The following is a 56,169-nucleotide window of genomic DNA, read 5'->3' as shown; positions in this document are numbered from 1 at the left end:
GTCTCACTCGTAATGAGAAGGTCGTCAGTTCGATTCTGACAGGCGGCTCCCTTGGGTATTCGCTGTTCGCGTCTCGCTTCGCTCGCCGCTCGCATGCCGCGGTCGCGGTGTTTGTCTGGCGCCTTCGGCGCGCGCGTCAGAGGCCGCAAGCGGCCTTGACGCTGTGGCCTTTGGCCGCGGGGCGGCCTTGGCCCTGGCGGAACCTTCCGACGAGGGTGGTGCGACGGGCGACGGCGCCTAGCGGGAACCTTCCGACGGGGGTGGGGCCATTGGCCGCGGGGCGGCCTCGGCCCCTGGCGGGAACCTTCCGACGAGGGGTGGGGGGACGGGCGACGGCGGGTGCGCGACGGGGCGGGGGGTCAGCTGTCGCCCTGGTCGAGGACCCGCCAGCCGGCCGACGTTCGCGTGAAGCACAGCATCCAGTCCTGCGTCCCCGCCTGGATCGTCTCGTCGCTGCTGGCCGTCGTCCGCATCGTGAACGGCACGCAGTAGTCGCCCGCCGGCTCGCCCGTCGGGTCCGGCTTGCCGACGCCTGAGAACGCCAGCATGCGCGGGTCGCGGCACCAGGCGAACGTCCCCGTGCCCGGACCATCGGGCGCGTGCACGGTCAGCGCGTCCGTCAGCCCGCAGTCCTCCGTCGTCGCGGCGCGCAGGTACGCCAGCGCGACGTCTCGGACCGGGGCCGACGGCGCAGGAACGGGCCCCCGCGCCTCCGTGGCCCTCGTCGCGACGGCGTGCCCCCCGACGCCCGCCCCGACCGCGACCACCGCCGCGACGATCATCCATCTCGCTCTCATCCGCCCAGCTTCGCGGTCGCGGGGGAGCCCCGCCATCGGCCTGGAGGACGAGATCGCCGGAGGCCGGGCGGGGTCGGAGCCGGAGGGCAGTTCCTGCGCCCGAGAATATTCGGGGCGGGATGTCAGGATGTGGCTCCTGACGACATTGCCTGGGTGGAGGACCACATGGGGGAGCAAGCGGAGCGATCCGACGTGGCCCTGCTCGACGCGTCGAAGCAGGGTGACGTCGGATCGTTCGCGAGCCTGTACGAGAGGCACGCCGGGGCGATCCTTCGGTACTGCTGGGCGAAGGTCGGCCAGCAGCACGCCGCCGAAGACCTCGCGCAGGAGACGTTCGTCGTCGCCTGGACGAAGCGATCGTCGGCGACGGTCGTCGATCAGTCGCTGCTCCCGTGGCTGCTGACGATCAGCCGCAACCACTGCCGCAACCACCTCCGCAAGCATGCGAACCGGGCGACGCTCGAGCTTCGCGACAGCGATGGCACGGCCGGCGACACGGCCGAAGACGCCGCATGGGTCCGGTCCGAGCTCGCCAAGCTGAGCCCGACCGACCAGGAGCTGTGCCGCCTCTGCCTCGTCGAGGGGCGGTCGTACCGCGAGGCGGCCCAGGCGCTCAGCACGACCGAGGCCGCTGTCGGCAAGCGGCTCCAGCGGATCAGGGCGCGCCTCCGCGCCGCCCTCGGACACGAGTAGGAGACCCCGATGACGCAGGAACTCCTGCCCCCCGCCGACGAGACCGACCGCCTGGCGCAGGCCCGCCTCCCCGAGGTGCTCCGCCGCATCGACGCCGTCGAGCGCACCCGACGTCGGCGACGGCGGACTCTGCTCGTCGGGGTGCCGCTCGTCGCGGCTGTGCTGGTGGTCGGCGGCTTCGCCCTTCCGGCTCTGGCGCCGCAGTCGAGCGACGTCATGTCGGCGGGCGGCACCTCCGGCGAGAGCTCGCCGACGAGCGGGGGCGTGGCGGCCGACGGAAGCGTCCCGCAGAACGCGTCCGCCGGACCGCTGTCGTGCGAAGGCGCTGCCGCCGTCGCCGGACGCGCCGAGTTCTCGGGCGATCCGACGACCGCCTGCGAGCGACTGCTCCGCCTCCCGGCCGGCTCGCTCGACGACGCCGTGGTCTGCGAGGGGCCCTCCCGCGCGATCTCCGTGTACGCCGACGACCCGGCGACCTGTGCAACCCACGATCAGAAGGTGTGGACCAGATGAACGCTCTCCGAACGGCCGCGATCGCGGCGGCCAGCATGGTGGCCCTCAGCCTGAGCGGATGCGCGGCGATCGAGGAGGCGACGATCGCCAATCCGTTCGGCGACGCGCACTACACGTCGATGTCCGGGACGGACGGCGGCAAGGCGGTGGAGTGGCTCGGGACGACGCCGCTCACCATGAGCTTCACGCGGATGAACGGGACTCTGACGATGATGATGAACACGCCGTGCAACGCGGTGTCCGTCGACGTTCGAGCTCGCGGCGAGGATCTCGTGCCCACGGGCAACGTGACTGCGACGGCGATGGGGTGCCGCGCCCGTGAGAGCGGCCAGGAGCACTGGGCCACCGAATTCGCCGCCCACACCATGCAGTACACCCGCGATGATTCGACGCTCACCCTCACGAGCGGCGACGAGACGATCCGCTTCTCGGTCGATGACTAGCCTCGGCCGAGCGGTTTGTTAGCGAACCGCAACCTTTGTAGTCTTCGTCAGGACGCGGCACACCCGGCCGCCGAGCACCAGGGAGCCCGATGACGAACGACGACCAGCCCCGACGGGGTCGCCGATCCGCGCAGGAGAGAGAGCCCGCGGCCTCGAGCCAGCCTGCGCCGACCGTCGCGCGGCACGGACGTCTCCGCCGCAGCCGCCCGGCCATCGTCGCGCTCAAGGCCGTCGGCATCGTCGCTGCCGTCGCCCTCGTCAGCACTGTCTCGGTCGCCGGCATCGCCGCGTGGTCGGTCGTGCACGAGGCCCAGCCGTCGGTTCCGTTCACCGCCATCGGTCCGTCGGGCAAGGCGCAGCACAAGACCGAGCAGATCACGGCCTACTCGGGCGAGGTCAACATGCTCGTGGTGGCGTCCGACACCCGGACGGGTCAGGGCGCCGGATTCGATGATGCCGCGAACCAGGCTGCGAGTTCCGGCGTCGGAAACAACGACACCAACCTCCTGATCCACATCAACGAAGACCACACCAGCATGGCCGTCATCAGCCTGCCCCGTGACCTCGAGGTGCCGCTGCCGGCCTGCAAGAACGACTCCGGCGGCACGACGCCCGCCTCATCGCTCGGGATGCTCAACACGTCGCTCGGACGCGGCGGCGTGAAGATGGGCCTCCAGTGCGTGGCGACGACGGTCGCGAGCCTCACCGGCGTGCAGATCGACTACGCCGCCATGGTCAAGTTCGACGGCGTCGTGAAGATGACGACGGCCGTCGGCGGGGTCACCGTGTGCCTGGCCACGCCCCTCGTCGACCCGAACACCGACCCGCCGCTGAACATCCCCACGGCGGGGCCGCACGTGTTCAAGGGCAAGGAGGCCGGGGCGTTCCTGCGGACCCGCGAGGGCGTCGGCTTCGGCGGCGACACCGCGCGCATCAGCAACCAGCAGGTCTTCATGTCGGCGCTCATGCGCAAGATCGTCAACGGGGGAGTCCTGAGCAACCCCGTGCAGCTGTACAACCTCTCGTCGACGGCCCTGAAGAGCGTGCAGAAGTCGTCGAGCCTCACGGCTCCGACGCTCGTCAAGATCGGCGTCGCCGTGAAGTCGATCGGCCTCGACAACATCGTCTTCTTCCAGTACCCGAGCGTCGACGATCCCGCCGACGCCAACCGCCTCATCCCCGACCCGGCCGGCGTCACCGCCCTGAAGGCCGCGCTCGTCAGCAACCAGGCGATCACGCTCGCGCCGGGCAGCCTCGGCCAGTCGGCGCAGCTGGCGACTCCGTCGGCGTCGTCATCGGCGACCTCGGCTCCTGCCGCGCCGGCCACGCCGAAGTCGTCGAGCGCGTCCAAGGCGCCCGCGCCCCGCAAGACCGCCGCTGTGCTCCCGGGTACGGCCACCGGCCAGAGCGCGGCGCAGGAGACGTGCACGGCGAAGAAGGCCTACTGAGGCGGGGCCGGCGCGTCTCCTCGACTAGTGAAATCGCGCGAATCGGCGGCTGACGCCTCGGTTTCGCCCGATCTGGCTGGCTGACGACGCGGCGTCAGTCGCCGTGCTCCTCGGACGGGTACCGCTCGCCCTGGGGGTCGTAGCCGGACCCGCGTCCGATCTCCTCGTCGGCGGTGGGAACATGCCGCTCGCCCGAGATGCCGCTGCCGTTGACGGCGACGTAGCCGTCCTCGCCGGAGGTGGCGCCGCCGAGCGGCTCGGTGACGTCGCCGTCCGGAGCCGAGGAGGGAGCCGGAGAGGTGACCGAGGAGGGGGAGGGAAGCGTGGGCTTGTCGTCGTCTGTGCTCATGCGCGTAGACGGTAGCCCCTGCGCTACAGGCGCTCCCAGGGCGCGGGCTTCGGCACGCTGACCCCGCACGCGTTGCAGATCTGCTCGGCCGGCCCGGCGTTCTTGTCGTCGAACACGTCGCGGTGGCGGTGGCAGTAGAGCCAGACCTCGCCGCAGCCGTGCGTCCAGGTCCAGAGGGCCTCGTGCGAGCAGCCCTCCCACTCGCACGACACGGTGTCGTCGAGTCCATCGAGCACGACGAGCTCGAAGTCGATCTCCCACGTGATCTCGGTGCTGGGCATGCTGCCTCCTACGGCGAGCAGAGCGGCGTTCGTCAGAGCCGGAGCGTTGACCTATTTCAGCACGCCGGCGGGTAGAACGGCCCGATCGAGCCTGGAGGTGCGCACCAGGTGTGAAAGGCTTACGGAGTGAACACCAAGCGCGTCATCGTCGTCGGCTCCGCGAATCAGGACTACCTGGTGCGCACCGTCCGCGCACCCCAGCCGGGCGAGACCGTCATGGCCACCGGCCTGACCAAGCAGCCGGGCGGCAAAGGCGCGAACCAGGCCGTCGCGGCGGCGCGACTCGGGGGAGACGTGCACTTCGTGGGCGCGGTCGGTCGGGACGACGACGGGGCCCGGATCCTGCGTTCCCTGGACTCAGACGGGGTGTCGGTCGACGACGTGCGGATCGTCGACGGGCAGCCCACCGGACTCGCCCTGATCTCGATCGACGACACCGGCGAGAACTCGATCACCGTGGTCTCGGGTGCCAACGGCACGGTGACGGCCGAGCGCGCCGCCGCCGCGGTCGTCAGGCTGGCCTCGGACGACGCTCTCCTGTCCATGCAGGGCGAGCTGCCGCGTGACGTGCTCGAGGCCTCCGCGCGCGCGGCTGCCGTCGCCGGCGCCCGCGTCGTGCTCAACCTCGCGCCGTACCTCGAGATCGACGCCGACGTCGTCGCGCTCGCCGACCCCGTGATCGTCAACGAGACCGAGGCCGCCGAGATGACGGGGCTCTCGATCGCCAGCGTCGACGAGGCCCTCGTCGCCGTCGACTCGCTCACCGAGCGGGCTCTCTCCGCCGTCATCACGCTCGGGTCGCTCGGCGCGGTCTGGGCGAATCGCGGCGAGCACGGCCACGTCGAGGCGAACCGGGTCGAGCACGTCGTCGACACCACCGGCGCGGGCGACGCCTTCTCGGGTGCCCTCGTCTCCAGCCTCGCCGCAGGCAGCGACCTCGAAGGGGCCGTCCGCGTCGGAGCCCTCGCCGGCAGCTTCGCCGTTCGCGGCATCGGCGCCCAGTCGTCGTACCCGCGAGAGTCCGATCTCGGGGCCGGCCCCGCCGCAGGCTGACGCCTGCCCGGGCGGGCTCGGCCCCGCCGCGGGCTGACGCCTGCCCGGACGGGGGTGATCGCCGCCGTTCGCTTTCTCGCCCGTCTTTCGTAGGATGGTCGCGATGACTTCCGACGACGAGGCCACCCGGGCCGGCCTGCTCTCCCGGGCCGGCGCCTTCTTCCGCACCCACCCGCGGGGTACCGCCATCACCGGCGGAGCCCTCGCTCTCGTGATCTTCGGCGGCGGCGCGCTCGCGGCAGGTGCCGCCACGGCGCCCACCTCCGCTCCCGCGACCAGCGCTCCCGCCGTCGCTCGCTCGGCGTCCGCGGCGCCGTCCTCCTCGGCCGCGTCCACTCCGAAGGCGACGTCGAAGGCCACGTCGAAGGCGACGCCGAAGACCACAGCGCGTTCTGCCCCCTCGCCCGTGCCCTCGGCCGTTCCGCTCCGCACCTGCACCGTCGCCGGCGCGGCGTCCGACGCCCGGCTCGGCACCTTCGAGGGCACCGTGCTCGATGCCAAGTCCGGCGCCACGCTCTTCGACCGCAGCGGGTCGACCCCCGCGCGCACCGGAAGCGTCATGAAGACCCTCACCACGGCCGTCGCGCTCGCCGACCTCGGCGCCGACTACCGCTTCACGACCAAGGTCGTCGGCTCGACCACCGGCACGGGCATCGCCCTCGTCGGCGGCGGCGATGCGACCCTGAGCGCCACTCCGGCGGGCTCCGAGAGCATCTACCCGGGCGCCCCGAAGCTGAGCACCCTCGCCGCCGAGGTGAAGGCGAAGCTCGGCACCAAGAAGATCACGAACATCGTGCTCGACGACAGCTACTGGAACGACGCCGACGCGTACGACCCCAGCTGGCCGGCGAGCGAGCTCACCATCGGCTACCAGCCCCGCGTCGTCTCGCTGATGGTCGACGGCGACCGCGCCAACCCGACCCTGTCGGTCAGCCCACGCTCGAGCGACCCCGTCGGCCGTGCCGGCGAGGCGTTCCGCACGGCGCTCGTCGCCGCCGAGGTCTCGGGTGCCTCGACGGCCGCTCTCACCCGCGGAACCGCCAAGAGCACCGACGTGCTCGCCGAGGTCAAGTCGCAGCCGGTATCGACCCTCATCGGCCAGATGATCCCGAACAGCGACAACACGCTCGCCGAGATGATGGCCCGGGTGTCGTCGAAGGTATCAGGCTCCGACGGCTCCGCGGCATCACTCACCGCCGTCTACCAGAAGGCCCTCAAAGGCACCTACGGCCTCGACGCCTCCACCATCAAGATCGTCGACGGCTCGGGTGAGAGCGCCAACAACGGCGTGCCCAGCGCCCTCGAGGCGTCGCTGATGCGCAAGGTCCTCGCAGGCGAGGAATCGCTCAAGCTCCTCTACGACTCGCTCCCGGTCTCCGGTCAGTCCGGCACCCTCTCCACCCGCTTCACCGGCGCCAACGCCATCGCACGCGGCGCCATCCACGCCAAGACCGGCTGGATCGACAGCGCCTACACCCTTGCCGGAACCGTCGACGCGAAAGACGGGACCCAGCTCACCTTCGCGTTCTACGCGATCGGCAATGTGAGCGGCACGGCGCGCGAGGCCCTCGACACCCTCGCCACGGCGGTCTACTCGTGCGGTGCGAATCTGAGCGACGACTAGTTCCTGCGCGCGCTGCCCGCCTCTCTTTCTCTCTCTCTCGCCCCTCGCCCCAAGGGCGGTGAGGAGTCGCTGGTTGCTGCCCGGGGCGGCCTCGTCGACAAGCAGCGACCCCTCACGCGGCTTGCGGCTCGCGCGCTGCGCGCTGCGCGCTGCGCGCTGCGCGTCGCGCGTCGCGCGCTGCGGCAGACTGCTGACATGAGCCGCGCCCTTCTCGTCGTCGATGTGCAGAACGACTTCACCGAGGGCGGAGCCCTGGGCGTGGAGGGCGGAGCGGCGGTCGCGGCGGGAGTGACGGCGCTCCTGCACTCGTCGGACTATGCCGTCGTCATCGCCTCGCGCGACTGGCACGACGCCTCGGGCGACAACGGCGGCCACTTCGCGACCGACGCGGAGCCCGACTTCGTCGAGACCTGGCCCGTCCACTGCGTCGCAGGAACTCCCGGCGCCGCCTACCACGACGCCTTCGACGCTTCGGCCGTCGACGTCCACATCGTCAAGGGCATGGGCGAGCCCGCCTACTCGCTCTTCGAGGGGGTCGTCGCCGGGGTCGACGGGGCGCGCGGCGTCAGGGACGGCGCTCCTGAGACGGCGATCCACGTGCTCGATCGGCTCGGCGTGACCGAGGTCGACGTCGCCGGGCTGGCCACCGACTACTGCGTGCGCGCGACGGCCCTCGACGCGGTCGCCGCTGGACGTCGCGTGCGCGTGCTCTCCGCCCTCGTCGCGGGTGTCGCGCCGCGGAGCAGCGCCGCCGCGCTCGCCGAGCTGCGCGCCGCGGGCGTCGCCGTCGTGTAGCCGCCGGGCCGCCGGGACGTGGCCGTCGTCGTCGTTTCGGCGTCCTGTGGGCGACGCGCACGGCCATCTCGTGGGGGCGGCCCGCCGCGTAGGGCGTGGTGCCGTTCCGCGAGGTGGCCGTCGTCGTCGCTTCGGCGTCCGGTGGGCGACGCGCGCGGCGATCTCGTGAGGTGGCGCGCCGCGTCGTTGGCGCGCCGGGTGGGTGACGCGCGCGGCCATCTCGTGGGGCGGCTCGCCGCGTCGGGCGTGGTGCCGTTCCGCGAGGTGGCCGTCGTTGTCGTGTCGGCGTCCGGCGGGCGACGCGCATGGCCATCTCGTGAGGTGGCCCGTCACGTCGGCGGCGCGCCGGGTGGGTGACGCGCGCGGCCATTTCGCGAGGTGGCTCGCCGCGTCGGCGGCACGCCGGGTGGGTGACGCGCGCGGCCATCTCGTGAGGTGGCGCGCCCCGTCGTTGGCGCGGCGGACGGACGACGCGCGCGGCCATCTCGCGCGCTGGCCGGCGCCGGCGCCGACCGCCCGCCTCCGGGGGCCGCTAGACCAGCAGCTGGTGCTTCGCGAGGTCGCGGTAGAGCGGCGTCGAGACGACGAGCTCCGAGTGCGTGCCCACGCCGACGACGCGCCCGCCGTCGAGCACGACGATCTGGTCGGAGTCGACGACGGTCGACAGGCGGTGGGCGATGATGATCAGCGTGCGGTCGACCGCGACGGCGTCGATCGCCTCGCGCAGCCGCTGCTCGTTGATGCCGTCGAGCGACGACGTCGACTCGTCGAGCAGCAGGATCGGCGGCGCGGCCAGGAGCGTCCGCGCGATCGCCAGTCGCTGCTTCTCGCCGCCCGAGAGCATCACTCCGTCTTCGCCGACCTGGGTCTCCAGACCCGCATCACCGCGCTCGACCACGTTCGTGAGATTCACCGCTTCGAGCACCCGCAGGCAGTCCGCGGCGGTCGCGTCGGGGGCGCCGAGCACGAGGTTGTCGCGGATCGTTCCGGCCAGGACCGGCGCGTCCTGCTCGACGTAGCCGATCTGGGCGCGGAGCGACTCGCGGTCGAGCGCCCGGATGTCTTCTCCGCCGAGGCGGATGACGCCGGCGGTCGGATCGTAGAAGCGCTCGATGAGCGCCAGGACGGTCGACTTGCCAGCTCCGGAGGGGCCGACGAGGGCGGTCCGCGTGCCCTGCTCGGCGTGGAAGCTCACGCCGTGGAGGACGGTCAGGTCGTGCGCGGCCGCCGGACGGGGTGCCGTGGGAGAGAGGAGCTCGTCGTCGGCGGGCGGTGCGGCCGGGTACGTGAACTCGACGCCGTCGAACGACAGAGAGTGCGCGGCGGCAGCGACTGGTGCGGCCGCGGCGCTCGCGCCGGCGGGATCGGCGCTCGTCTCGCCGGGCAGATCGATGATCTCCTGGATGCGGCCGAGGGCTCCCAGCGCCGAGTTGACGCTGGTCACGGCTCCGAAGGCCTGGCCGAGCGGCATGATCATCAGGAACAGGAACAGGATGAACGAGACCAGGTCGGCGACCGTGTCGGCGCCGGAGGCCACGCGGTAGCCGCCCACGCCGAGCACGACGAGGAAGGACACCTGCATGGCGATGCTGGCGATCGGCACGACGACGGCGGAGGCGCTGGCGACCTCGAGCCCGCGGTCGTAGGCGCCCTGAGCGTCGACGTCGATGGCGGCGATCTCGCGGTCGGTCGCGCCGGAGGCCCGGACCGTCCGGATGGACGAGATGGCGCGTTCGACGGCGGCGGTCAGGTCGCCGACCTTGCGCTGGGCGCGCTGGCTCGCGACGCGGATGCGGCGCGACAGAGTCACGACGACGACGACCGAGACCGCGACGATCAGCACGGTCAGGCCGAGGAGGACCGGGTCGATGATCGCCATGCCGACGATGGCGCCGATGAAGGTCAGCGAGCCGCCGATGGCGTCGACGAGGCCCTGCGTCAAGACGGCGCGGAGGAGGGTCGTGTCGGATCCGACGCGCGACACGAGGTCGCCGGTGCGGCGGGCGTCGAACTCGCTGATGGGGAGGTTGAGCATGCGTGCGACCAGTCGGCGACGGCTCGAGAGCACGACGGCCTCGCCGGTGCGCTGGAGCAGGTAGTGCTGGAACCCGTTCACCAGGCCGGAGATGACGACGAGCGCGACCAGCGCGACGACCAGGGTGCCGAGCGGCTTGTTCGACTGGACGAAGCCGATGACCTGCTGCACCAGCAGCGGCTGGGCGAGCGAGGCCGCGGCGCCGAGCACGCTGAGCCCGATGATGACGGCGAGCATCGGCTTGTGCTCGAACAGGAAGGGCAGTAGCTGGCTGAACTTCGCGCGCGGCCCCTCGGGGATCGGGCGGCCGTTGCGGTCGAGGCGCGGAGGCCTCGGCTTGCGGGAGCGGCCCCGCGCCTTGCCCGGGGATGCGGGGAGAGGAGCGTCGGTGGTGGGAGGTGCGGCGGTGTCGGAGCTCATTGTGTCCTTCGGGCGGTGATCCTGCGCCCGATTTTAGTCGCGTGCCGCCGCGCGCGGCGAAACCCCCGGCGCCTGTGGAGAAGCCCACGGCGAAACCCCCGGCACCCGTGGAGGACGGGGCCGGGGGCTTCGGGGTGGATCGCCTAGTTGAGGTTGTCGGAGTAGTCGACGTCGCGCGTCTCGCGGCTCAGGAACAGCGCGGCGAGCGTGATCAGGGCCATCGACGACAGGTAGACGCCGACGAGCCAGGTGCTGCCTCCGGCCGCCTTCCACAGCGCGACGGCGATGAACGGGGCGACAGCCGCGCCGAGAATGCTCGCCACGTTGTAGCTGATGGCCGAGCCGGTGTAGCGGACGTTCGCCGGGAAGAGCTCCGGCAGCACGGCGCCCATCGGGCCGAAGGTCAGCCCCATCAGGATGAAGCCGATCACCAGCAGGCCCTGCGCTCCGGCGAAGCCCGCCGAGAACAGCGGCGAGAACAGGAAGCCGAAGACGAAGATCCCGGCGGTGACGGCGAGCAGCAGACGACGTCGGCCGAAGTGCTCGGCCAGGGGACCGGAGACGAGCGTGAAGATGCCGAAGAACGCGACTCCGACGATCAGCATCAGCAGGAAGCTCTCGCGCGAGTATCCGAGGCCGGCGACCGGAGCGTCTTTGGCCGCCGTGCCGAAGGTCAGCGTGAACGTGGTCATCAGGTAGAAGAGCGTGTACGTCGCCAGCATGATGAACGTGCCGAGGATCAGCTGGCGCCAGCTGCTGCGGAACACGCGGCCCAGCGGCAGCTTCGACACGTTGCCGGTCTCGACGACCTTCGTGAACGCGGGGGTCTCGACGAGCTTGAAGCGCGCGTAGAGGCCGACGGCCACCAGCAGCGCCGAGCCGAGGAACGGGATGCGCCAGCCCCAGGTGGCGAACGCGTCGGCCGACATGCTCACGTTGAGGATCAGGAACAGGCCGTTGGCGACCATGAAGCCGATTGGCGCGCCGAGCTGCGGGAAGGTGCCGTAGATGGCGCGCTTGCCCGCCGGGGCGTTCTCGGTGGCGAGCAGCGCCGCCCCCGACCACTCCCCGCCGAGGCCGAACCCCTGGGCGAAGCGCAGGATCACGAGGAACGTCGGCGCCACGATGCTCCAGCCGGGCGTGGTGCCGGCGGGGATCAGGCCGATGAGGAACGTCGCGATGCCCATCGTCAGCAGCGATGCGATGAGCGTGTTCTTGCGGCCGATGCGGTCGCCGAAGTGGCCGAAGACGATCGAGCCGACGGGGCGCGCGATGAACGCGACGCCGAAGACGGCGAACGATGCGAGGAGGGCGACCGTCGGGTCGGTGTTCGCGAAGAACAGCGTCGGGAACACGAGGACGGCTGCGGTCGCGTAGACGTAGAAGTCGTAGAACTCGATCGACGTGCCGATGAGGCTGGCGACGATCACGCGAGCGCGGGAGTTCACAGGGGCGGGGCTGGTCGCCTTGCCGGCGGCGGTCGTTGTTGACATGGGGGTGTTCTCCGTGAACGGATTGCACGGGCACGCCTGGGCCGGCGCGCGCACGGTGCGGGCTGGCAGCGAGTGCAACGGGGAGACGGCGCAGGATGACGCGGGAACTCCCGTGCGACATCGCCACCGGGGAAGTGGTCGGCCGCTCGTGACGACCTGTTCATAGGCTACTACGACACGCCCGAGACGGCGAACCGCCCGGCAAGGATTCGAGCGGCCCGGTCGGGGCCGAGGCACCGACCGCACCCCGCCGCCGGAACCTAGACAAGCTACCTATTCAATCTAGGTAAACTGCCCGTTGATCTGGGAAAAAAGTACCGCATCATCATCGCCGTGTGAAGCCCTAGAAAGCGGAGCCACCTGGCCCATAGAGTGCAGGGGTCTGCCAGTCTTTGGCCGGCACAGATGGCTCACGGGCCCTCGATTGGCTTTCACGGCAGGGAATCGGGCTCGTGAGCCGTCGCAGGGCCGGCATCGTGACGACCGCCGCGTCGCAAGAAGGGCCGCACCTCTCAAGACGAGGTACGGCCCTTACGACCGGCGGAACGCTAGCTTCACGGGCAGGGGCACTCCGCAGTCGCCGCGAGGCCAGAGAGGCCATCACTCGCCACACCCTACGCCGACACCGCGCCGGAGTCGACCGGTGGTGCGGGTGGCTCCCAGGGAGTCGACGCACGGCGGCTCAGCCGACCGGATCGAAACCCGTGTCGAGCGAGCCGGGCAGCTGGTGGCCCATGCGGTCGCGCTTGGTGTCGAGGTACGCCTCGTTGAAGGCGCCGACCCCGACGACCAGCGGCACCATCTCGGTGACCTCGATGTCGTGCGCGGTGAGCTGCGCCCGCTTGTCGGGGTTGTTCGACAGGAGGCGCACCGACTCCAAGCCCAGATCGCGCAGGATCTCGGCAGCCGCGACGTACTCCCTCGCATCGGCGGGGAGGCCGAGTGCGAGGTTGGCGTCGAGCGTGTCGAGGCCCTCCTCCTGGAGCTTGTAGGCGCGGAGCTTGTTGACCAGCCCGATGCCGCGGCCCTCGTGGCCGCGCAGGTAGATGACGACGCCGCCCTGGTTGTGGATGGTGTCGAGCGCGGCGTCGAGCTGCGGTCCGCACTCGCACTTGAGCGAGCCGAACGCCTCGCCGGTGAGGCACTCCGAGTGCACGCGGACGATAGCGCCGTCGCCGGGCTGACCGGAGACGATGGCGATGTGATCCGCGCCGGTGTCGAGGTCGCGGTAGGCGCGCATGCGGAAGGTCCCGTGGGTGGTCGGGACGGTCGTCTCGACCTCGAAGGTGACGTGCGGGCGCACGGCTGGGGTGTCGGTCATCGGGAGCTCCCGCTCTGAGTGCGGGCGAGGATCGCGAGATCGTCGCCGAGGGGGGTGACGGAGGTCACCGAGAGGTGACGCTGGCCGTCGATAGTGTCTACACCGAGGTCGCCGAGGGCGAGCCGGGGGCCGCCGATCAGCGTCGGGGCGAGGTAGACGAGGTAGTCGTCGACGAGGTCGTTCCGGATCAGCTCGCCGGCGACGGTGGGGCCGCCCTCGACGAAGACGGTGCGGACGTCGCGGGCGAACAGGTCGGAGAGCACCGCTCGGAGGTCGCGCGTGCCGGTCTCGACCAGGCCGCGCGGGTGCTGACGCAGACGCGCGTCGATCGGGACGGGGCGCTCGCCGACGACGACCGGCAGAGGCTGCAGTGGCAGCAGCTCACCGCCGTCGCCGCGGGCGGTGAGAGTGGGGTCGTCGGCGAGCACGGTGCCCGTGCCGACGAGGATCGCGTCATGGTCGGCCCGCTGCTCGTGAACGTGCTGGCGCGCGGCCGTGCCGGTGATCCACTGGCTGGTGCCGTCGGCTGCGGCGGCGCGGCCGTCCAGGCTCGACGCCCATTTGAGCGTGACGAACGGGCGCTGGAGCGACGCGGCGATCAGCCAGCGGCGCATCCACTCGGCGACCTCCGCGGCGAGCACCCCCTCGTCGACGGGGATGCCGGCGGCGCGCAGCCGCTCCTTGCCCCCGCCGGAGTGCGCTCCCGGGTCTTCGACGGCGAACACGACCCGCCCGATGCCGGCCTCGATCAGCGCCTCGGCGCACGGGCCGGTGCGGCCCCAGTGGTTGCAGGGCTCCAGAGTGACGACGGCGGTCAGCCCGCGCGCGCCGCCCGCAGGCAGCTTCGACATGGCGTCGACCTCGGCGTGCGGCGTCCCGGCGCCTCTGTGCCAGCCCTCGGCGACGGTGCGCCCCGCGTCGTCGAGCAGCACGCAGCCGACCGAGGCGTGCGACCCGCGAGCCGGTCCGCGCGATGCCAGGGTCAGCGCGTGGCGCATGGCCTGGACGATCTGTTCGGGGGTGGGGCTCACGGGGGGCTTTCTCTCGAGAAGTGGAGCGGTGGTTCGACCATAACCAACGCCGTGCACCGAGGCGTATTCCGGAAAGGTGGCGTAACAGAGCCTTTACCAAAGCCTCAGGGCGCAGGAACTGCCGGCCCGCCGCCGGGCATCGACTCCTCGGGCCAGCCCGTCTTCTCGCCCCTGTCGTCGCCTGCCGCCAGCCGGGCCTTCCAGCAGGGCGGGTGCTGCCGGTCGCGGTCGGGCTGCAGCCCGGGGCCCTCGCCGACGTAGGTGAACCCGGCTCGGCGGGCCACGCCGGCGGAGCCGCGGTTGCCCACGTAGCCCTCCCACAGGATGTCGGGCATGCCGTCGGCGAAGGCCCAGTCGGCGACGAGCCGCACGGCCTCGGTCATGAGGCCGCGCCCGCGCACTCCGGCAGCCGCCCAGAACCCGATGTCGCGGTGCTGGTGGCGGATGCTGACCATGCCGACGAGGAGGCTGGAGCCGGGCTCGCGGAGGCCCCAGGTGTACTCGCGCCCGGTGGTCCAGCCGCGCTCGACGATCTGCGAGACGAACATCTGGGCGTCCTGGAACGTGTACGGCACCGGGACGGTGGTGAACTCCTGCAGGACCGCGTCTTGGCAGGCGTCGAAGATGGCGCCCGTGTCGGCGGTGCGGGGCACCTCGAGGCGGAGTCGCGGGGACTCCAGCACGAACGGCTTCATGGTCGCGGGGCGAGGGCGGCCGCGGCCGTCAGCGCACCTTCCGGACGAAGCCGATGCGGTCGTAGACGGTCGCCAGCGTCTTCTCGGCGATCTCGGACGCCCGGTCGGCGTTGGCGGAGAGCACGCGGTCGAGCTCGGCGGTGTCGTCGAGGAGCTCGAGCGTGCGCTCGCGCACGGGCGCGAACGTCTCGACGACGACCTCGGCGACGTCTTTCTTGAGGTCGCCGTAGCCGCGACCTGCGTACTGCTCCTCGAGGGCCGGGATCGCCGTGCCGGTGAAGGCCGACAGGATCGACAGGAGGTTCGAGACGCCGGCCTTGGCGCCGCGGTCGAAGCGGATCTCGCGCTCGGTGTCGGTGACGGCGCTGCGGATCTTCTTGCTCGTCTTGGACGGCTCGTCGAGCATCCACACGATGCCGCTGTCGGTTGCCGCCGACTTGCTCATCTTCGACTCGGGGTTCTGAAGGTCGTAGATGCGCGCGGTCTCCTTGAGGATGTAGGGCTCGGGCACGACGAACGTCTCGCCGAACCGCGAGTTGAAGCGGTTGGCGAGGTCGCGGGTGAGCTCGACATGCTGCTTCTGGTCGTCGCCGACCGGCACCAGCTCGGCGCCGTAGAGCAGGATGTCGGCCGCCATCAAGATCGGGTAGGTGAAGAGGCCGACCGAGGCCGACTCGGCGCCCTGCTTCGCCGCCTTGTCTTTGAACTGCGTCATGCGGCTGGCCTCGCCGAAGCCGGTGAGCGTGTTCAGCACCCAGGCCAGCTCGGCGTGGGCCGGCACCTGGGACTGCACGAACAGGATCGACTTGGCGGGATCGATGCCCCCGGCGATGTACTGGGCCGCGGTGCGGCGCGTGGTGGCACGGAGGGTGGCCGGATCTTGCGGGACGGTGATCGCGTGCATGTCGACGACGCAGAACAGGGCGTCGTGGGTGTCCTGCAGCGCAACCCACTGCTGCAGGGCGCCGATGTAGTTGCCGGCGTGGAGCGAGTCGCCGGAGGGCTGCATGCCCGAGAAGAGGCGGGGAGGAGTCATTGCGTGGCCTAACTGGTGGAGCGGAAGAAAGGAGGGTGCCCGGATGCGGAGGGGCTAGACGTCGTAGTCGACGACCACGGGGGTGTGGTCGGACCATCGCTTGTCGTACGAGTCGGCGCGGTCGACGGAGTAGCTCGTGACCTTGGCGGCGAGCTCGGGGGTGGCCATCTGGTAGTCGATGCGCCAGCCTGAGTCGTTGTCGAACGCCTGGCCGCGCCACGACCACCACGTGTACGGACCGTCGACGTCGCCCGCGTGCTCGCGGCCGATGTCGACCCAGCCGAGCCCCTTGCCGCTGGTGCCGTCGACGCCCTCGACCTTCTTGCCCGCGGGGCCGAAGAAGCGGTCGAAGTAGGCGCGCTCGCGCGGCAGGAAGCCGGCGCGCTTGACGTTGCCCCGCCAGTTCTTGATGTCGAGGGGAGTGTGGCCGACGTTGAGGTCGCCCACGACGACAGCGAGCGGGTTGTGCTTCTCGAGCTGGGGGAGGCGCTTCGACATGGCGTCGAGGAACTTCCACTTCTCGTCTTGCTTGGGGGTGTCGACCTCGCCCGAGTGCACGTAGGTGCTCACGACGGTGACGATCGTGCCGTCGACGTCGTAGTCGGCCTCGAGCCACCGGCCGGCGGTGTCGAACTTCACGGCGCCCAGGTCGACGCGGTGGATCTCGGCCTTCCTGCGGCTCGCGAGGGCGACGCCGGCGCGGCCCTTGGCCGTCGCGGGGTCGTGCAGGATGCTCCACTCGGGACCGAGCAGGCTCTCGATGTCTTCGGTCTGGGCGCGGACCTCCTGCAGAGCCAGGATGTCGACGTCGCGGCTGTCGACCCACTCGCCCATGCCCTTGCGAAAGGCGGCGCGGATGCCGTTGACGTTGACGGTGGCCAGGCGGAGACGAGTACCCATGCGTTAAAGCCTACCGGCGCCTGCCGACATCGAGTCGGGGCGCCGGCGGAGGAGGACGGTGCGGCTCAGGCGGCGTCGTGGTCGGTGGTCAGGAACTCCACCAGCGAGTCGGCGGTGGTCTCGGCGTCGTCGCCCGAGACGGTGAGGACGACCTCGTCGCCCGTGTTCACGCCGAGGCCGAGGAGGCCCAGGATGCTGGAGGCGTTGACGCTCTTGTCGCCCTTGGCGATGGTCACCTGGTGGCCGGAGGCGGTCACCGTCTGGACGAAGAGGGACGCCGGGCGGGCGTGGAGGCCGGACGACGAGGCGACGGTCACGGTGCGGGTGGCTTCGGACATAGATGTTGCTCCTTGCGAGGGTTGCGGACGGCGGTGGACGGACGTTGTACGACCGTAGTCGGTGGGGACGGGCGGAGGCTGGTCAGTTCCTGCCGGGCCAGAGGACCTCGGTGCCGGCGGCCTCCACCTCGCGGACGAGGTCGAGGTTGACGGCGGGGTCGGTGATGATCGTATCGATGGCGGCGATGGGCGCCACGCGACCGAACTCCTCGCGGCCGAACTTGGTGTGGTCGGCGAGGAGGATGCTGCGACGGGCGGCCTTGATGAGGGCCGACTTGACCGCGGCCTCCGAGATGTTGTGGGTGGTCAGGCCGCGCTCGGGGGTGATGCCGCCGACGCTGATGAAGGCGGCGTCGACCGAGACCATGCCGACGAGCTGGTGGGTCCAGGTGCCGACGCCGGCCAGCGAGTCGCGGCGGATGCTGCCGCCCAGCAGGTGCAGGTCGATGCCGGGTCGGTTCGCCACGGCCATGGCGACGGGGAGCGAGTGGGTGACGACGGTCAGACCTCGGTCGGAGGGGAGCATCTGCGCGAGGAGGATCGTGGAGGTGCCCGCGTCGATGATGATGGACCCGTTCTCGGGGATCTCGTCGACGGCGGCCTGGGCGATGACCATCTTCTCGGCGGTGTTGATGCCGCCCCGGTCGCCGACGCCCGGGTGGAAGGTCATCCGCTCGACGGGGATGGCGCCGCCGTGAGCCCGGCGGACGAGGCCGCGGCGCTCGAGGCTGGTGAGGTCTCGGCGGATCGTCTCGGGGGTGACCTCGAGGAGCTCGGCGAGGTCTCGGACGTCGACTCGACCGTGCTGGCGGGCCTCCTCGACGATGCGGAGGTGGCGTTCTGGGGCGTACATCGGTCCTCATCGGTGAGAAATGGGCATTCTGGGCCTTGTCTCAGGCCACGAAAGCAGAACCAAGCGCAAACAAATGTCTGTTGGTGCATTTTTAGCTCTGATTTTGTTTGTTTGTCAATTCAGATCGATGTATGGTCTTCCCAGCGCCCGTCTCCGGACACATGGGTGCGCACTCGTCGAACACGCATTACACGAACCAGCTGCACTGCCGACAAGGCCAGCCCCAGATGAAGGAGTCTCGGATGCCCGAACTGCCCGGTGTAGGAGTCGGACGCGGAACCGCGTCCGGACCCGTCCTCCGTATGGCCGAACCGCTCGGCGAGCCCGACCAGTCGCCCCTCCAGGGCGATGCGGCCGCGGCCAAGTCCCGGGTCGGCGAGGCGCTGGCCGCCGTCGCCGCCGACCTCGGCAAGCGCGGTGCCGCCGCGGGCGGCGACGCCCAGGCCGTGCTCGAGGCCCAGGCGCTCATGGCGCAGGACCCGTCGATCCTCGACGACGTGCACGCGCAGATCGACGCCGGCACCAACGAGGAGCGCGCCGTCTACAACGCGTTCAAGTCGTTCCAGGACATCCTCTCGGGCATGGGCGGATACATGGGGGAGCGCGCAGCCGACCTCGGCGACGTCGCTCAGCGCATCATCGCGCAGCTCCGCGGCGTGCACGCCCCCGGCGTGCCCGAGTCGGACACCCCGTTCATCCTGGTGGCGCGCGACCTCGCACCGGCCGACACCGCACTCCTCGACCTCGACAAGGTTCTCGCACTCGTCACCCGCGACGGCGGGCCCACCTCGCACACGGCGATCCTCGCGCGCGCCAAGGGCATCACGGCCATCGTCGGCGTGACGCAGGCCGACGAGCTCGCCGATGGCGACGTCGTGATCGTCGACGCCGGTGCCGGCGCCGTCCTCACCGACCCGACCGCGGAGCAGATCGCCGACGCCGACCAGAAGCGCGCCGAGCGCCTCGCCGCCGCTTCCGCCCCGCTCACGCCGGGCGCCCTCGCGGACGGCACGACCGTGCCGCTGCTCGCCAACCTCGGCTCCCCGAAGGACGCCGCCGCGGCCGTCGAGCTCGGGGCGGAGGGCGTCGGGCTGTTCCGGACGGAGTTCCTGTTCCTCGACTCCCCGTACGCGCCCGACGTCGCGACGCAGAAGGCCTCGTACGTGGCTCTCCTGAAAGAGTTCCCCGGCAAGAAGGTCGTCGTCCGCGCGCTGGACGCCGGCGCCGACAAGCCGCTGCCGTTCCTCACCGACGCGGGCGAGGAGAACCCGGCCCTCGGCCGTCGCGGTCTGCGCGCGCTGCGCGCCCACGAGAACATCCTCCGCGACCAGCTCACGGCGCTCGCCGAGGCCGACGCCGAGACCGACGCCGACCGCTGGGTCATGGCTCCGATGGTCGCCGACGTCGAGGAGACCGAGTACTTCGTGGCCCTCGCCAAGGAGCTCGGCATCACGACGGCCGGCGTCATGGCCGAGGTGCCCTCGGTCGCGCTCATGGCCGACCAGGTGCTCGAGGCCGCCGACTTCGTGTCGATCGGCACGAACGACCTCACCCAGTACACGATGGCCGCCGACCGCATGCTCGGCACAGTGGCTTCGTACCAGGATCCGTGGCACCCCGCCGTGCTCCGCCTCGTCGCACAGCTCGGCACCGCCGGAGCAGCCGCGCACAAGGGCGTCGGCATCTGCGGCGAGGCCGCGTCCGACCCGCTGCTCGCGGTCGTGCTCGTCGGCCTCGGCGCGACCACCCTCTCGATGACGCCCGCGGCCCTCGCCGACGTGCGCGCCGAGCTCCTGAACCACACGCTCGACGAGGCGAAGGCGATGGCCCAGGCCGCGCTCCGCGCCCCGTCGGCCGCAGCGGCTCGTGCCGCGGCGTCCTCCGTCTCCACCTCGCTCTAGACCCCCCCAGCACCACACAACCCCCTCACCACCATGAACAGAAAGACACGATCATGACAACGACGTCTGCAGGCGCCACGACCCGGGAGGCCGGTTCCGGCCGCGTCCGGGTCCAGAAGTTCGGCGCGTTCCTCGCCGGCATGGTGATGCCCAACATCGCGATCTTCATCGCGTGGGGCTTCATCACGGCCTTCTTCATCGAGACCGGATGGACTCCGGTCGGCGTCCTCGGCGGCTTCGGGACGACCGACGGCGTCGCCAACGTGGGCGTCGTCAGCCCGATCCTGACCTACCTGATCCCGCTGGCCATCGCCATCCAGGGTGGCCGCATGGTCTACGACATCCGCGGCGCGGTCGTCGGCTCGATCTTCACGATGGGCGTGATCCTCGGGTCCGACTCGACGATGATCCTCGGCGCCATGATCTGCGGCCCGCTCGGCGCGTACCTCGTCAAGCGGATGGACCGCCTCTGGGACGGCAAGATCAAGCCCGGCTTCGAGATGCTCGTCAACAACTACTCGGCGGGCATCCTGGGCTTCGGTCTCTTCATGGCCGGCTTCTTCTGGCTCTCGAAGCTCTTCAGCGTGATCGTCGTCGGCCTCGGCAACGCGGTCGAGGGCCTCATCAACGCCCACCTCCTGCCCCTCGCGAGCCTCTTCATCGAGCCGGCCAAGGTGTTCTTCCTGAACAACGCCATCAACCACGGCGTGCTCGACCAGCTGGGCGCCCAGCAGGTCAAGGAGTCGGGCAAGTCGATCCTGTTCCTCCTCGAGGCGAACCCCGGCCCCGGCCTCGGCATCCTCCTCGCCTTCACCTTCTTCGGTGTCGGTGCGGCACGCGCCTCGGCTCCCGGCGCGATCATCATCCAGTTCTTCGGCGGCATCCACGAGATCTACTTCCCGTTCGTCCTGCAGAAGCCGATCATGTTCATCGCCGTCATCCTCGGTGGCGCCACGGGTGTCGCGACCAACGTCGCCTTCGGCTCCGGCCTGACCGGTCCGGCCTCGCCCGGCTCGATCATCGCCGTCCTCGCCAACACCTCGCGAGACAGCTACCTGGGCGTCATCGCCTCGGTCGTCCTCTCCGCCGCAGTGTCGGGTGTCGTCGCATCGTTCTTCCTCATCGCGACCCGCAAGCGCGACCTGGCCGCCGGCGGCGGCGACATGTCGGACGCCCTCGCCAAGATGCAGGCCGCCAAGGGCCGCGACGCCAACGCCGCGACCGCGGGCGTCTTCGCCGGCTCCACCGCTCCCGCCACGGAGGAGGAGGCCGAGGCCACCTTCGGCGGTGTCGGCAGCGCCACCACCACGAGCACCGCCACCCGCGTCGAGAACATCGTGTTCGCCTGCGACGCCGGCATGGGCTCGTCGGCCATGGGCGCCAGCGTCCTGCGCAACAAGATCAAGAAGGCCGGCATCGAGGGTGTGACCGTGGTCAACAAGGCCATCGCGAACCTCACGGGCGACGAAGACCTGATCATCACGCAGCAGCAGCTGACCGACCGCGCGAAGACCATGAACCCGGGCGCCCAGCACGTCTCGGTCGACAACTTCATGAACGCTCCGCAGTACGACCAGGTCGTCGACCAGCTGGCGAACCAGAAATAACCAAAGAAAGTAGCATCTGAGACATGACTGATTCCGTCCTCCAGAAGAGCCAGATCAAAGCCGAAGGCACCGCCACGACCAAGTCGGAGGCGATGCGAGAAGCCAGCGAGATCCTTCTGGAGGCGGGATCGGTCACAGCCGACTACCTGCCTGCGATGATCGAGCGCGAGAAGAGCGTGTCGACCTACATGGGCAACTTCCTCGCCATCCCGCACGGCACGAACGACGCCAAGGACGCCATCCTGAAGTCGGCGTTGTCGTTCACCCGCTACTCGACGCCGATCGACTGGGACGGCAACCCCGTCCACTTCGTGGTCGGCATCGCGGGCATCGAGAACCAGCACCTCGAGATCCTGTCGAAGATCGCCATCATCTTCTCCGACGACGACGAGGTGCAGGCCCTCCGCGACGCCGCGGGCGTCGACGAGATCTTCGCCCAGCTCGAAGCGGTCAACGAGTGACCGCTGGCACCGCGGTCCACTTCGGCGCCGGCAACATCGGGCGCGGCTTCGTCGGGCTCCTGCTCCACGAAGCCGGCTACGAGGTCGTCTTCTCAGACGTCAATGCCGAGTTGATCGACGAGCTGAAGGCCGCCGACTCGTACGTCGTCCACGAGGTGGGCGAGGGCGCTGCCGACCATGAGGTCACCCGCTTCTCGGCCGTCAACTCCGCCGCCGATCCCGACGCCGTCGTCGCCGCGGTGGCCTCGGCCGCTGTGGTCACCTGCGCCGTGGGCCCGAACGTGCTCAAGTTCATCGCTCCGGCGATCGCCGCCGGGCTCCAGGCTCGCGACGCGTCGCTGCCGAAGGTCGCCGTCATGGCCTGCGAGAACGCTCTCAATGCGACCGACCGACTCGAGGAGTTCATCGTCGCGAACCTGCCCGGCGGCGCCGACGACGCCGCGCTCGGCAGGGCCGTCTTCGCGAACACCGCCGTCGACCGCATCGTCCCCGCCCAGGCGCCGGGCCAGGGGCTCGACGTCACCGTCGAGACCTACTACGAGTGGGCCATCGACCGGACGCCGTTCGGCGGAGCCGAGCCCGAGATCCCCGGTGTGCACTGGGTCGACGGTCTCGAGGCCTCGATCGAGCGCAAGCTGTTCACCGTCAACACGGGCCACGCGACGACCGCCTACTTCGGGTTCCTCGCGGGTGCGGACAAGATCTCGGACGCCATCGCGCTGCCCGAGGTGCGTGCCGCCGTCGAAGCCGTCCTCGGCGAGACGAGCGCCCTGCTGATCGCCAAGCACGACCTCGACCCGGCCGTACATGGCGACTACGTCGCGGCGATCCTCAAGCGCTTCGAGAACGCCGACCTGCCCGACACCACGGCGCGCGTCGGCCGCCAGCCGCTCCGCAAGCTCTCTCGCGACGAGCGCTTCGTGTCGCCGGCCGCAGGTCTCAGCGACCGCGGCACGACCCCGGTCGCGTTGCTCGAGGCCATGGGCGCCGCCCTCCGCTTCGACGTGGCCGACGACGAGCAGAGCGTCGAGCTCCAGGCGATGCTCGCCGACGCGTCGAGGAGCGACGTCGAGCTGGCCGTGGCGATCACGGGCCTCGACGAGGCGCACGCGCTGGTGGCGCCGTTCGCCGCCAAGGTGGGTGCGGCGCGCGCGTAGCTGTCATCCGGCCCGCGGGCCGGCTCGCACTCGGCCCCGCCGTTGCGGCACGAACCCGTCGTCTTTTCGGCGGGTTCGTGCCGATTCGGCGGGTTCTGCCGGTGGGGCGTCAGCCCCGCAGCCGAGCCCGCACCACGTCGCCGATCACGCCGTACACCCCGGCCTCCACGCCGAGCAGAGCCGGCGACGACTGCTCGCGCGCCTCGAGCAGCGGAAGCGCGGGGTCGAGCCCGTCGACACCCGGCACATCGGGGAGTAGCCGTCGCCCCACCGCCTCGCGGTGGAGCCCCAGCAGGGTGGCCAGGTGGTGCGGTTCGAGCACGTCGGCGACGACGGCGCTGAGCACGAGCCGGCCGACGGCCTCGGCGTCGGCCGGCGCAAGCGGCGGCACGGCGCCGTTCGCGGCGAGAGCCGCATCCGTCTGCTGCTCGACGCTGGCGAACACGCCGGGCCAGCCCCAGGCATCGGCGAGCACGTCGTAGGGTGCGGCGATGCCCAGACCAGCTCCCGGCAGCCAGGCCGGCGTGTAGCGCGGACTGCGCGGGAACCGCGCCAGGTCGTGCGCCCACGCCTCGTCATCGGGCCCGGCGGCTCCGGGGCCCGCCGTGAACGGGCTGCCGGGGTTGGCGTAGACGCGTCGGTCGTAGTTGAACCGGCAGGTGAAGCCGCCGTCCGCCTCCATCACGAGGCTCATCGACAGCCACGTGCCGCGTTCTGCGACGGCCATGTCGCGGCGGAGGCGGAGGCCGAGCTCGTCGACGGCGCGGGGCACTGGCTGCTCGGACGCGTGACCGCCGACGGAGAGGGTCTCGAGTCGGCGGCCTGCGAGTTCCGACCAGAAGAGACTCGCCTCAGCCCATTCGACCTCGGCGAGCGACGCGGCGACGGCCGACGCCATCTCTCTCTGCAGGGCGAGCTCATCGGGGCGGTTGTCGGTCTCGGCGTCCACAGCGGGCCTCTCGTGGCGGGGCAGGGGGCGGGCGCCTCGCTCGGTGAGTCGCAGGGCGTGGTCCGAGCGTAGCGAGTGGGGTGGCGCCTGCGCGCGAGGGGGCCGAGGAGTGTCGGACGGACCACGGGTGCGCGAACTGCGTGCCGCCGCAGAGCTCGCCCGGTCGCGGCCGGCCCCCCGGGAGTTCAATGGGCCGGGTGGGCACACCGATTCGCCATCCGCTGATCGACGAGATCACGCCGCATGCCGTGCGGGTGGCCAGTCGGTCTCGAGTGGTGCGTCTCACCCCGCCCCTCGCCGACCTGCTGTCGCGGCCGCCGCTGGCCGATCGCACGGTGGTGCTGGTGACGCCCGAGTCGGCTCGGATCACCATCGGCCTGCGCTCGGCGCTGGTCGCAGCAGGAGGGGTCTGGGCCGTCGAGACGCCGACCGGGTTCCGCGACGGCATCACGGGCGTCGACCGCGCCGACCTCGACGAGGCCGTGCTGGCCCCGGCGAAGGGAAACGATCCGGACGCCGACGGCGACCTCCCGACGGGCTCGCTCACCTCGGCGGACGCCCACACCACCCAGCTCAGCGTCGACGTGACGCTCCTGCACCGGCCGACGGACGACGTGATGCTCGGCGGCGCGCTCGAGACGATGGCGCTGGCGATCGGGGGCGGGCGCCCACGCGCCTGGGGCCTCGCCGAGCCTCTGGAGCACGGCTGGGACCGCTGGGTGCTCACGCAGGACGCCCGGCATCGCGCGCCCGATGCGTCGAGGTTCCTGGTCGAGGGCGACGGCTTCTCGGCCGCCGTCACAGCTCGGTTCGGCGGGCACGGCATCGAGGAGACGGTCGCCATCACCGCCGACGTGCCGGGCGCTTCGGCGGGGCTGGACGCGGCGATCGAGCGGCTGGGCGAGGCGCTCGCGATCCTGACCGTCCATTCTCTGCCCACCTTCGCGCTGGTTCTGGCGCGCGTGGGGGAGGCCGATCGCACGTTCCGCCCGGTCGAGTACCCGCCGCCGAATCCGGTCGCGCTGCTCATCGGCGCCCCGTCGGTGCGGCGGCTGGCGCTGCACGAGCGCGTCTTCGCCGACGACCAGGACGTCGTCGTCGTCGGCAGCGCGTCGCGCCCCGCCTACCTGCTGCCGCTCGGCACGGCGACCGACCCCGGCTGGGACCGCCTGCACGATGCGCTCGACTCCGTCGGCGGCGACCGCCTCACCGCCCTCGTGGCCGCGCCGCTGCTCCAGGCGTGGGAGGACGACCTCCACGGCGACCTCGACCTGCACGGAGAGCCGCATCCGCACGACCAGAAGCCCGGCGACACGGGCGCAGGAACTCGAGGGGGTCACCCGGGTGCCCCGTGAGATCACGATCCTCTCCCGCGGCGACCACGACCTGTTCTCGCTCGCCGAGGCCGCCGAGGCGATCCCGGGTGCCGCCGCCGTGCGCGAGATCGACGGGGGCTCGGCGCTGCAGGTGACCACCGCCACGGGTGTGCCGGTGCTGACCGTCTACCCGCCCCGCCTCATGCCGACTGCCGGCGAGGTCGCGCGCCTTCTGCCGGACGCCCCCGCCGTCGACCTGCCGACGTGGTGGTGCGACGCCGTGGCGCCGCTCAGCGACGAGGGGGAGATCGGGGTGCGGGTGGCGTTGCAGCTCGCCGTCGGGATGGGTGCTGTCTGTGTCGTCGCCGATTAGGGCCGGCCGCGGAGCACTGCGGCTTTGACCTCGGCGATGGCCTGTGTCACCTGAATGCCGCGCGGGCACGCCTCGGTGCAGTTGAAGGTCGTGCGGCAGCGCCACACACCCTCCTTGTCGTTGAGGATGTCGAGCCGCACCTCGCTTGCCTCGTCGCGCGAGTCGAAGATGAAGCGGTGCGCGTTGACGATCGCTGCCGGGCCGAAGTACTGCCCGTCGGTCCAGAACACCGGGCACGACGAGGTGCAGGCGGCGCAGAGGATGCACTTCGTGGTGTCGTCGAACCGGGCGCGCTGCTCGGCCGACTGGAGGCGCTCCTTCTCGGGCTTCGACGACGACTGCAGGAAGGGCTGCACCTCGCGGTAGGAGGCGAAGAACGGCTCCATGTCGACGACGAGGTCCTTCTCGAGCGGCAGGCCCTTGATGGCCTCGACGTAGACCGGCTTCGAGATGTCGAGGTCTTTCATCAGTGTCTTGCACGCGAGGCGGTTGCGGCCGTTGATGCGCATGGCGTCCGAGCCGCAGACGCCGTGGGCGCACGAGCGACGGAAGGTCAGCGAGCCGTCCTGCTCCCACTTGATCTGGTGCAGCGCGTCGAGCACGCGGTCGGTCGGCAGCATCTCGACCGAGAACTCCTGCCAGCGCGGCTCGGTGTCGACATCGGGGTCGAAGCGGCGGATCATCATCGTCGCGGTGAACTTCTGGATCGCGTCGGCTGCTGCCGGACGCTCTTCGAGGACGGTGCTCATCTCAGTACTTCCGTTCCATCGGCTGGTAGTTCGTGATGACGACCGGTTTGGTCGAGAGCTTGATGTGGTCGCCCGCGTCGGCCGAGTGGGCGTCGCCCGAGAGGTAGGCCATCGTGTGCACGAGCCACTTCTCGTCGTCGCGCTTCGGGAAGTCCTCGCGGAAGTGGCCGCCGCGGCTCTCCTGGCGTGAGAGCGCGGAGTACACGACGACCTCGGCAAGGTCGAGCAGGAAGCCGAGCTCGATGGCCTCGAGCAGGTCGGTGTTGAAGCGCTTGCCCTTGTCTTGCACCGAGATGTTCAGGAAGCGCTCGCGCAGCTCCTGGATCTTCTCGGTGACCGCGATGAGGGTCTCCTCGGTGCGGAAGACCTGGGCGTTGTCGTCCATGGACTCCTGCAGCTCGCGACGAAGGGTCGCGATTCGCTCGGTGCCGGTCGCTCCGCGCACCTGGTCGATCAGGCCCTTGACGAACTCGGCGGCGTCGTCGGGGAGCGGCGCGAACTCGGCCGTCTTGACGTACTCGACCGCGTTGTCGCCGGCTCGCTTGCCGAAGACGTTGATGTCGAGCAGCGAGTTGGTGCCGAGGCGGTTGGAGCCGTGGACGCTCACGCAGGCGCACTCGCCGGCGGCGTAGAGGCCGGGCACGACGGTGGTGTTGTCGGAGAGCACCTCGGCCTTGACGTTGGTCGGGATGCCGCCCATGGCGTAGTGCGCTGTCGGAAGCACCGGCACCGGCTCGGTGTAGGGCTCCACGCCGAGATACGTGCGGGCGAACTCGGTGATGTCGGGGAGCTTCGCGTCGATCACCTCGGGCGACAGGTGCGTGATGTCGAGGTAGAGGTAGTCCTTGTTGGGGCCAGCGCCGCGGCCCTCGCGGATCTCGGTGCGCATGCAGCGCGCGACGATGTCGCGAGGCGCCAGGTCTTTGATGGTCGGGGCGTAGCGCTCCATGAAGCGCTCGCCCTCGCTGTTGCGGAGGATCGCCCCCTCGCCTCGGGCGGCCTCCGAGAGGAGGATGCCGAGGCCGGCCAGGCCGGTCGGGTGGAACTGGAAGAACTCCATATCTTCGAGCGGAAGGCCCTTGCGCCAGATGATCCCGACGCCGTCGCCGGTGAGCGTGTGGGCGTTCGAGGTCGTCTTGTAGATCTTGCCGAAGCCGCCGGTCGCGAAGATGACCGCCTTGCCCTGGAAGACGTGCAGCTCGCCGGTCGAGAGCTCGTACGCCACGACGCCCGCGGGGCGCTTCTCGCCGTCGACCTCGGTCATGATGAGGTCGAGCACGTAGAACTCGTTGAAGAAGTTGATGCCGAGCTTCACGCAGTTCTGGAACAGCGTCTGCAGGATCATGTGGCCGGTGCGGTCGGCCGCGTAGCAGGCACGGCGCACCGGAGCCTTGCCGTGCTCGGAGGTGTGGCCGCCGAAGCGCCGCTGGTCGATCTTGCCCTCGGGCGTCCGGTTGAACGGCAGGCCCATGTTCTCGAGCTCGAGCACCGCGGTGATGGCTTCTTTGGCCAGGATCTCGGCCGCGTCCTGGTCGACGAGGTAGTCGCCGCCCTTCACGGTGTCGAAGGTGTGCCACTCCCAGTTGTCGTCCTCGACGTTGGCGAGGGCCGCGGCCATGCCGCCCTGGGCCGCTCCCGTGTGCGATCGCGTGGGGTAGAGCTTCGAGATGACGGCTGTCGAGGCGCCCGCGCCGGCCTGGATGGCCGCACGCATCCCGGCGCCGCCGGCGCCGACGATGACGATGTCGTGCTGGTGGTAGTGGACGCCGTCGATGGTGCGGGTCGGGGCGGTGGAGGAGTCGGGGATGTCAGACACAGGAACCTTCGAGAGTGGGGGAGCCGCTAGGAGAACGGCGTTACTGGGCCGGGCAGAACGACGGGAGGTCGCTCGGGAGGGAGCCGGCCGGGCACGGGTCGAACGTGTAGATGACCAGGGTGCCGAGGAGCAGGAGGACGACGCTGGAGGCCAGCAGCGCGATCAGCATGGTCTTGCGGACCTTCGGGTTCGACACGTAGTCGTTCACGATGGTGCGCATGCCGTTCGAGCCGTGGATCAGGGCGAGCCAGAGGAGCAGGGTGTCCCACACCTTCCAGAACGGGTTCGACCACTTGCCGCCGACGAAGGCGAAGTCGATCGCCTTGACGCCGCCCTGGCCGGCGATGAGGTTCGTGAACAGGTGCGCGGCGATCAGCGCGATCAGCAGCACTCCGCTGCCGCGCATGTAGAGCCATCCCCACTTCTCCCAGTTGACGCGGCGCTTACGCGTGACGGGGCGAGGGCTCCGGGGGGCTTCGATGGTCGAGGAGGTCATGCGCTACTCCGAGAAGATGTTCATCATCTGGCGGGGGACGAAGCCGGCGAGCAGGATCACCCAGAGGGCGATCACGATCCAGAACATGAGTCGCTGGTGCTTCGTGCCCTGGCTCCAGAAGTCGATCAGGATGATCCGGAGGCCGTTGAGGGCGTGGAAGCCGATCGCCGCGACGAGAGCCGTCTCGCCGAAGCCCATGATCGGGTGCTTGTAGGTGCCGATGACCGCGTTGTACGCCTGCGGGCTGACCCGGACGAGCGCCGTGTCGAGGATGTGCACCAGCAGGAAGAAGTAGATCGAGACGCCGGTGATCCGGTGGAGGACCCACGACCACATGCCCTCGCGACCCCGGTACAGCGTGCCCTGGAACCTGCTCGGGCGCGGAGGCGCCACCTTCGTGTCGCCATTCGGCGCGGGAGGCCCGGTGAGGACCCCTGTCTGCTCGGCCATGAGCAACCCTCCAAAACGGATCGGGGTGTGACGCGGTATCTGAACCATCCTAGGCACCCGTCCTGAGCGCCTTGGAGAGCGCTGAGGGGATTATCTCGATGCCGAGAGAGTTCCCACGGGCTGCGGCATCGCCGCGGCGGCGGCCCCGTAGTGCGCGATCAGCTCGTCGCCGAGGTGGGTCCAGGTGCGGCCGACCACCGCGCGCCGGCCGGCCTCGCCGAAGCGGGCGCGGAGGAGTGGGTCCTCGACCAGCGAGAGGACGGCCCGCCGCAGCGAGTGGTCGTGGCGCGGGTCGAACAAGAAGCCGTCCACCCCGTGCTCGACGAGGTCGAGGGGACCGCCGGCGGCCGGCGCGACGACCGGGAGCCCGGCCGCATGAGCCTCCTGCAGCGTCTGCCCGAAGGTCTCGGTCGTGCCGGCGTGCACGAACAGGTCGAAGGCGGCGTAGGCCGTGGCGAGCTCCTCGCCGCGGAGCGTCCCGAGGAAGACCGGGTCGAGCCCAGACAGGCGCCGGCCCAGCGAGGCGCGCGCGGGCCCGTCGCCGACCAGCACGAGCCTCATGCCGCGGATGCGCCGGAGGGCCTGCAGGCGCTCGAGCTCCTTCTCGGGGGCGAGGCGCCCGACGTAGCCCACGATCGCCTCGCCGTCGGGTGCGAGACGGGCCCGCAGTTCCTGCGCTGCCTGCTCGGTACGGCGGTTGGGATGGTAGAGCGCCGAGTCGACGCCGCGGCCCCAGGTCGCGACGCGCTGCACGCCGATGCGCTCGAGGTCGCGGCGGGAGGCCTCCGAGGGCACGAGCGTGAGGGTCGCATTGTGGTGCACCTTGCGGATGAGCTTCCACACGAGGGCGGTTCCGGCGGCGCCGAAGCCGTTGTGGCCGGCGTACTTGGCCATGTCGGTCTGGAAGATCGCGACGCTCGGCACTCCCATCCGCTGGGCGGCGGTGATCGCCTGCGCACCCAGCACGAGGGGAGACGCGGCGTGGATCACGTCGGGGTCGAAGCCGGCGAGCAGCGACGCCATGGCCGGGCCGGGGATCCCGACCGGGAACTGGCGGTAGCCGACGCTCGGCATGCGGTGCACGGCGAAGCCCGCGAAGCGGTCCGGGCCCTTGCCCGCTGGCGCGATGACCATGGCCTCGTGGCCGCGGTCGCGCAGATGCTCGAGCACCCGGCAGACGCTGTTGGTCACCCCGTTGACGGTCGGGAGAAAACTCTCGGTCACGATGGCAACTCGCATCATTCCACCTCATCCGCGCACAGAACCCGCTCGCTGAGGCGAACCTATGCGCCGCGTGTGACAGGGGAGTGGCGGGGCAGTGAACGCCGAATGGCGACCTGCCCGCAGCTGCTACAGGACGTCGTTGCGCCCCGACAGCTTGAGCGCGTCGACGACGCTCTTGACCCGCTGCGCGTTGGCGCTGGTGGTGACGAGCAGAGCGTCGGGGGTGTCGACCACGACGATGTCGCTGACGCCGATGAGCGAGATGAGCCGGTCGCCCTGGCTGACGACGATGCCCGACGACGAGTCGGCGAGCACGCGGGCGTTCTCGCCGAGGATCGCCAGGTCGGAGGCGCGCCCCTTCGAGTGCAGCTTCGCGATCGAGGCGAAGTCGCCCACGTCGTCCCAGTCGAAGTCGCCGGGGATGACGGCGAGTCGGCCGAGGGCCGCGGCGGGTTCGGCCACGGTGTAGTCGATGGCGATCTTCTCGAGGTCGGGCCAGACCTGGTCGACGACGGCGCCTCGCGCGGGGGTGTCCCAGGCGTCGGCGAGCTCGAGCAGGCCGGCGAGCAGCTCGGGGCGCGTCTCGCCGAGCTGCCGCAGCAGCACGTCGGCGCGCGTGATGAACATGCCCGCGTTCCAGAGGTAGTTGCCGTCGGCGACGTACTCCTCGGCGGTCTCGAGCTCGGGCTTCTCGACGAACGAGGTCACTGCTGCCGCGTGCGGGGCGCCGTCGATGGCGAGCGGCTGGCCGCAGTGGATGTAGCCGAAGCCGACGGCAGGCTCGGTCGGCGTGATGCCGATCGTCGCGATGTAGCCGGCGTCGGCGGCGACGATGGCCTCCTTGACCGCGCGCACGAAGCCGCGCTGATCGCTGATGACGTGGTCGGCGGCGAACGAGCCGATGATCACGTCGGGCTCGCGCTTGGCGAGGATGGCGGCGGCGAGACCGATCGCGGCGGTGCTGTCCTTCGGCTCGGACTCGAGCACGACATTGCGGTCCTCGAGGGCGGGCAGCTGGGCCTCGACGGCGGCGCGGTGCGAGCGCCCGGTGACGACCATGATCCGCTGCTCGCCGTTGATCGGGGCGAGGCGGTCCCAGGTTCCGCGAAGCAGCGTGGTGCCCGACCCGGTGAGATCGTGCAGGAACTTCGGGGCGTCTGCGCGGCTCAGCGGCCACAGGCGGGAGCCGATGCCGCCGGCCGGGATGATGCTGTAGAACCGGTCGAGTGCTGTCGTCATGCCCACACCTTAGCGGCGGGCACAACCCGGAACCCCTATCAGATTCGGCGTGACGGCGCTGTTTCACGATGGTCGCGGTCCGGTAACGCTTCGCGCCCGATCGGGGCGACGTGCAATTAGCCCTCGTAACTTTGGGTAACCTGCAAGACATCGCGCCCAGCGGCGAATGCTGGGCCACTTCTTCACAATCCCTCTGCATCGCGCAGAACCCGTCTTGGAGGACACAGTGACAATCTCCGTGCGAAAGGCCGTGTTCACCGGCATCGCCATGGTCGGAGCGACGGCGATCCTCGCCGGCTGCGGCTCGGCCCCCGAAGCGACGAGCACCAAGAGCGGCTCGGCGTCGAGCTACCTCCCGTGCATGGTCTCGGACGCCGGCGGCTTCGACGACAAGTCGTTCAACCAGCTCGGCAAGGAGGGCCTCGACGCCGCCGGCGACACCCTCGGCGTCACGCCGAAGGCCGTCGAGTCCGCCGACCAGACCGTCTACGCCTCGAACATCTCGAGCCTCGTCACTCAGAAGTGCAAGCTGATCATCACCGTCGGCTTCCTGCTCGCCGACGCGACGAAGGCCGCCGCCAAGGCGAACCCGAACGTCGACTTCGCCACCATCGACGACGCGTCGATCACGGCCGACAACGTGCAGCCGATCACCTTCAACACCTCCGAGGCGGCCTTCCTCGGCGGGTACGCTGCTGCCGCCTACTCGAAGACCGGTGTCGTCGGCACCTTCGGCGGCGCGCACATTCCAACCGTCACCATCTTCATGGATGGCTTCTATGACGGCGTTCAGTACTACAACGAGAAAAAGGGCAAGAACGTCAAGGTCCGCGGCTGGGACGTTGACAACCAGAAGGGCGGCTCGTTCACGGGCGGCTTCGAAGCCGGAACCGTTGCTAAGCAGACGGCTCAGTCGCTGATCGATCAGGATGCCGATGTCATCCTCCCGGTCGGCGGCCCGATCTACCAGAGCGCTGCGCAGGCCGCGAAGGACGCCAACGAGAGCGGTAAAGACATCGTCCTCATCGGGGCCGACTCCGACACCTACGAGACCGACCCCTCCAACAAGGCGCTCTTCCTGACCAGCGTCGAGAAGGGCATCAAGCCCGCGACCGAGGCCGTCATCGAGTCCGCCGCCAAGGGCGACTTCTCGTCGACCCCCTACGTCGGCACCCTGAAGAACGACGGCGTCGGCCTCGCCCCGTTCCACGACTACGCCGACAAGATCCCCTCGACCCTCGAGGGCGAGCTGAAGACGATCAAGGCGGGCATCATCGACGGCTCGATCACGGTCAAGTCGCCGGCCGCCAGCAAGTAGCGCCAGGGGGTCGGCCGCTCGCGCGGCCGTCCCACCCCAGGGCCCGGAGCGACTAACGTCGCTTCGGGCCCTTACGCCTGCCTGACCCCCCAGGGAGAACCCAACCCCATGAAACTCGAGCTGCAAGGCATCACCAAGCGCTTCGGCGCTCTCACCGCGAACGATCACATCAGCCTCACCGTCGAGCCTGGCGAGATCCACGCGCTTCTCGGAGAGAACGGCGCCGGCAAGTCCACCCTCATGAACGTGCTCTACGGCCTGTACCAGGCCGACGAGGGCGACATCCTGCTCGACGACGTCGTCCAGCGGTTCGCCGGTCCCGGCGACGCCATGAACGCCGGCATCGGGATGGTGCACCAGCATTTCATGCTCGTGCCGGTCTTCACCGTCGCCGAGAACGTCATGCTCGGCCACGAGGAGACCGCGTTCGGCGGCCGCCTCGACCTTCCGGGAGCGCGCGCGAAGGTGCGCGCGATCTCGCAGCGGTTCGGGTTCGACGTCGACCCCGACGCCATCGTCGAGGAGCTCCCCGTCGGCGTGCAGCAGCGCGTCGAGATCATCAAGGCGCTGTCGCGTGACGCGAAGGTGCTCGTGTTCGACGAGCCGACCGCCGTGCTGACGCCGCAGGAGACCGACGAGCTGATGGCGATCATGCGGCAGCTCCGCGACGCCGGCACCGCGATCGTCTTCATCACCCACAAGCTCCGCGAGGTGCGCGAGGTCGCCGACCGCATCACCGTGATCCGCCTCGGCACGGTCGTCGGCGAGGCCTCGCCCTCGGCGTCCAACGCCGAGCTCGCCTCGCTCATGGTCGGCCGCTCCGTCGAGCTGACCGTGCAGAAGGCGCCGGCCGAGCCGGGCGACGTCGCGCTCGTGGTCGACGACCTCCGCGTCATCGACGCCATCGGCCAGTTCGTCGTCGACGGCGTCTCGTTCGAGCTGCGCCGAGGCGAGATCCTCGCCATCGCCGGCGTGCAGGGCAACGGCCAGACCGAGCTCACCGAGGCGATCCTCGGCCTCCAGCCGCGCGTCGAGGGGCGGATCGAGCTCGACGGCAAGCAGATCCAGGGCCTCAGCGTCCGGAAGGTGCTCGACTCGGGCGTCGGCTTCGTCCCGGAGGACCGGACCGAGGACGGCCTCGTCGGCGAGTTCACCATCGCCGAGAACCTCATGCTCGACCGCTCGCAGTCCGGCCCGTTCGTGAAGCGCGGCTGGCTCCGCCTGGTCGAGCTGGCCGAGTTCGCGACCGAGAAGGTCCGCGAGTTCGACATCCGCAGCCAGGGCATCGCCACTCCGGTGGGCCGCCTGTCGGGCGGAAACCAGCAGAAGGTCGTCCTGGCCCGCGAGCTGTCGCGCGACCTGCGGCTCTTCGTCGCGGCCCAGCCCACCCGCGGCATCGACGTCGGCTCGATCGAGTTCGTCCACAAGCGCATCGTCGAGACCCGCGACTCGGGCGTTCCCGTGATCGTGGTCTCGACCGAGCTCGACGAGGTCACCGCGCTCGCCGACCGCATCGCCGTCATGTACCGCGGCACGATCGTCGGCATCGTCCCCGCCGACACCCCCCGCGACGTCCTCGGCCTCATGATGGCCGGCGAGGTCCCCTCGACGGAGGACGCAGCATGAGCACCCCCACCCCGACCACGCCCGCTCCGGCTCCGGCTCCTGCGCGCGACGCGCAGGCCTCGCGCCTGCTCCGCGACATCGTCCAGAGCAACGCGATGGTGTCCGTCCTCGCCGTCGTCCTCGCGCTGGTGCTCTCGGGCATCCTGATCGCAGCGACCGACCCGACCGTGCAGTCGACGTCCGGCTACTTCTTCGCCCGCCCGGGCGACATGATCCAGGCGGTCTGGCATTCCGTGTCGGTCGCCTACGTGTCGATCTTCCAGGGCAGCGTCATCGACTTCAGCGCCTACGGCTTCGCCGCCGGGATCCACCCGCTGACCGAGACTCTGAACTACGCGATGCCGCTGATCGTCGCGGGCCTCGGGGTGGCGCTCGCGTTCCGCGCCGGCATGTTCAACATCGGCGGCCAGGGGCAGATCCTGATGGGCGCCGCGGCCGCCGGCTGGGTCGGCTTCTCGTTCCACCTGCCGCTGGCCGTCCACCTGCCGCTCGCCATCATCGCGGGTATCGCGGGCGGGGCCCTCTGGGGCTTCATCGTCGGCTTCCTGAAGGCGCGCACCGGCGCGCACGAGGTGATCCTGACGATCATGCTGAACTACGTCGCCCTGTACCTGGTGTCGTTCATGCTCCGGACGCCCGGCCTGCTCCAGGCACCCGGCTCGACGAACCCGCAGTCTCCGGCGACGCTGCCCACGGCGATCCTGCCGAAGCTGCTCGGCCCGAACTTCAACCTCAACGTCGGCTTCCTGCTCGTGATCGCCGCGACGATCTTCTGCTCGTGGCTGCTCAACCGGTCGACGCTCGGCTTCCGCTTCCGCGCCGTGGGCGAGAACCCCCACGCGGCCCGCACCGCCGGCATCAACGTCAAGAACGTCTACGTCTGGGCGATGGTCCTGTCGGGCGCGCTCGTCGGCATCGCCGGCGCCACGCAGGTGCTCGGCACGCTGACCACCGGCTTCTCGTCGGGTATCGACGCGGGCATCGGCTTCGACGCGATCACCGTCGCGCTGCTCGGCCGCTCGCGCCCCTGGGGCGTCTTCGGCGCGGGCATCCTGTTCGGTGCTCTCAAGGCCGGCGGCTACGCCATGCAGGCCGCGAACGGCGTGCCGATCGACATCGTGCTGGTCGTGCAGTCGCTGATCGTCCTGTTCGTGGCGGCGCCGCCGCTGGTGCGGACCATCTTCCGAATCCGGCAGACCGGCTCCGGGTCGCCCCGAATCCGCAAGGCGTCCTCCTCCAAGACCGCGGTGGTGACCAAGTGAGCTCCCTGACCCCCGACGTGGCCGTGCCCGTCGCCGAGACCCCCGGGCTCGCCGTCGCGAAGACGCGCTCCTGGAAGGCACCGATCGCGCTGGGCGCGTTCGTCGTCGTGTCGGTCCTGCTGTTCCTCGTGGCAGGCCGGTCGGGTGACTCGACCTTCCGCCTGTCGTCGTCGACCGACTTCGTCAAGCTCCCCAACGCCGTCCTGCCGACGCGCAGCACCGACATCGTGCTCACGATCGTGCTCGCCGTCATCGCGGTCGCAGCCGCCTACCTGGTGTCGCAGTACCGCCGGGTGCCGATCTGGCTCATCGCGGTGTTCGGCGTCCTGTTCTTCGTCGCCTTCCTCACCTGGGCGGGCGCCGACCAGTCGATCCTGGTGCCCGGCCTTCTCGTCGGGTCGCTCGCCCTCTCGACTCCGCTGATCTTCGGCGCCCTCGGCGGCGTCATCTCGGAGCGGGTCGGCGTCGTGAACGTCGCCATCGAGGGCCAGCTGCTGGGCGGCGCCTTCGTCTCGGCCGTCGTGGCCAGCGTCACCGGGTCGCTCTGGGCCGGCCTCGTCAGCGCCATGGTCGCCGGCGCCCTGGTGTCGATGATCCTGGCCGTCTTCAGCATCCGCTACCTCGTCGACCAGGTCATCGTCGGCGTCGTGCTGAACGTGTTCGTCACCGGCCTGACGAGCTTCCTCTACTCCGAGGTGCTCACCTCGAACGAGAAGCTCAACCAGGGGCTCCGCTTCGCACAGGTCGACATCCCCGGGCTCAGCTCCATCCCGCTGATCGGGCCGCTCTTCTTCCAGCAGAACGTCGTCGTCTACCTGATGTACGTCGCCGTCGCTGTCGTCTTCTTCGGCCTGTTCAAGACCCGCTGGGGCCTCCGCCTCCGCGCGGTCGGCGAGCACCCGCAGGCGGCCGACACCGTGGGTATCCGGGTCAACGCGACCCGCTTCTGGAACGTCTCGCTGGCGGGCGCGATCGCCGGCCTGGGCGGCGCGTTCTTCACCCTCGGCGACCTGGGCGAGTTCCAGAAGTCGATGACCGCGGGTGCCGGCTACATCGCCCTCGCCGCCGTCATCTTCGGGCGCTGGGATCCGATCCGCGCCACGCTCGCGGCTCTTCTCTTCGGCTTCGCCAGCAACCTGCAGAACGTGCTCAGCGCGGTCGGCTCGCCGGTGCCGAGCGAGTTCATGCTGATGCTGCCGTACGTCGTCACGATCCTCGCCGTCGCGGGGCTCGTCGGCCAGTCGAGGGGCCCCGCCGCCTCGGGGAAGCCCTACGTGAAGTCATGACCGACGTCGACTACGAGAGCGTCTTCGACTGGGACGGCCTGCGCGCCACCGCTCGGGAGGCCATGCAGAAGGCCTACGTGCCCTACTCGAAGTTTCCGGTGGGGGCTGCGGCGCTGACCGACGACGGCCGCGTGGTGTCGGGCTGCAACGTCGAGAACGCCTCGTACGGCCTCACGCTGTGCGCCGAGTGCTCGCTCGTGTCGCAGCTGACCATGACCGGCGGGGGCCGCCTCGTCGCGTTCGCCTGCGTCGACGGCAACGGCGGCGTGCTGATGCCGTGCGGCCGCTGCCGGCAGCTGCTCTACGAGCACTCCGCCGAGGGCATGGTGCTCGACACCGTCTCCGGATTCAAGACCATCGACGAGGTGATCCCGGACGCGTTCGGGCCCCGTCAGCTCCAGGCCTACGAGGCCTCCCAGAAGGACTCACAATGACCACTTCCATCGAACCCTTCGACGTCGTCGACCTGATCCGCGTCAAGCGCTCCTCCGGCACGCTGAGCACTGCCCAGATCGACTGGCTGATCGACGCCTACACGCGCGGCTACGTCGCCGACGAGCAGATGTCGGCGCTCACCATGGCGATCTTCCTGAACGGCATGCAGCGCTCCGAGATCCGCGACCTCACGCTCGCCATGATCGCGTCGGGCGAGACGATGTCGTTCGACGGCCTCGGCAGGACGACCGTCGACAAGCACTCCACCGGCGGAGTCGGCGACAAGATCACCCTGCCCCTCGCGCCGCTCGTCGCCTCGTTCGGCGTCGCGGTGCCGCAGCTCTCGGGCCGAGGCCTCGGCCACACGGGCGGGACCCTCGACAAGCTCGAGTCGATCCCCGGCTGGCAGGCGTCGCTCACCAACGAGCGCATGCGCGAGATCCTCGCCGACGAGGGTGCCGTGATCTGCGCCGCCGGAACAGGTCTCGCCCCCGCCGACGCCAAGCTCTACGCGCTCCGCGACATCACCGGCACCGTCGAGGCGATTCCGCTGATCGCGTCGTCGATCATGTCGAAGAAGATCGCCGAGGGCACCGCCGCCCTGGTGCTCGACGTGAAGTTCGGCTCCGGCGCCTTCATCCAGGACTTCACACGGGCGCAGGAACTCGCGCACACCATGGTCGACCTCGGCACCGACGCGGGCGTTCGCACGTCGGCGCTCCTCACCGACATGAGCGTTCCGCTCGGCAAGACGATCGGAAACGCCCTCGAGGTGCGCGAGTCGCTCGAGACCCTCTCGGGCGGCGGCCCGGCCGACATCCGCGAGCTCACCGTGGCCCTGGCGCGCGAGATGCTCGCCGCCGCCGGCCAGCCCGACGCCGACGTCGAGGCCGCTCTCGACGACGGACGAGCCATGGACTCCTGGAACCGCATGATCCGCGCCCAGGGCGGCGACCCTGAGGCCCCGCTGCCGGTGGCGCCGCACACGCACGTCGTCACCGCCGCCGAGTCGGGCTACCTCATCGAGCAGGAGGCGCTGCCGTTCGGCATCGCCGCCTGGCGCCTCGGCGCCGGACGCGCCCGCAAGCAGGATCCGGTGATGGCCACGGCCGGCATCGAGCTGCACGCGAAGCCCGGCGACCAGGTCACCGCCGGCCAGCCGCTCTTCACCCTTCACAGCGAGGACGAATCGCGGTTCGGCCGCGCGCTGGAGGCCGTCGAGGGCGCCTGGAGCATCGGCGGCACGGCCCCGGCGCCCCGGTCTCTCGTCGTGGAGCGAATCTCCTAGATTCACCCCGCCCGCTTGTGGTCGCCGTTCAGTCTGCCGACTGCGGCCACTAGTACGGTTGTCGGTATGAGCGCACCGGATCAGGAGTACCGCCTGCCCAACGGCGGGCCGAGCATCGCGGCGCTGCCGAAGGTCTCGCTCCACGACCACCTCGACGGCGGTCTCCGCCCGACGACGATCGCCGAGCTCGCGCCGGCAGCCGGCATCGAGCTGCCCGAGGGCGACCTCGGCGCCTGGATCGCGGCCCAGGCCGACTCGGGCTCGCTGGTCGAGTACCTGAAGACGTTCGAGATCACCGTCGCTGTCATGCAGACGGCCGAGGCCCTCACCCGGGTCGCCCACGAGTTCGTGCTCGACCTGGCTGCCGACGGCGTCATCCACGGGGAGGTCCGCTGGGCTCCCGAGCAGCACCTGACCCGCGGCCTCACTCTCGACGCCGCGGTCGAGGCGGTCCAGCAGGGTATCGACGACGCGATCGACGACCTCGCCGAGCGCGGCCACGAGATCTCGATCGGCCAGATCCTCTGCGCACTGCGGCACACCGGCGAGTCGCTCGCCATCGCTGAGCTCGCCCTCCGCCACCGCGAGAACGGCGTCGTCGCCTTCGACATCGCGGGCCCCGAGATCGGCTTCCCGGCCGCGGGTCACCGCGCGGCGTTCGACCTGCTCGCGACCGAGTTCCTGCCCGTCACCGTCCACGCGGGCGAGGCCGACGGGCTGGACAGCATCCGCGGCGCCCTCCTCGACGGCCGGGCGCTGCGTCTCGGGCACGGGGTGCGCCTCGCCGACGACGTCAGCGTGATCGGCCGCGAGACCGACCGCACCACCGTGGGCCTGGGTCCGATCGCCACCTGGGTGCGCGACCGCGAGATCACCCTCGAGCTGGCGCCGTCGTCGAACCTGCAGACCGGGGCGATCGCGTTCTGGGGCACCGAGATGTACGACCATCCCTTCGACCTCCTCTACCAGCTGGGCTTCCGCGTCACCGTCAACACCGACAACCGGCTGATGAGCGCCACGAGCCTCAGCCGCGAGCTCGCGCTCCTGTCGCAGGCGTTCGACTACGACCTCAACGACTTCCAGGTCTTCCAGCTGAACGCCGCGGCCGCCGCCTTCCTCCCGCTCGAAGATCGCGACGCGCTCGCCGACCGCATCGCCCTCGGCTTCGAGGAGGCCTGACCCATGACGCTTCCCGCTCTTCCCGACGAGTCCATCGTCATCGCGGCGACGGTCGCCGACTGGCGCGAGGCCGTGCACGCTGCCGGAGCCGCGCTCGTCGCCTCCGGCGTGGCCAAGCCCGGCTACGCGGACGCGATGATCCGCATGATCGAGGAGCACGGCCCCTACGTCGTGATCGCCCCCGGTCTCGCCCTCGCCCACGCGCGGCCCGACGACCAGGTGCACGCCGACGGCCTCGCCGTCGTCACCCTCGCGACGCCGGTCGCCTTCGGCCACCCGCACAACGACCCGGTCGGCGTCGTGCTCGGCCTTGCCGTCGAGTCGGTCGGCGGCCATCTCGAGTCGATCGCCGACCTCGCCAACGTCTTCAACGACCCGAGCATCATCCCGGGTCTCGCAGCGGCGACCTCCGCCGACGAGGTACGGCGACTGATGGGAGTGCCCAGCTCATGAACGGTGTGAACTCGTGAAGATCGTCACCATCTGCGGCGTCGGCATCGGCTCCAGCGGAATCCTCAAGGTGAACGCCGAGCGCGTGCTCGCCGGCCTCGACATCGAGGCCGACGTCGTCGCCGCCGACGTCGCGTCGATCCGCGCCGTCGCCGACGACGCCCAGGTGATCCTGACGTCGGCCGAGTTCGTCGACGCCATCGGCCCGACGTTCGCCGAGGTCATCGTCGTCGTGAACCACTTCGACCTCGAGGAGCTGCGCGAGAAGCTGGTGGCGGCGCTGGGGTGAGTGGGCGCGCGTCGTCAGCGTGCGTGTGCGCCGTCCTTCGGTGAGGACTCGCTGCGTGTCCACGAGGATTCGGCGGCCTCGGTGCACGCCCCACGAGGAGTTCGACGCCTTTCTGCATCCCCGACAAGGATGCCGTCGCCGAGAGTCCTTGCGAACGTGCACCGTCATCGCGCGCGTGCCCTGAGCCGCCGTCCCGCCGTCGCGCCGTCCTCCTTATCTGAGGACGCCGTGCGTGTTCACGAGGATTCGGCGGCGTCGGTGCACGCCCCACGAGGAGTTCGACGCCGTTCTGCATCGCACACAAGGATGCCGTCGCCGAAAGTCCTTGCGAACCGACCCACTCAGCGCAGCAGCGCGCGCACCCCGGCGTCAAGCTCAGCCACGACGGCGTCGGCCGCCGCACGCCGCGCAGCTGCATCGCCGGTCGTGCTCCATGCGTCGATGTACACCTTGAGCTTCGGCTCGGTTCCGCTGGGTCGCACGATGACCCGGGAGCCGTCGTGGCTCTCGTCACCACTGAGCCAGAAGCGCAGGATGTCGCCGGGCGGGAACGACTCGAACCCATCGGCGAAATCGTCGAGCCGATCGACGGGGTGCCCTCCGATTTCGGTCGGCGGCGTCGCGCGCAACGCGGACGTGATGCGGGGGATCTGGGCCAGGTCGGTCACGCGCAACGACACCTGCGACGACGCGAAGGCGCCGAAGCGGGCGTCGAAGTCGGCGAGGTGCTGGCGCAGGGAGCTGCCGCTCGTGGCGAGCTCGGTCGCGAGGGCGAGCATGTCGACCGCAGCCGAGATCCCGTCCTTGTCACGGACCTTGGCCGGGTCGACGAGGTAGCCGAGAGCCTCCTCGTAGCCGTAGACGAGGCCGGGCACGCGCGACACCCACTTGAACCCCGTGAGCGTGTCGACGAACGGCAGCCCGAACGAGTCGGCGACGGCACGGAGCGCCGGCGACGAGACGATGCTCGCGGCCAGTGCGCCCGGCGTCGAATCGGCCGAGGCCGACGAAGCGGTCGCACCGGCACCAGAAGCCGCATCGGACGATGCGGCGGCACCATCAGCGGTCGCACCGGTAGCGGTCGCCCGCTCCGCGGCCCGCCACCCGAGCAGGGCACCGACCTCGTTGCCGGTGAGCTGACGCCAGCTGGTGGACTCGCCGTCGGCACCGGGGATCGCCACCGCGAGCCGGTCGGCGTCGGGGTCGTTGGCGAGGATCAGGTCGGCTTCGACCCGCGAGGCCGTGGCGAACGAGAGGTCCATGGCGCCGGGCTCTTCGGGGTTCGGGAACGCGACGGTGGGGAAGGCGGCGTCGGGCGCCACCTGCTCGGCGACCGGGATCGGCTCGGGGAAGCCCGCCGTGGCGAACACACGCCGCGCGACCTCCCAACCGACGCCGTGCATAGCTGTGTAGACGACGCGGAGCGGCGCAGGGGTCGCCGCCGGCGCAGCGTCGACGAGGGCGGGCTCCGCCAGTGGGTCTGACGTGCCGGAGATCGCCGCCGTCACCCGCACGTACTCGCTCACCAGGTCGTCGCCGGCGGTCTCGTACTCGTCGGAGCGCGCAAGGTCGAGCACCGAGCCGCGTGCCACTTCGTCGATGAATGCGGCGATCTGGCCGTCGACCGGGCTGACGATCTGCGACCCGTGGTCGTCGTCGCCCAGGTACACCTTGTAGCCGTTGTCGCGCGGGGGGTTGTGGCTGGCCGTGACCATGACGCCGGCCGAGACATCGAGGTGCCGCACGGCGAACGCGAGCACGGGCGTCGGCAGAGCGCGGGGGAGCAGCACAGCGCGGATACCCGCCCCGGCCATGATCTCGGCGGTGTCGCGGGCGAAGACGTCGGAGTTGGTGCGGCCGTCGTAGCCGATGACGATGCTCGGGGCCCGACGAGTCCGTTCCTGCGACCCGGAGGAAACGCTGCCCTCGGCCCCGGACGTGCCCGCACCCGACGACCTCGAGAGCAGGAACTTCGCGAAACCGCCGGCGGCCTGGCCGACCAGCACGCGGTTCATGCGCGTCGAGCCCGCCCCCAGCTCGCCGCGGAGCCCCGCGGTGCCGAACTGCAGGCGTCCGTCGAACCGGTCGGCGAGATCGGCCGCAGCGGTCTCGTCGCCGCCGTCGGCCGCGGTCACCAGAGCGGTGAGCTCGTCGCGGGTCTCGGGGTCGGGGTCTTGCGCGAGCCAGGCCTCGGCGGTGGCGCGGAGGGTCTCTGGCAGGCTCACAGCGCCGCCACGACGCGGGCGAGGAGGTCGCTGATCACCGGCTCTGCCGTGCGGCCGGCTTCGAGTACTTCGGCGTGGCTGAGCGGCTCGGGCGAGATGCCGGCGGCGAGGTTGGTGATCAGCGAGAAGCCGAGCACCTCCATGCCCGACTGGCGGGCGGCGATCGCCTCGAGGCTGGTCGACATCCCGACGATGTGACCGCCGATCGCCTTGGCCATCTGCACCTCGGCCGGGGTCTCGTAGTGCGGCCCGCGGAACTGGCAGTACACGCCCTCGTCGAGGCTCGGGTCGATGGTGCGCGCGATGTCGCGGAGGCGCTTCGAGTAGAGGTCGGTGAGGTCGATGAACGTCGCGCCCTCGAGGGGCGAGTCGGCTGTCAGGTTGATGTGATCGCTGATGAGCACGGGCTGCCCGGGGGTCCAGCTCTCGCGGATGCCGCCGGCGCCGTTGGTCAGGATCATGATCTTCGCGCCGGTGGCCGCCGCGGTGCGGACGCTGTGGACGACTCGGCGGACTCCGTGCCCCTCGTAGTAGTGCGTGCGCGCGCCGATGATGAGCGCGTGCCGGCCGTCGGCCAGACGGACGCTGCGCAGCGTGCCGGAGTGGCCCACGACCGCCGAAGCGGTGAAGCCGGTGATCTCGGCGGCGGGCACCTCGGCGACGGTCTCGCCCAGCAGCTCGGAGGCCTTGCCCCAGCCGCTGCCCAGGGTGAGGGCGATGTCGTGGCGGGCGACGCCGGTGGCGCTCGCGATCTCGGCGGCGGCCGTCTGCGCGATCTCGGCGGGGTCGGCGGACGGGTCGTCGAGCGGGTTCGCGCCGACGGGATTCGTGGTGGTCGAAGACATGCGAACCACTCTAGGGGCCGTCGGGGATCCCTCGTCGAGACTCTCCACAGGCCGCAGGATGTCAGCGAGTACGACGATGGCAAGCGCTCTGACCAGCGCCAGGAACCCCCGCATCGCGGGTGAGCAGTTCTCCACAGGGTGCAGGAACTCGCGTGGTCTCTCCACAGCGCACCGCCTCTTTCGTTCCGTGCCCAGCCGCCGCCGCAGGCTCGGGGCATGGACAACTTCGAGCGCATCCTTCGTTCCGCCGGCGGCATCGCCACGACCCGCGGGCTCTCCTCCGGCGGCGTCGCCCCGCGGCACCTGGCGGCCGCCGTGGCCGACGGGCGGCTGCTGCGAGTGCGGCGCGGCCTCTACGCCCTGCCGGACGCGTCGCCGGCCGCGCTGCTCGCGGTGCGTGCGGGCGGGCGGCTGGCGGGGCTCTCGGCCGCGGCTTCATATGGTCTCTGGGACGGCTGCGACGACCGGCTGCACGTCGTCGTGCCGCGGAACTCCGCGATGGTCCCGAAGACGCGGCGCGAGCAGCTCCGCTCGGTCCGGACGATCGAGGGGCGGACAGTGGTCGTGCACTGGAACGACGACCCTCGCGATGTCGCCTGGGCCTGGCGCGTGTCGCCCGAGCGCTGCCTGCGTCAGGTGCTCCGCTGGGCGGACCTCGAGACGGCGACCGCGACCGTCGAGAGCGCGCTCACGACGGGTCTCGTCGAGCAGGAGACGGTGTATCGAATCGCATCGGGGCTCACTCCGTCAGCTGGGCGGGCGATCGAGCGGTGTCGGCCGGGCGCGCAGTCCGGGCTGGAGACGATCGTGCGGCTGCGCCTCGAGCGGCTCGGCTACGTGGTGGAGCGGCAGGCCTCGCTGTCGCGGGTCGGGCACGTCGACCTGCGCCTGCTCGGCACGCGCGTCGCCGTCGAGGTGGACGGCTTCGCGTTCCACGGCAGCCGGGCGCAGTTCGGCGAGGACCGACGGCGGGATGCCGAAGCCGCTGCGCAGGGGATCGTGACGCTGCGCTTCACCGCCGACCACGTGCGCGACCAGTGGCCGTGGGTGGAGCGGATGGTGCTGGATGCCGTGGCGAACGTGGCGTCGTGAGTACGGCAGTTCGCAAGGACTCTCGCGAGGGTCGTCCTCGGGAAGGGACGAAAACGGGGCGGATTGCCTTGTGGGCGGTGCAGAACGGGCGTGCGCTCCTTGCGAAGGCGCGCGACGTCCTTGTACAAGGAACGGGCACGACAACAGGAACGGGCACGACGACAGGAACGGGCACGACAGCAGGAACGGGCACGACAGCAGGAACGGGCACACGGGCGCCCAGCACCACGCCGCCCGCGCCCCGCTCAGTCCTCGATGCTCAGCAGCACGTGTCCCGACGACACCGTCGCGCCGACGGTCGCGTCGATGCCCGACACGACGCCGTCGCGGTGGGCGGCGACCGGCTGCTCCATCTTCATCGCCTCGAGCACGAGGACGAGGTCGCCCTTGACGACCTTCTGCCCGTTCTCGACGGCGAGCTTGACTACGGTAGCCTGCATCGGCGCCTTGACCGCGTTGCCGGTGGCGACGGCGCCACCGCTGCGGGCGCCGCTGCGACGCCTGCTCGGCGCGACCGGGTCGGAGGAGCGGGTGCCGAGCGACGCGGGGAGCGTCACCTCGATGCGCTTTCCGGCGACCTCCACGACGACCGTCGAGCGCTCGCCGGCGACGGACGGGGCCGAGGCCTCGCCGCTCCAGGCGGGGATCGTGTTGTCGAAGTCGGTCTCGATCCAGCGCGTGTAGATGGAGAACGGCTTGCCGCCCTCGGGGGCGAAGGCGGGGTCGGAGACGATCGCGCGATGGAAGGGGAGCACGGTCGGCAGGCCGGCCACCTCGAACTCGTCGAGTGCGCGGCGCGAGCGTTCGAGGGCGTCCTCGCGCGAGGCGCCGGTCACGATGAGCTTGGCGAGGAGGGAGTCGAACGCGCCGGAGATCTCGTCGCCCGACTGCACGCCGGTGTCGACGCGGACGCCGGGGCCGCCGGGCGCCTTGAAGACGTGGACGGGGCCGGGTGCCGGGAGGAAGTTCCTGCCCGGGTCTTCGCCGTTGATGCGGAACTCGAACGAGTGGCCGACGGGCTCGGGGTCGTCGTAGTCGAGGACGCCGCCCTCGGCGAGGCGGAACTGCTCGCGGACCAGGTCGATGCCGGTGACCTCTTCGCTGACCGGGTGCTCGACCTGCAGGCGGGTGTTGACCTCGAGGAAGGAGACCGTGCCGTCTCTGCCGATGAGGAACTCGCAGGTGCCGGCGCCGACGTAGCCGACCTCGCGGAGGATCGCCTTCGAAGCGGCGTAGAGGGCGTCGTGCTGGGCGTCGGTGAGGAAGGGCGCGGGCGCCTCTTCGACGAGCTTCTGGTGGCGGCGCTGAAGCGAGCAGTCGCGGGTCGAGACGACGACGACGTTGCCGTGCTGGTCGGCGAGGCACTGGGTCTCGACGTGCCGGGGCTCGTCGAGGTACTTCTCGACGAAGCACTCGCCGCGACCGAAGGCGGCGATGGCCTCGCGGGTCGCGGAGTCGAACATCTCGGGCACCTCTTCGCGGGTGCGGGCGACCTTGAGACCGCGACCGCCGCCGCCGAACGCCGCCTTGATGGCGACCGGGAGGCCGTGCGTGTCGACGAAGTCGAGCACCTCGTCGGCGCCGGAGACCGGGTTCAGGGTGCCGGGAGCGAGCGGCGCTCCGACCCGCTCGGCGATGTGCCGAGCGGACACCTTGTCGCCGAGCTGCTCGATCGCCTCGGGCGAGGGGCCGATCCAGACGAGCCCCGCATCGATGACGGCGCGGGCGAAGTCGGCGTTCTCGGCGAGGAATCCGTAGCCGGGGTGCACGGCGTCGGCGCCCGAGCGGCGGGCCACCGAGAGGATCTTGTCGATCACGAGGTAGGTGTCGGCGCTCGTGGTGCCGTCGAGCGAGTAGGCCTCGTCGGCGAGGCGGGCGTGGAGCGCGTCGCGGTCTTGGTCGGCGTAGACCGCGACGGACGCGATGCTGCTGTCTCGCGCGGCGCGGATGACCCGCACTGCGATCTCTCCACGGTTGGCGATGAGCACCTTTGTAATACGCGGCATGAGAACCAAGCCTAGGGGTACCGAATGCACCCCCTTTGGATGCCCCGCACAAAAACGGGCAATCGGCACAGGAGGTGGTCTACAAGTCTGTCGGCCACAGCTCGTGCCACTCGACGCCGAAGTGCTGCCGGAAGAGACGTCGGAGCACGGGGATCGAGAGGCCCACCACCGCAGACGGCGTGCCCTCGATGTCGGTGATGAAGGCCGAGGCGAGTCCGTCGATGGTGAAGGCGCCGGCGACCTCGAGCGGTTCGCGCGAGGCGACGTAGGCGGCGATCTCGGCGTCGGTCAGGTCGTCGGCGAAGGTGAGCCGGGCCGAGGCCGTGGCTGACGCGCCCTGGTGGGGAACCCCGCCGCGATGGTCCAGGAGGTGGTGGCCCGAGTGCAGCACGCCGTGCCCGACCCGGGCCATCTGCGCCCACCGCGCGGTGGCGACGGCCGGCTCGTGCGGCTTGCCGAGCACGTCGCCCTCGATCTCGAACGCCGAGTCGCCCCCGAGCACGAAGCCGTCGATCGGCTCGCCGTCGACAGTGGCGCCGATCACGGCCTCGGCCTTGGCCCGCGCCAGGAGAGACACGGTCTCGACGGCATCGAGGGGACGGCCGAGCCGGAGCGACTCGACGGCGACCGCCTCGTCCTCGTCGACGCCGGGGGAGATCAGCACCGGCTCGATGCCGGCGGCGCGCAGGAGCGAGAGGCGGGCGGGGGAGGTGCTGGCGAGGTAGAGGCGGACCGTCATGCGACCAGCTTGGCGCATGCGGCGAGGAGCGCGCGTGGACAATAGGAGGCATGGGTGAACTCACTGGCCAGGACGTCGACCTCGACGTCACCTCCATCGCGCACGGCGGGATCTCCGTCGCGCGGCTCGACGGACGGGTCGTCTTCGTGAGCGACGCGATCCCCGGCGAGCGAGTGCGCGCCCGCATCACCGACGACCGCAAGAAGTCGTTCTGGCGAGCCGACGCCGTCGAGGTGCTCGAGGCGTCGCCGCACCGCCAGGAGCACGTCTGGTCGGCGGCCTCCATCGATCGCGATCCGTCGCAGCGAGCCGGTGGCGCCGAGTTCGGCCACATCGCCCTCGATCACCAGCGCGAGCTGAAGCGCCAGGTCCTCGCCGACGCCCTCGAGCGCATGGGCAGGATCACCCCCGAGGTCGTCGTGGAGCCCCTCGCCGGCGACGACGGCGTCTCGGGCACGCGGTGGCGCACCCGCGTGCGCCTGCACGTCGACGAGGCGGGCAGACCCGGCCCGTACGCCGCCCGCTCGCACACGGTCGTCGCCGTCGACGACCTCCCCCTGGCCACCGCGGCGGTCGAGGAGGCCGCGCCTCTCGACCAGCTGTTCGCCGGCGAGGAGCACGTCGACGTGCTCGAGCCGAGCGAGGGCGGCGCCCGCCTGATCATCGGCAAGCAGGCGCGGACCACAGTGGTCGAGCGCGTCGGCGATCGCGAGTTCCGCCTCGACGACGGCGGTTTCTGGCAGGTGCACCACGGAGCGGCGACGACGCTCACCGCAGCCGTCCAGGACCTCATCGACCCGGACCTGTTCGACCCGCGTGCCATGAACCTCGACCTCTACGGGGGAGTGGGCCTGCTGGCCGCCGCGGTCGGCGACCGCTTCGGCCAGGCCGTCCGGATCACCAGCGTCGAGAGCGACCCGCGGGCGACCGACCACGCCTCCGAGAACCTCAAGGAGTGGATCGGCGCCACCGCCGAGACCGGACGCGTCGAGCGCTGGATCCGCGACCTCGCCACGAAGCTCAGCAAGGGCGAGAGCGACCGCCTGGCCAAGGCCACGATCGTGCTCGACCCACCCCGATCGGGGGCTGGGAAAGACGTGGTGGGGCGGATAACGTCGGCAGGGCCCGCGCAGGTGATCTATGTCGCCTGCGATCCGGTCGCGCTCGCTCGGGACGTCGCCCTCTTCGCGGAGGACGGCTACGCAGTCGAGGGCATTCGTGCCTTCGACCTGTTCCCGAACACCCACCATCTTGAAACCGTGGTGCGCCTCGCCCGTCGAGAGTGACCGATCCCGATAGAATTCCGGGTGGACGCCCGGGGAAATCAGGGACCCGACGCGTCCATCGAACGAAGGATGATCGTGCCAGAAACCACGACTGACCCGAGCAACGCTCCCACACCCCGGAGCGCCGCTCCCGTCCGCGTCGCCATCGTCGACGACCACGAGTCGGTGCGCCTCGGCATTCAGGCGGCGTGCCAGAACGAGGGCTTCACCGTGATCCTCACGGCGGCCGGCGTCCAGGAGTTCGTCGACAACCTCGCCGGGCGCGAGGTCGACGTCGTGGTGCTCGACCTCTCCCTCGGCGACGGCTCGACCGTCACCGAGAACGTCAAGCGCGTGCAGGCGACCGGCTCGGCCGTCCTCGTCCACAGCATCGCCGACCGCGTCGCATCGGTCCGCGAGGCGCTGGCCGCAGGCGCCGCCGGTGTCATCCCGAAGTCGTCCGCGACCAAGACCGTCATGGCCGCCGTCGCGACCGTCGCCCGCGGCGACGTCCTGAACAACCTCGAGTGGGCGAGCGCGATCGACGCCGACCGTGACTTCGCCAAGGCGCAGCTCGGGCGGCGGGAGCGCGAGATCCTGCACCTCTATGCATCGGGTCTGCCGCTCAAGCTGGCCGCCCAGCAGCTCGGCATCGGCTACTCGACCGCGCGCGAGTACCTCGACCGCATCCGCGTGAAGTACGTCGAGGTCGGCCGCCCGGCCCCGACGAAGGTCGACCTCCTGCGCCGGGCCGTCGAAGACGGAATCCTGCCCGGGCTCGATGCGGACGGCGGCGATGGCCGCTGACGGAGCCTCCTCCGTTCCTGCGTTCCGACCGAGGCCCACACGCAACCCGATCAGCGGCCCGCTGCTCGACAAGATCTTCGCGCGCGCTCTAGCCGCACTCGGGATCGTCTTCGGCCTCCAGTCGATCCCCTCCCTGATCGCGCAGCAGGGCAGCATGCAGCCCGCCTGGGGCTGGATCATCTCGATCGCCGTCTTCGGCGGCATCCTCGCCGTGGGCGTGGCGAGCGTCTTCATGCGCGGCATCGAGACCGCGGCCGCGTTCGTCGCGATCTCGTTCCTGGTCGCGCTCGTGACCTGGCCGCTCGCCGTGCGCGACCCGACGACCGTCCTGCCCCAGTCGCCCTGGCTGTACTACCTCATCTCGGTCGCGACCTCGGCCGCCGCCATCGCCTTCTCGCGCTGGATCGCCACCGTCTACCTGATCCTGGCGCCGACGATCTACGGCCTCATCGAGCTCACGCCATCGGGCGGCGGCCTCCTGCCGTTCTGGGCCTCGCTCGACACGATCTACTCGGTGATCCTCGGTGGTGCCGTCCTGATCCTGATCATCCTGCTGCGGCAGGCGTCCGCCGCAGTGGACGGAGCCCAGAACATGGCGGTCGCGCGGTACTCGGGAGCCATCCGCGAGCACGCGACCGAGCTCGAGCGCGTGCAGGTCGACGCGATCGTCCACGACAGCGTCCTGACGACCTTCATCTCGGCGGCGCGCGCCTACTCGCCCGACGAGATGGCGCTGGCCACGACGATGGCCCGGAACGCGATGTCGCACCTGACCACCTCGGCCAGCGTCACCCCGTTCGACGAGTCGTCGACGTCGCTGACGTCGATGCAGGAGCGCATCGAGGTCCTGATCGACGGGCTCGGCGCGGAGGTCGAGGTGAGCTCGAAAGGCCTCGACGACCACTCCATCCCGGCCGGGGCCGCTGAGGCGCTCTACTCGGCAGCCGTCCAGGCCGTGGTCAACAGCGTCCAGCACGCCGGCGGCGACGACGTGTCGCGGTGGGTGAGCCTCAAGTGGGCCGGCGGCCGGGTGCGAGTCGAGGTCGGCGACACCGGCTCCGGCTTCAACCCGGCAGCCGTCCCGGGCGAACGGCTCGGAGTCCGCGTCTCGATCACCGAGCGGCTGTCGAACGCCGGCGGCGAGGCCACCATCCACACCAAGACCGGCTCCGGCACGGTCATCGACCTGGTCTGGCCGCGGCAGGCGCCGCGAGCCGAAGAGCCAGACGCCGCCGAATCCATCCCCGAGCGCTCGATCCCCGAGCACGCAACCGTCCAGCAGGAGATCTCGTGAACGTCAAGCTTCCCCGCTGGCTGCCTATCGGCCTCGCCGGCATCTTCTCGCTGTACCACCTGCTGCTGGCCTTCGTGTCGCTCGAGGTGCCGCGCAACCCGGTGCCGGTGCTCATCTGCATGGCGCTCTACGCCGCGGCGACGATCGTCGCGCTCTACCCGAACAAGTCGAAGAGCCTCACCATGCCGGTGTGGATCGCATGCCTGTGCCTCGCCGTCTCGATCATCCTTCCGCTCGCCGTCGCGTCGCAGCTCGACCCGCACCGCCCCGGCGGCAACGGCTACGCCACCTGGTACGTCGCCGCCGTCGGCACCCTCATGGTCATCGTGTCGACCCGTCGCCGTCACGGATTCGCCTGGGCCGGTGTCGGATTCCTCGTCGTGCACTCGGTTGTCTGGAGCGGCACCTTCGCCGACGTCGCCAGCCTCGGCGTGGTCGGCAGCGTGAGCTGGGTCGGCATCTCACACGCTCTGCAGGTCACGCTGGCGCGCGCCAGCCGAGACACCCGCGAGTTCATCCGGGCCGAGCAGGAGGCCGCCGACTGGCAGGCCGCTCAGGAGGCCCACGTCAACGAGCGCCAGTTCCGGCTGCTCCAGACCGGCCGCACCGCCCGCCCCATGCTGCAGCGCATCGTCGCCGCGGGTGGCGACCTCACCGAGGCCGAACGCCAGGAGTGCCTGAACCTCGAGGGGGCGATCCGCGACGAGATCCGCGGACGCCGGCTGCTCAGCGACGACGTGCGCCACGAGGTCATGGCAGCGCGCCGCCGCGGCACCATCGTCAGCCTGCTCGACGAGGGCGGGATCGACGACCTCGAAGACGGCGAGCTCGCCCGCGTCCACGCCGCCCTCGCCAGCGCGATCCGCGACTCATCGGCCGACCGCCTCATCATCCGCACGGTGGCTCCCGGCAGCGAGTACGCCGTGACCGTCGTCGGCCTCAGTTCCGAAGACCTCCAGTCGAGCGCGCTCGGTTCGTCGAACGCCGACGGCGAGGACTTCGATGACGACGAAGACGACGACGACGAAGACGAGGTCAGCCTGTGGCTGCAGATCCCGCGCTCGTCCGTGCCCGCTGACGCCGTAGACGCCTGATCGCGCAGGAACTCGGGAGCCCCGCCGACCTCGGCGCCGCCCCCGACACCGCCGCCGCCACCCGCCCCGAGCCCGCCGCCACTGCCGCCGCCGGGCGGTAAGCCCGACGGAACGGCACGATCCCGGCGCGGCGACGGCGGGGCTGTGCCGATCCGGCGGGGCTGGGGTGGACCCCGCGAAGCGGCACCCGCCCGAGCGTGCCGCTTAACTGCAGAAGGGCCGGACACCCAGTCCGGCCCTTCGCAAAACCCCCGAGTCAGGGCGACAACCCGAATATCACCCTGACTCGCCCCCGAACAGTCACAGGCTTGCTTACCCTAGTAAGCCCTGGCCGCGTGGCGGCCCCTGTTCGGTGGTGTAACTCTGAGAGAGACACCTAGCACAAGTAATAATGCCGAACTGAGCGTGTTGCCAAAAGTCGTCATTTAGGGGGACACCGGGGGGCAGACAGTCCGGTTCGTTTCGACCCGATGCCCCCCCGTTGTGGGGATGTCTGCCGCACATGATCGAAAAGAATGCGAATTTCGGGGTACGAACTCACCAAGGACGACCGAAACGGGGTACCTGGGCGCTGTGTCGTCGATCAGGCGCTGTGTCGATCAAACCCTGTGTCGATCAGGCGCTGTGCCGCGTCCACTGCCCGGGCCCCGTGCGAAGCGGCGTGCGGAGCGCGCGCTGCGACTCGGCCCAGCCGGTCTGGCCCTCCGGGACACGACGCGCGGCGCTCTCGGCCTCGGCTTCGGCCGCGAACGCGCTGAGCACGGCCGTGACGGCCGCGAGCTCCTCCGCGGTCGGGTTGCCGGAGACGACGCGGATGGTCGGGTCGTCGGGCGGAGAGGACTGCTCGCTCACAGTGGGATGTTCCCGTGCTTCTTGGCCGGCTGCGACGCCCGCTTGGTGCGCATGGCACGCAGGGCCTTGATGACGGCGGTGCGGGTGGCGGCCGGCTCGACGATGCCGTCGAGCTCGCCGCGCTCCGCCGCGAGGAACGGCGACGCCACGTTGTACGTGTAGTCGTTCGCGAGCTTGGTGCGGACGGCAGAGACGTCTTCGCCGGCGTCCGTCGCCCGCTTGATCTCCGACCGGTAGAGGATGTTGACGGCGCCCTGGCCGCCCATCACGGCGATCTCGGCGGTCGGCCACGCGAGGTTGATGTCGGCGCCGAGCTGCTTCGAGCCCATGACGATGTAGGCCCCGCCGTACGCCTTGCGGGTGATGACGGTGACCAGCGGCACGGTGGCCTCGGCATACGCGTAGAGGAGCTTGGCGCCGCGGCGGATGATGCCGGTCCACTCCTGGTCGGTACCGGGCAGGAATCCGGGGGTGTCGACGAGCGTGAGGATGGGGATCGAGAACGCGTCGCAGAAGCGCACGAAGCGCGCGGCCTTTTCTCCGGCGTCGATGTTGAGCGTGCCGGCCATGACGTTCGGCTGGTTGGCGATGATGCCGACCGAGCGGCCCTCGACGCGGCCGAGGCCGATGACGATGTTCGGAGAGAACAGCGGCTGCACCTCGAGGAACTCGCCGTCGTCGACGATGTGCTCGATGACGGTGAGCATGTCGTACGGCTGGTTCGGAGAGTCGGGGATGAGCGTGTTCAGCGTGCGGTCGGCGTCGGTGATCTCCATCTCGGGAGCCACGTCGAACACCGGGGCGTCGGTGAGGTTGTTGTCGGGCAGGTACGACAGCAGGGCCGCGACGTAGTCGAGCGCGTCGTCCTCGTCGGAGGCGAGGTAGTGCGAGACGCCCGAGATCTTGTTGTGGGTCAGGGCGCCGCCGAGCTCCTCGAAGCCGACGTCCTCCCCAGTGACGGTCTTGATGACGTCGGGGCCGGTGACGAACATCTGGCTGGTCTTGTCGACCATGATGACGAAGTCGGTGAGCGCGGGGGAGTAGACCGCACCGCCGGCCGCCGGGCCCATGATGATCGAGATCTGAGGGATTACGCCCGAGGCCGCGGTGTTCAGCTTGAAGATCTCGCCGTACTTGCCGAGCGCGACGACGCCCTCCTGGATGCGCGCGCCGCCCGAGTCGAGCATGCCGATGATCGGCACGCCGGTCTTGATCGCGAGCTCCATGACCTTGATGATCTTCTCGCCGGCGACCTCGCCGAGCGATCCGCCGAACGTGGTGAAGTCCTGCGAGTAGATCGCGACCTGGCGCCCGCCGATGGTGCCGGTGCCGGTGACGACGGAGTCGCCGTAGGGGCGCTTGGCATCCATGCCGAAGGCTGTGGTGCGGTGACGGACGAATTCGTCGAGCTCGACGAACGAGCCGTGGTCGAGCAGGCCCTCGATGCGCTCGCGCGCCGTCTTCTTGCCGCGCTTGTGCTGCTTCTCCTGCGCGATCGCCTCGGGGGCGGTGACGGCGTCGTCGAACCTCTGCTGGAGGTCGGCGACTCTGCCGGCGGTGGAGGAGAGGCGGTCGGTCGTGGGGGTTTCGTCGGTCACGGCGACAACTCTAACCAACCGGCGCCTGACGGCCGGGCAGAGCGGCTAGTGTGCCGGGGTGGCCCCGATCCGACTGCGCAGCGCCGCGATCGAGGTGCTCGGCGTGCTTCTCGCGAGTTCCTGCGCCCTGATCGCCCTCGGGCACGCGGTGTCGGGAGCCAAGCGGGCCCTGCTGCTCTCGGATGGCGACAGCGTGCTGCTGCCTCTGCTGGTGCGGTCGGTCGAGCGCGGCGAGGCGTTCCAGTGGGGCATGTCGCCGGTGCTGTTCGCCTTTCCGGAACTGCCGCTCTACCTCGCGTCGGCGGCCGTCACCCGGGGCGTCGCGGGTGCGCTGCTGCTGAACGGCGTCCTGAACGTGGTGCTGCTCTACGCCCTGCTGCGGTTCGTCGCGGGCCGGGTGACACGGTCGCGGCCTCGCGCCGTGCTCGCGGCCCTCGCCGGAGTCGCCGTCTTCACCGCCGCCTGCCTGCTCGAGTCGCGGCCGGGCGGCAACACGGGCGAGATCGCGTCGCTCTTTCTGACGACCACGTACTACTCGGGTACGCTCCTGGCGCTGGTGGCGGCGATCGGCCTCGTGCTGCAGATCAGCGCGGGGCACGGGCGCAGGAACCGGCCGCCCGCCGCCCTCCTGATCGTCGCCGCGCTCGCCACCTTCTCGAACCCGCTCTTCGTGCTGTGGGGCACCGCGCCGATGGCGCTCGCGCTCGCCGCATTCGCGCTCGTGCGCCACAGCCGCTGGCGTCGCGCGCTGCTGGCGGCCGGCGTCCTGATCGCCGGGAGCGGCCTCGGCTACGCCGGCAGGACTCCGCTCTCGAGGTTCCTGATCGCGCAGAAGGAGGAGTACTTTCGCTGGGACGGCCAGGCGACGAGCCTCGCCTTCGCGCGGCAGACCCTCCTGACTCAGGCGCAGACGCTCGGCGGGTTCGTCGAGCTGGTGCTCGCGGCCGTCCTGATCGCCGGGACTGTCGTCGCGACCGTGGTCGCCCTCGCGCGCCGCGAGCGGTCGGCACGGACGCTGGCTCTGCTGATCGGGTCGGCGACCGTCGCGGTGGTGCCGGCGGGGCTGCTGGTGATCGGCAGCATCTCTACCCGGTATGCGGAGCCGCTGGTGGTCGTGCCGCTGGTCGCGATGGTCGTCGTACTCGCCGCTGCGCCGCGCCCTGCCTCCCTCCGCCCGCCCTCCCTCCGCCCGCCCTCCCTCCGCCCTGCCTCCCTCCGCCCTGCCTCCCTCCGCCCTGCCTCCCTCCGCCCCGCCTCCCTCCGCCCCGCCTCCCGAATTTCAAGGAGAGTTTTGCAGCGACGGGCCGAGATGCCCGTGGTTGCGCGCCGCCGGCCTGGTTTCTCCTTGAATTTCGGGGCCATC

At 70.6% G+C, this 56,169-nt stretch carries 52 protein-coding genes, 1 tRNA gene and 1 pseudogene (2 of these 54 running past the window's edge); 29 read left to right on the top strand and 25 right to left on the bottom strand.

Going from position 1 to position 56,169, the window contains the following annotated elements:
- Positions 1-48, top strand: a tRNA-Thr gene (locus AC07TY_RS14790) (it extends 25 nt beyond the left edge of the window).
- Between the two features lie 311 nt (positions 49-359).
- Here AC07TY_RS14790 and AC07TY_RS14785 read toward each other — a convergent pair.
- On the bottom strand, positions 360-797 hold the full coding sequence (locus tag AC07TY_RS14785; RefSeq protein ID WP_488624413.1) for a hypothetical protein: 438 nt from the start codon (positions 795-797) through the stop codon (positions 360-362).
- Between the two features lie 165 nt (positions 798-962).
- On the opposite strand from AC07TY_RS14785, the gene AC07TY_RS14780 reads away from it, so the two are divergent.
- The 4 genes from AC07TY_RS14780 (at position 963) to AC07TY_RS14765 (ending at position 3,894) form a co-directional block, all read left to right on the top strand.
- A complete protein-coding gene (locus tag AC07TY_RS14780) occupies positions 963-1,490 on the top strand; it encodes an RNA polymerase sigma factor (protein WP_488624412.1) in 528 nt (175 codons plus the stop codon).
- A 9-nt stretch (positions 1,491-1,499) separates the two neighbouring features.
- Entirely contained in the window at positions 1,500-2,003 is a 504-nt protein-coding gene (locus AC07TY_RS14775) for a hypothetical protein (protein ID WP_494785794.1), read from the top strand.
- Positions 2,000-2,446, top strand: coding sequence for an META domain-containing protein (locus tag AC07TY_RS14770; protein ID WP_494785793.1), 447 nt, complete (start codon positions 2,000-2,002; stop codon positions 2,444-2,446). Before AC07TY_RS14775 ends, AC07TY_RS14770 begins: the two co-directional genes overlap by 4 nt.
- 89 nt (positions 2,447-2,535) lie before the next feature.
- A complete protein-coding gene (locus AC07TY_RS14765; protein ID WP_494785792.1) occupies positions 2,536-3,894 on the top strand; it encodes an LCP family protein in 1,359 nt (452 codons plus the stop codon).
- A gap of 94 nt (positions 3,895-3,988) precedes the next feature.
- Here AC07TY_RS14765 and AC07TY_RS14760 read toward each other — a convergent pair whose 3' ends face one another.
- A complete protein-coding gene (locus tag AC07TY_RS14760) occupies positions 3,989-4,243 on the bottom strand; it encodes a hypothetical protein (RefSeq protein ID WP_488624408.1) in 255 nt (84 codons plus the stop codon).
- A 23-nt stretch (positions 4,244-4,266) separates the two neighbouring features.
- Positions 4,267-4,524, bottom strand: a complete 258-nt coding sequence (locus tag AC07TY_RS14755) for a hypothetical protein (protein ID WP_488624407.1) — start codon at positions 4,522-4,524, stop codon at positions 4,267-4,269.
- Positions 4,525-4,650: 126 nt separating this feature from the next.
- Between AC07TY_RS14755 and AC07TY_RS14750 the strand changes: the two genes are divergently transcribed.
- The 3 genes from AC07TY_RS14750 (at position 4,651) to AC07TY_RS14740 (ending at position 7,996) form a co-directional block, all read left to right on the top strand.
- On the top strand, positions 4,651-5,577 hold the full coding sequence (locus AC07TY_RS14750) for a ribokinase (RefSeq protein ID WP_488624406.1): 927 nt from the start codon (positions 4,651-4,653) through the stop codon (positions 5,575-5,577).
- A gap of 103 nt (positions 5,578-5,680) precedes the next feature.
- Positions 5,681-7,201, top strand: coding sequence for a D-alanyl-D-alanine carboxypeptidase/D-alanyl-D-alanine-endopeptidase (locus AC07TY_RS14745; RefSeq protein WP_494785791.1), 1,521 nt, complete (start codon positions 5,681-5,683; stop codon positions 7,199-7,201).
- 195 nt (positions 7,202-7,396) lie between these two features.
- Entirely contained in the window at positions 7,397-7,996 is a 600-nt protein-coding gene (locus tag AC07TY_RS14740; protein ID WP_488624404.1) for an isochorismatase family protein, read from the top strand.
- 532 nt (positions 7,997-8,528) lie between these two features.
- On the opposite strand, the gene AC07TY_RS14735 is transcribed toward AC07TY_RS14740, so the two are convergent.
- The 9 genes and pseudogenes from AC07TY_RS14735 to AC07TY_RS14695 all read right to left on the bottom strand — a co-directional run bounded on the left by AC07TY_RS14735 (position 8,529) and on the right by AC07TY_RS14695 (position 18,118).
- Positions 8,529-10,451: an ABC transporter ATP-binding protein gene (locus tag AC07TY_RS14735; RefSeq protein WP_494785790.1), complete on the bottom strand. Its 1,923-nt coding sequence runs from the start codon at positions 10,449-10,451 to the stop codon at positions 8,529-8,531.
- A 143-nt stretch (positions 10,452-10,594) separates the two neighbouring features.
- Positions 10,595-11,944 (bottom strand): MFS transporter, encoded by a 1,350-nt coding sequence (locus tag AC07TY_RS14730; protein WP_494785789.1) that lies wholly within the window; start codon positions 11,942-11,944, stop codon positions 10,595-10,597.
- A 682-nt stretch (positions 11,945-12,626) separates the two neighbouring features.
- Positions 12,627-13,235, bottom strand: a pseudogene (gene ribA, locus AC07TY_RS14725) (GTP cyclohydrolase II); the annotation flags it as partial.
- 26 nt (positions 13,236-13,261) lie between these two features.
- Positions 13,262-14,263 (bottom strand): bifunctional diaminohydroxyphosphoribosylaminopyrimidine deaminase/5-amino-6-(5-phosphoribosylamino)uracil reductase RibD, encoded by a 1,002-nt coding sequence (ribD, locus tag AC07TY_RS14720; protein WP_123507560.1) that lies wholly within the window; start codon positions 14,261-14,263, stop codon positions 13,262-13,264.
- A gap of 137 nt (positions 14,264-14,400) precedes the next feature.
- Complete coding sequence (locus AC07TY_RS14715) at positions 14,401-14,979, bottom strand: GNAT family N-acetyltransferase (RefSeq protein WP_494785788.1); 579 nt, start codon at positions 14,977-14,979, stop codon at positions 14,401-14,403.
- A gap of 40 nt (positions 14,980-15,019) precedes the next feature.
- Positions 15,020-16,027 (bottom strand): tryptophan--tRNA ligase, encoded by a 1,008-nt coding sequence (gene trpS, locus AC07TY_RS14710; protein WP_123507318.1) that lies wholly within the window; start codon positions 16,025-16,027, stop codon positions 15,020-15,022.
- Positions 16,028-16,081: 54 nt separating this feature from the next.
- Positions 16,082-16,927 (bottom strand): exodeoxyribonuclease III, encoded by an 846-nt coding sequence (locus AC07TY_RS14705; RefSeq protein WP_494785787.1) that lies wholly within the window; start codon positions 16,925-16,927, stop codon positions 16,082-16,084.
- A gap of 65 nt (positions 16,928-16,992) precedes the next feature.
- Positions 16,993-17,265: an HPr family phosphocarrier protein gene (locus tag AC07TY_RS14700; RefSeq protein ID WP_123507316.1), complete on the bottom strand. Its 273-nt coding sequence runs from the start codon at positions 17,263-17,265 to the stop codon at positions 16,993-16,995.
- Positions 17,266-17,347: 82 nt separating this feature from the next.
- On the bottom strand, positions 17,348-18,118 hold the full coding sequence (locus AC07TY_RS14695; RefSeq protein ID WP_123507315.1) for a DeoR/GlpR family DNA-binding transcription regulator: 771 nt from the start codon (positions 18,116-18,118) through the stop codon (positions 17,348-17,350).
- A gap of 242 nt (positions 18,119-18,360) precedes the next feature.
- On the opposite strand from AC07TY_RS14695, the gene ptsP reads away from it, so the two are divergent.
- From ptsP to AC07TY_RS14675, 4 genes are read left to right on the top strand one after another with little or no spacing between them, the layout of a single operon-like run.
- Positions 18,361-20,019 carry a phosphoenolpyruvate--protein phosphotransferase gene (gene ptsP / locus AC07TY_RS14690; protein ID WP_494785786.1) on the top strand — a complete coding sequence of 553 codons (1,659 nt, stop codon included), beginning with the start codon at positions 18,361-18,363 and terminating at the stop codon, positions 20,017-20,019.
- Positions 20,020-20,072: 53 nt separating this feature from the next.
- Positions 20,073-21,626 (top strand): PTS mannitol transporter subunit IIBC, encoded by a 1,554-nt coding sequence (locus AC07TY_RS14685; RefSeq protein WP_494785785.1) that lies wholly within the window; start codon positions 20,073-20,075, stop codon positions 21,624-21,626.
- 23 nt (positions 21,627-21,649) lie between these two features.
- The gene (locus AC07TY_RS14680; protein ID WP_123507313.1) at positions 21,650-22,087 is read left to right on the top strand and encodes a PTS mannitol transporter subunit IIA; all 438 of its coding nucleotides are present in this window, start codon (positions 21,650-21,652) and stop codon (positions 22,085-22,087) included.
- Entirely contained in the window at positions 22,084-23,244 is a 1,161-nt protein-coding gene (locus AC07TY_RS14675) for a mannitol-1-phosphate 5-dehydrogenase (RefSeq protein ID WP_494785784.1), read from the top strand. Before AC07TY_RS14680 ends, AC07TY_RS14675 begins: the two co-directional genes overlap by 4 nt.
- A gap of 109 nt (positions 23,245-23,353) precedes the next feature.
- On the opposite strand, the gene AC07TY_RS14670 is transcribed toward AC07TY_RS14675, so the two are convergent.
- On the bottom strand, positions 23,354-24,193 hold the full coding sequence (locus AC07TY_RS14670; protein WP_494785783.1) for a hypothetical protein: 840 nt from the start codon (positions 24,191-24,193) through the stop codon (positions 23,354-23,356).
- A 197-nt stretch (positions 24,194-24,390) separates the two neighbouring features.
- Here AC07TY_RS14670 and AC07TY_RS14665 point away from each other — a divergent pair, with 197 nt between their 5' ends.
- Both AC07TY_RS14665 and AC07TY_RS14660 read left to right on the top strand, forming a co-directional pair.
- Complete coding sequence (locus AC07TY_RS14665; protein WP_494785782.1) at positions 24,391-25,548, top strand: DUF6177 family protein; 1,158 nt, start codon at positions 24,391-24,393, stop codon at positions 25,546-25,548.
- Positions 25,538-25,882, top strand: a complete 345-nt coding sequence (locus AC07TY_RS14660; RefSeq protein ID WP_123507309.1) for a hypothetical protein — start codon at positions 25,538-25,540, stop codon at positions 25,880-25,882. The genes AC07TY_RS14665 and AC07TY_RS14660 overlap by 11 nt, the downstream gene beginning before the upstream one ends.
- Here the strand turns inward: AC07TY_RS14660 and AC07TY_RS14655 are convergent.
- From AC07TY_RS14655 to AC07TY_RS14630, 6 genes are all read right to left on the bottom strand, one after another.
- Complete coding sequence (locus AC07TY_RS14655) at positions 25,879-26,631, bottom strand: succinate dehydrogenase iron-sulfur subunit (RefSeq protein ID WP_123507308.1); 753 nt, start codon at positions 26,629-26,631, stop codon at positions 25,879-25,881. The genes AC07TY_RS14660 and AC07TY_RS14655 overlap by 4 nt on opposite strands.
- 1 nt (position 26,632) lies before the next feature.
- Positions 26,633-28,447 carry a succinate dehydrogenase flavoprotein subunit gene (sdhA, locus tag AC07TY_RS14650; RefSeq protein WP_233580072.1) on the bottom strand — a complete coding sequence of 605 codons (1,815 nt, stop codon included), beginning with the start codon at positions 28,445-28,447 and terminating at the stop codon, positions 26,633-26,635.
- A 40-nt stretch (positions 28,448-28,487) separates the two neighbouring features.
- On the bottom strand, positions 28,488-28,943 hold the full coding sequence (locus AC07TY_RS14645) for a succinate dehydrogenase hydrophobic membrane anchor subunit (protein WP_494785781.1): 456 nt from the start codon (positions 28,941-28,943) through the stop codon (positions 28,488-28,490).
- A 3-nt stretch (positions 28,944-28,946) separates the two neighbouring features.
- On the bottom strand, positions 28,947-29,393 hold the full coding sequence (sdhC, locus tag AC07TY_RS14640; protein ID WP_123507306.1) for a succinate dehydrogenase, cytochrome b556 subunit: 447 nt from the start codon (positions 29,391-29,393) through the stop codon (positions 28,947-28,949).
- A gap of 90 nt (positions 29,394-29,483) precedes the next feature.
- Positions 29,484-30,632, bottom strand: a complete 1,149-nt coding sequence (locus AC07TY_RS14635; RefSeq protein ID WP_494785780.1) for a glycosyltransferase family 4 protein — start codon at positions 30,630-30,632, stop codon at positions 29,484-29,486.
- Between the two features lie 111 nt (positions 30,633-30,743).
- Entirely contained in the window at positions 30,744-31,856 is a 1,113-nt protein-coding gene (locus tag AC07TY_RS14630) for a mannose-1-phosphate guanylyltransferase (protein ID WP_123507305.1), read from the bottom strand.
- Between the two features lie 226 nt (positions 31,857-32,082).
- Between AC07TY_RS14630 and AC07TY_RS14625 the strand changes: the two genes are divergently transcribed.
- The 9 genes from AC07TY_RS14625 to AC07TY_RS14585 all read left to right on the top strand — a co-directional run bounded on the left by AC07TY_RS14625 (position 32,083) and on the right by AC07TY_RS14585 (position 40,989).
- Positions 32,083-33,174 (top strand): BMP family lipoprotein, encoded by a 1,092-nt coding sequence (locus tag AC07TY_RS14625; protein ID WP_494785779.1) that lies wholly within the window; start codon positions 32,083-32,085, stop codon positions 33,172-33,174.
- A 108-nt stretch (positions 33,175-33,282) separates the two neighbouring features.
- Entirely contained in the window at positions 33,283-34,800 is a 1,518-nt protein-coding gene (locus tag AC07TY_RS14620; protein ID WP_494785778.1) for an ABC transporter ATP-binding protein, read from the top strand.
- A complete protein-coding gene (locus AC07TY_RS14615) occupies positions 34,797-36,062 on the top strand; it encodes an ABC transporter permease (RefSeq protein WP_494785777.1) in 1,266 nt (421 codons plus the stop codon). The genes AC07TY_RS14620 and AC07TY_RS14615 overlap by 4 nt, the downstream gene beginning before the upstream one ends.
- Positions 36,059-37,348 carry an ABC transporter permease gene (locus tag AC07TY_RS14610; protein WP_494785776.1) on the top strand — a complete coding sequence of 430 codons (1,290 nt, stop codon included), beginning with the start codon at positions 36,059-36,061 and terminating at the stop codon, positions 37,346-37,348. Before AC07TY_RS14615 ends, AC07TY_RS14610 begins: the two co-directional genes overlap by 4 nt.
- A complete protein-coding gene (locus AC07TY_RS14605; protein WP_494785775.1) occupies positions 37,345-37,782 on the top strand; it encodes a cytidine deaminase in 438 nt (145 codons plus the stop codon). The genes AC07TY_RS14610 and AC07TY_RS14605 overlap by 4 nt, the downstream gene beginning before the upstream one ends.
- Complete coding sequence (locus tag AC07TY_RS14600; RefSeq protein WP_123507299.1) at positions 37,779-39,071, top strand: thymidine phosphorylase; 1,293 nt, start codon at positions 37,779-37,781, stop codon at positions 39,069-39,071. Before AC07TY_RS14605 ends, AC07TY_RS14600 begins: the two co-directional genes overlap by 4 nt.
- Positions 39,072-39,137: 66 nt before the next feature.
- Positions 39,138-40,250: an adenosine deaminase gene (locus tag AC07TY_RS14595; RefSeq protein ID WP_494785774.1), complete on the top strand. Its 1,113-nt coding sequence runs from the start codon at positions 39,138-39,140 to the stop codon at positions 40,248-40,250.
- A 3-nt stretch (positions 40,251-40,253) separates the two neighbouring features.
- On the top strand, positions 40,254-40,703 hold the full coding sequence (locus AC07TY_RS14590; protein WP_494785773.1) for a PTS sugar transporter subunit IIA: 450 nt from the start codon (positions 40,254-40,256) through the stop codon (positions 40,701-40,703).
- A gap of 13 nt (positions 40,704-40,716) precedes the next feature.
- Complete coding sequence (locus AC07TY_RS14585) at positions 40,717-40,989, top strand: PTS sugar transporter subunit IIB (RefSeq protein ID WP_488624386.1); 273 nt, start codon at positions 40,717-40,719, stop codon at positions 40,987-40,989.
- Positions 40,990-41,330: 341 nt separating this feature from the next.
- On the opposite strand, the gene AC07TY_RS14580 is transcribed toward AC07TY_RS14585, so the two are convergent.
- Both AC07TY_RS14580 and AC07TY_RS14575 read right to left on the bottom strand, forming a co-directional pair.
- The gene (locus AC07TY_RS14580; protein WP_494785912.1) at positions 41,331-43,208 is read right to left on the bottom strand and encodes a phospho-sugar mutase; all 1,878 of its coding nucleotides are present in this window, start codon (positions 43,206-43,208) and stop codon (positions 41,331-41,333) included.
- 2 nt (positions 43,209-43,210) lie between these two features.
- Positions 43,211-44,059, bottom strand: a complete 849-nt coding sequence (locus AC07TY_RS14575; protein ID WP_123507295.1) for a purine-nucleoside phosphorylase — start codon at positions 44,057-44,059, stop codon at positions 43,211-43,213.
- Positions 44,060-44,275: 216 nt separating this feature from the next.
- On the opposite strand from AC07TY_RS14575, the gene AC07TY_RS14570 reads away from it, so the two are divergent.
- On the top strand, positions 44,276-45,151 hold the full coding sequence (locus tag AC07TY_RS14570) for a type IV toxin-antitoxin system AbiEi family antitoxin domain-containing protein (RefSeq protein ID WP_494785772.1): 876 nt from the start codon (positions 44,276-44,278) through the stop codon (positions 45,149-45,151).
- A gap of 245 nt (positions 45,152-45,396) precedes the next feature.
- On the opposite strand, the gene AC07TY_RS14565 is transcribed toward AC07TY_RS14570, so the two are convergent.
- Together AC07TY_RS14565 and AC07TY_RS14560 are read right to left on the bottom strand one after the other, a co-directional pair.
- Entirely contained in the window at positions 45,397-47,157 is a 1,761-nt protein-coding gene (locus AC07TY_RS14565) for an acetyl/propionyl/methylcrotonyl-CoA carboxylase subunit alpha (protein ID WP_494785771.1), read from the bottom strand.
- Positions 47,158-47,236: 79 nt separating this feature from the next.
- A complete protein-coding gene (locus AC07TY_RS14560) occupies positions 47,237-47,896 on the bottom strand; it encodes a Maf family protein (RefSeq protein ID WP_123507291.1) in 660 nt (219 codons plus the stop codon).
- A 50-nt stretch (positions 47,897-47,946) separates the two neighbouring features.
- On the opposite strand from AC07TY_RS14560, the gene AC07TY_RS14555 reads away from it, so the two are divergent.
- The 4 genes from AC07TY_RS14555 to AC07TY_RS14540 all read left to right on the top strand — a co-directional run bounded on the left by AC07TY_RS14555 (position 47,947) and on the right by AC07TY_RS14540 (position 52,356).
- Positions 47,947-49,182 carry a class I SAM-dependent RNA methyltransferase gene (locus AC07TY_RS14555; protein WP_488624380.1) on the top strand — a complete coding sequence of 412 codons (1,236 nt, stop codon included), beginning with the start codon at positions 47,947-47,949 and terminating at the stop codon, positions 49,180-49,182.
- A 75-nt stretch (positions 49,183-49,257) separates the two neighbouring features.
- A complete protein-coding gene (locus tag AC07TY_RS14550) occupies positions 49,258-49,968 on the top strand; it encodes a response regulator transcription factor (protein WP_123507550.1) in 711 nt (236 codons plus the stop codon).
- Complete coding sequence (locus tag AC07TY_RS14545) at positions 49,958-51,262, top strand: sensor histidine kinase (protein WP_488624379.1); 1,305 nt, start codon at positions 49,958-49,960, stop codon at positions 51,260-51,262. Before AC07TY_RS14550 ends, AC07TY_RS14545 begins: the two co-directional genes overlap by 11 nt.
- A complete protein-coding gene (locus AC07TY_RS14540) occupies positions 51,259-52,356 on the top strand; it encodes a DUF8320 family protein (RefSeq protein ID WP_123507288.1) in 1,098 nt (365 codons plus the stop codon). The genes AC07TY_RS14545 and AC07TY_RS14540 overlap by 4 nt, the downstream gene beginning before the upstream one ends.
- Before the next feature lie 615 nt (positions 52,357-52,971).
- Here the strand turns inward: AC07TY_RS14540 and AC07TY_RS14535 are convergent.
- Together AC07TY_RS14535 and AC07TY_RS14530 are read right to left on the bottom strand one after the other, a co-directional pair.
- On the bottom strand, positions 52,972-53,208 hold the full coding sequence (locus tag AC07TY_RS14535; protein ID WP_494785770.1) for an acyl-CoA carboxylase subunit epsilon: 237 nt from the start codon (positions 53,206-53,208) through the stop codon (positions 52,972-52,974).
- The gene (locus tag AC07TY_RS14530; RefSeq protein ID WP_488624376.1) at positions 53,205-54,806 is read right to left on the bottom strand and encodes an acyl-CoA carboxylase subunit beta; all 1,602 of its coding nucleotides are present in this window, start codon (positions 54,804-54,806) and stop codon (positions 53,205-53,207) included. Before AC07TY_RS14530 ends, AC07TY_RS14535 begins: the two co-directional genes overlap by 4 nt.
- Before the next feature lie 58 nt (positions 54,807-54,864).
- Between AC07TY_RS14530 and AC07TY_RS14525 the strand changes: the two genes are divergently transcribed.
- A protein-coding gene (locus AC07TY_RS14525; protein WP_494785769.1) for a hypothetical protein crosses the window boundary here: on the top strand, positions 54,865-56,169 show its 5' portion. Its footprint extends 504 nt past the window's final position; only the first 1,305 of its 1,809 coding nucleotides appear in the window; its start codon is at positions 54,865-54,867; the stop codon falls past the right edge of the window.

The sequence above is a fragment of the Frondihabitans sp. GW821-FHT04F02 genome (assembly GCF_059420045.1).
The sequence above is the reverse complement of the archived record's forward strand: the minus strand, read 5'-3'. Positions and strand labels throughout refer to the sequence as shown.

Excerpts from the sequence above, each read along its gene's own strand:
- AC07TY_RS14655 (WP_123507308.1), bottom strand. The coding sequence starts at position 26,631 with ATGAGCACCGTCCTCGAAGAGCGTCCGGCAGCAGCCGACGCGATCCAG.
- sdhC (WP_123507306.1), bottom strand. The coding sequence starts at position 29,393 with ATGGCCGAGCAGACAGGGGTCCTCACCGGGCCTCCCGCGCCGAATGGC.
- ribD (WP_123507560.1), bottom strand. The coding sequence starts at position 14,263 with ATGCGCCACGCGCTGACCCTGGCATCGCGCGGACCGGCTCGCGGGTCG.
- AC07TY_RS14760 (WP_488624408.1), bottom strand. The coding sequence starts at position 4,243 with ATGAGCACAGACGACGACAAGCCCACGCTTCCCTCCCCCTCCTCGGTC.
- AC07TY_RS14615 (WP_494785777.1), top strand. The coding sequence starts at position 34,797 with ATGAGCACCCCCACCCCGACCACGCCCGCTCCGGCTCCGGCTCCTGCG.
- AC07TY_RS14595 (WP_494785774.1), top strand. The coding sequence starts at position 39,138 with ATGAGCGCACCGGATCAGGAGTACCGCCTGCCCAACGGCGGGCCGAGC.
- AC07TY_RS14545 (WP_488624379.1), top strand. The coding sequence starts at position 49,958 with ATGGCCGCTGACGGAGCCTCCTCCGTTCCTGCGTTCCGACCGAGGCCC.
- AC07TY_RS14705 (WP_494785787.1), bottom strand. The coding sequence starts at position 16,927 with ATGGGTACTCGTCTCCGCCTGGCCACCGTCAACGTCAACGGCATCCGC.
- AC07TY_RS14685 (WP_494785785.1), top strand. The coding sequence starts at position 20,073 with ATGACAACGACGTCTGCAGGCGCCACGACCCGGGAGGCCGGTTCCGGC.
- AC07TY_RS14565 (WP_494785771.1), bottom strand. The coding sequence starts at position 47,157 with ATGCCGCGTATTACAAAGGTGCTCATCGCCAACCGTGGAGAGATCGCA.
- AC07TY_RS14755 (WP_488624407.1), bottom strand. The coding sequence starts at position 4,524 with ATGCCCAGCACCGAGATCACGTGGGAGATCGACTTCGAGCTCGTCGTG.
- AC07TY_RS14600 (WP_123507299.1), top strand. The coding sequence starts at position 37,779 with ATGACCACTTCCATCGAACCCTTCGACGTCGTCGACCTGATCCGCGTC.
- AC07TY_RS14620 (WP_494785778.1), top strand. The coding sequence starts at position 33,283 with ATGAAACTCGAGCTGCAAGGCATCACCAAGCGCTTCGGCGCTCTCACC.
- AC07TY_RS14635 (WP_494785780.1), bottom strand. The coding sequence starts at position 30,632 with ATGCGAGTTGCCATCGTGACCGAGAGTTTTCTCCCGACCGTCAACGGG.
- AC07TY_RS14775 (WP_494785794.1), top strand. The coding sequence starts at position 1,500 with ATGACGCAGGAACTCCTGCCCCCCGCCGACGAGACCGACCGCCTGGCG.
- AC07TY_RS14695 (WP_123507315.1), bottom strand. The coding sequence starts at position 18,118 with ATGTACGCCCCAGAACGCCACCTCCGCATCGTCGAGGAGGCCCGCCAG.
- AC07TY_RS14700 (WP_123507316.1), bottom strand. The coding sequence starts at position 17,265 with ATGTCCGAAGCCACCCGCACCGTGACCGTCGCCTCGTCGTCCGGCCTC.
- AC07TY_RS14605 (WP_494785775.1), top strand. The coding sequence starts at position 37,345 with ATGACCGACGTCGACTACGAGAGCGTCTTCGACTGGGACGGCCTGCGC.
- AC07TY_RS14780 (WP_488624412.1), top strand. The coding sequence starts at position 963 with ATGGGGGAGCAAGCGGAGCGATCCGACGTGGCCCTGCTCGACGCGTCG.
- trpS (WP_123507318.1), bottom strand. The coding sequence starts at position 16,027 with ATGACTCCTCCCCGCCTCTTCTCGGGCATGCAGCCCTCCGGCGACTCG.
- AC07TY_RS14745 (WP_494785791.1), top strand. The coding sequence starts at position 5,681 with ATGACTTCCGACGACGAGGCCACCCGGGCCGGCCTGCTCTCCCGGGCC.
- AC07TY_RS14735 (WP_494785790.1), bottom strand. The coding sequence starts at position 10,451 with ATGAGCTCCGACACCGCCGCACCTCCCACCACCGACGCTCCTCTCCCC.
- AC07TY_RS14765 (WP_494785792.1), top strand. The coding sequence starts at position 2,536 with ATGACGAACGACGACCAGCCCCGACGGGGTCGCCGATCCGCGCAGGAG.
- AC07TY_RS14770 (WP_494785793.1), top strand. The coding sequence starts at position 2,000 with ATGAACGCTCTCCGAACGGCCGCGATCGCGGCGGCCAGCATGGTGGCC.
- AC07TY_RS14730 (WP_494785789.1), bottom strand. The coding sequence starts at position 11,944 with ATGTCAACAACGACCGCCGCCGGCAAGGCGACCAGCCCCGCCCCTGTG.
- AC07TY_RS14590 (WP_494785773.1), top strand. The coding sequence starts at position 40,254 with ATGACGCTTCCCGCTCTTCCCGACGAGTCCATCGTCATCGCGGCGACG.
- AC07TY_RS14680 (WP_123507313.1), top strand. The coding sequence starts at position 21,650 with ATGACTGATTCCGTCCTCCAGAAGAGCCAGATCAAAGCCGAAGGCACC.
- AC07TY_RS14630 (WP_123507305.1), bottom strand. The coding sequence starts at position 31,856 with ATGACGACAGCACTCGACCGGTTCTACAGCATCATCCCGGCCGGCGGC.
- AC07TY_RS14560 (WP_123507291.1), bottom strand. The coding sequence starts at position 47,896 with ATGACGGTCCGCCTCTACCTCGCCAGCACCTCCCCCGCCCGCCTCTCG.
- ptsP (WP_494785786.1), top strand. The coding sequence starts at position 18,361 with ATGCCCGAACTGCCCGGTGTAGGAGTCGGACGCGGAACCGCGTCCGGA.
- AC07TY_RS14740 (WP_488624404.1), top strand. The coding sequence starts at position 7,397 with ATGAGCCGCGCCCTTCTCGTCGTCGATGTGCAGAACGACTTCACCGAG.
- AC07TY_RS14555 (WP_488624380.1), top strand. The coding sequence starts at position 47,947 with ATGGGTGAACTCACTGGCCAGGACGTCGACCTCGACGTCACCTCCATC.
- AC07TY_RS14785 (WP_488624413.1), bottom strand. The coding sequence starts at position 797 with ATGAGAGCGAGATGGATGATCGTCGCGGCGGTGGTCGCGGTCGGGGCG.
- AC07TY_RS14645 (WP_494785781.1), bottom strand. The coding sequence starts at position 28,943 with ATGACCTCCTCGACCATCGAAGCCCCCCGGAGCCCTCGCCCCGTCACG.
- AC07TY_RS14575 (WP_123507295.1), bottom strand. The coding sequence starts at position 44,059 with ATGTCTTCGACCACCACGAATCCCGTCGGCGCGAACCCGCTCGACGAC.
- AC07TY_RS14570 (WP_494785772.1), top strand. The coding sequence starts at position 44,276 with ATGGACAACTTCGAGCGCATCCTTCGTTCCGCCGGCGGCATCGCCACG.